Origin of the sequence: Paenibacillus kobensis NBRC 15729 (assembly GCF_004000825.1) — a bacterium.
Lineage (GTDB): Bacteria > Bacillota > Bacilli > Paenibacillales > Paenibacillaceae > Paenibacillus_T > Paenibacillus_T kobensis.
Window position 1 is genome coordinate 1 of sequence record NZ_BILZ01000049.1, and the last position, 47,910, is coordinate 47,910.

The 47,910-nt window shown below is 51.9% G+C and carries 44 protein-coding genes and 1 pseudogene; 36 read left to right on the forward strand and 9 right to left on the reverse strand.

Features of this window, described 5'->3' with window-relative positions:
- From PKO01S_RS29155 to PKO01S_RS22045, 14 genes and pseudogenes are all read left to right on the forward strand, one after another.
- Nucleotides 1–188: pseudogene (locus PKO01S_RS29155) on the forward strand (hypothetical protein); the annotation flags it as partial.
- Between the two features lie 37 nt (nucleotides 189–225).
- Nucleotides 226–492: an acyl carrier protein gene (locus PKO01S_RS21985; RefSeq protein WP_127533592.1), complete on the forward strand. Its 267-nt coding sequence runs from the start codon at nucleotides 226–228 to the stop codon at nucleotides 490–492.
- On the forward strand, nucleotides 489–761 hold the full coding sequence (locus PKO01S_RS21990; RefSeq protein WP_127533593.1) for a phosphopantetheine-binding protein: 273 nt from the start codon (nucleotides 489–491) through the stop codon (nucleotides 759–761). Before PKO01S_RS21985 ends, PKO01S_RS21990 begins: the two co-directional genes overlap by 4 nt.
- A gap of 26 nt (nucleotides 762–787) precedes the next feature.
- Complete coding sequence (locus PKO01S_RS21995) at nucleotides 788–1,954, forward strand: beta-ketoacyl-[acyl-carrier-protein] synthase family protein (protein WP_164779708.1); 1,167 nt, start codon at nucleotides 788–790, stop codon at nucleotides 1,952–1,954.
- Nucleotides 1,955–1,969: 15 nt separating this feature from the next.
- On the forward strand, nucleotides 1,970–2,845 hold the full coding sequence (locus PKO01S_RS22000) for a hypothetical protein (protein WP_127533595.1): 876 nt from the start codon (nucleotides 1,970–1,972) through the stop codon (nucleotides 2,843–2,845).
- Nucleotides 2,808–5,567 (forward strand): AMP-binding protein, encoded by a 2,760-nt coding sequence (locus tag PKO01S_RS22005; RefSeq protein ID WP_127533596.1) that lies wholly within the window; start codon nucleotides 2,808–2,810, stop codon nucleotides 5,565–5,567. Before PKO01S_RS22000 ends, PKO01S_RS22005 begins: the two co-directional genes overlap by 38 nt.
- Entirely contained in the window at nucleotides 5,564–7,918 is a 2,355-nt protein-coding gene (locus PKO01S_RS22010; protein ID WP_127533597.1) for a PEP/pyruvate-binding domain-containing protein, read from the forward strand. The genes PKO01S_RS22005 and PKO01S_RS22010 overlap by 4 nt, the downstream gene beginning before the upstream one ends.
- Entirely contained in the window at nucleotides 7,915–8,520 is a 606-nt protein-coding gene (locus PKO01S_RS22015) for a gamma-glutamyl-gamma-aminobutyrate hydrolase family protein (protein ID WP_127533598.1), read from the forward strand. The genes PKO01S_RS22010 and PKO01S_RS22015 overlap by 4 nt, the downstream gene beginning before the upstream one ends.
- A 40-nt stretch (nucleotides 8,521–8,560) precedes the next feature.
- Complete coding sequence (locus tag PKO01S_RS22020; protein ID WP_127533599.1) at nucleotides 8,561–9,328, forward strand: class I SAM-dependent methyltransferase; 768 nt, start codon at nucleotides 8,561–8,563, stop codon at nucleotides 9,326–9,328.
- Nucleotides 9,325–10,092, forward strand: coding sequence for a phosphocholine cytidylyltransferase family protein (locus PKO01S_RS22025; RefSeq protein ID WP_127533600.1), 768 nt, complete (start codon nucleotides 9,325–9,327; stop codon nucleotides 10,090–10,092). Before PKO01S_RS22020 ends, PKO01S_RS22025 begins: the two co-directional genes overlap by 4 nt.
- Entirely contained in the window at nucleotides 10,089–11,120 is a 1,032-nt protein-coding gene (locus PKO01S_RS22030; protein ID WP_127533601.1) for a hypothetical protein, read from the forward strand. The genes PKO01S_RS22025 and PKO01S_RS22030 overlap by 4 nt, the downstream gene beginning before the upstream one ends.
- Nucleotides 11,121–11,132: 12 nt before the next feature.
- Nucleotides 11,133–11,651 (forward strand): adenylyl-sulfate kinase, encoded by a 519-nt coding sequence (locus PKO01S_RS22035; RefSeq protein WP_127533602.1) that lies wholly within the window; start codon nucleotides 11,133–11,135, stop codon nucleotides 11,649–11,651.
- A gap of 170 nt (nucleotides 11,652–11,821) precedes the next feature.
- Entirely contained in the window at nucleotides 11,822–12,370 is a 549-nt protein-coding gene (locus PKO01S_RS22040; RefSeq protein WP_127533603.1) for a dihydrofolate reductase family protein, read from the forward strand.
- 135 nt (nucleotides 12,371–12,505) lie between these two features.
- A complete protein-coding gene (locus tag PKO01S_RS22045; protein WP_127533604.1) occupies nucleotides 12,506–13,009 on the forward strand; it encodes a DinB family protein in 504 nt (167 codons plus the stop codon).
- Nucleotides 13,010–13,058: 49 nt separating this feature from the next.
- Here the strand turns inward: PKO01S_RS22045 and PKO01S_RS22050 are convergent, their stop codons facing one another.
- Nucleotides 13,059–15,527 carry a GH36-type glycosyl hydrolase domain-containing protein gene (locus PKO01S_RS22050; RefSeq protein ID WP_127533605.1) on the reverse strand — a complete coding sequence of 823 codons (2,469 nt, stop codon included), beginning with the start codon at nucleotides 15,525–15,527 and terminating at the stop codon, nucleotides 13,059–13,061.
- Between the two features lie 149 nt (nucleotides 15,528–15,676).
- Entirely contained in the window at nucleotides 15,677–16,729 is a 1,053-nt protein-coding gene (locus PKO01S_RS22055; protein WP_127533606.1) for a LacI family DNA-binding transcriptional regulator, read from the reverse strand.
- A 225-nt stretch (nucleotides 16,730–16,954) separates the two neighbouring features.
- On the opposite strand from PKO01S_RS22055, the gene PKO01S_RS22060 reads away from it, so the two are divergent.
- From PKO01S_RS22060 to PKO01S_RS22085, 7 genes are all read left to right on the forward strand, one after another.
- Nucleotides 16,955–17,377: a VOC family protein gene (locus PKO01S_RS22060; RefSeq protein ID WP_127533607.1), complete on the forward strand. Its 423-nt coding sequence runs from the start codon at nucleotides 16,955–16,957 to the stop codon at nucleotides 17,375–17,377.
- 201 nt (nucleotides 17,378–17,578) lie between these two features.
- The gene (locus PKO01S_RS22065; protein ID WP_127533608.1) at nucleotides 17,579–17,995 is read left to right on the forward strand and encodes a MerR family transcriptional regulator; all 417 of its coding nucleotides are present in this window, start codon (nucleotides 17,579–17,581) and stop codon (nucleotides 17,993–17,995) included.
- A complete protein-coding gene (locus PKO01S_RS22070) occupies nucleotides 17,992–18,561 on the forward strand; it encodes a hypothetical protein (protein WP_127533609.1) in 570 nt (189 codons plus the stop codon). The genes PKO01S_RS22065 and PKO01S_RS22070 overlap by 4 nt, the downstream gene beginning before the upstream one ends.
- A gap of 274 nt (nucleotides 18,562–18,835) precedes the next feature.
- Nucleotides 18,836–19,792, forward strand: coding sequence for an ATP-binding protein (locus tag PKO01S_RS22075; protein ID WP_127533610.1), 957 nt, complete (start codon nucleotides 18,836–18,838; stop codon nucleotides 19,790–19,792).
- A 33-nt stretch (nucleotides 19,793–19,825) separates the two neighbouring features.
- A complete protein-coding gene (locus PKO01S_RS22080) occupies nucleotides 19,826–20,689 on the forward strand; it encodes a tetratricopeptide repeat protein (RefSeq protein ID WP_246070681.1) in 864 nt (287 codons plus the stop codon).
- A 129-nt stretch (nucleotides 20,690–20,818) separates the two neighbouring features.
- On the forward strand, nucleotides 20,819–20,950 hold the full coding sequence (locus tag PKO01S_RS29640) for a hypothetical protein (protein ID WP_281278944.1): 132 nt from the start codon (nucleotides 20,819–20,821) through the stop codon (nucleotides 20,948–20,950).
- 24 nt (nucleotides 20,951–20,974) lie between these two features.
- Nucleotides 20,975–21,283 (forward strand): hypothetical protein, encoded by a 309-nt coding sequence (locus tag PKO01S_RS22085; protein WP_127533611.1) that lies wholly within the window; start codon nucleotides 20,975–20,977, stop codon nucleotides 21,281–21,283.
- A 70-nt stretch (nucleotides 21,284–21,353) separates the two neighbouring features.
- Here PKO01S_RS22085 and PKO01S_RS22090 read toward each other — a convergent pair whose 3' ends face one another.
- Nucleotides 21,354–24,848, reverse strand: a complete 3,495-nt coding sequence (locus PKO01S_RS22090; protein ID WP_127533612.1) for a glycoside hydrolase family 2 TIM barrel-domain containing protein — start codon at nucleotides 24,846–24,848, stop codon at nucleotides 21,354–21,356.
- A gap of 266 nt (nucleotides 24,849–25,114) precedes the next feature.
- On the opposite strand from PKO01S_RS22090, the gene PKO01S_RS22095 reads away from it, so the two are divergent.
- From PKO01S_RS22095 to PKO01S_RS22120, 6 genes are all read left to right on the forward strand, one after another.
- Entirely contained in the window at nucleotides 25,115–25,999 is an 885-nt protein-coding gene (locus PKO01S_RS22095; RefSeq protein WP_127533613.1) for an AraC family transcriptional regulator, read from the forward strand.
- Nucleotides 26,000–26,148: 149 nt separating this feature from the next.
- Nucleotides 26,149–26,469 (forward strand): ArsR/SmtB family transcription factor, encoded by a 321-nt coding sequence (locus PKO01S_RS22100; RefSeq protein WP_127533614.1) that lies wholly within the window; start codon nucleotides 26,149–26,151, stop codon nucleotides 26,467–26,469.
- A 70-nt stretch (nucleotides 26,470–26,539) separates the two neighbouring features.
- A complete protein-coding gene (locus PKO01S_RS22105) occupies nucleotides 26,540–27,517 on the forward strand; it encodes an NAD-dependent epimerase/dehydratase family protein (protein WP_127533615.1) in 978 nt (325 codons plus the stop codon).
- 23 nt (nucleotides 27,518–27,540) lie between these two features.
- Nucleotides 27,541–29,610, forward strand: a complete 2,070-nt coding sequence (locus tag PKO01S_RS22110; protein WP_127533616.1) for a thioredoxin domain-containing protein — start codon at nucleotides 27,541–27,543, stop codon at nucleotides 29,608–29,610.
- Between the two features lie 206 nt (nucleotides 29,611–29,816).
- Nucleotides 29,817–31,547: an SGNH/GDSL hydrolase family protein gene (locus PKO01S_RS22115; protein ID WP_127533617.1), complete on the forward strand. Its 1,731-nt coding sequence runs from the start codon at nucleotides 29,817–29,819 to the stop codon at nucleotides 31,545–31,547.
- Nucleotides 31,548–31,850: 303 nt separating this feature from the next.
- Entirely contained in the window at nucleotides 31,851–32,939 is a 1,089-nt protein-coding gene (locus tag PKO01S_RS22120) for a glycoside hydrolase family 11 protein (RefSeq protein ID WP_127533618.1), read from the forward strand.
- 82 nt (nucleotides 32,940–33,021) lie between these two features.
- Here the strand turns inward: PKO01S_RS22120 and PKO01S_RS22125 are convergent, their stop codons facing one another.
- Complete coding sequence (locus PKO01S_RS22125; RefSeq protein ID WP_246070682.1) at nucleotides 33,022–34,956, reverse strand: glycosyl hydrolase family 18 protein; 1,935 nt, start codon at nucleotides 34,954–34,956, stop codon at nucleotides 33,022–33,024.
- Between the two features lie 134 nt (nucleotides 34,957–35,090).
- A complete protein-coding gene (gene hisC, locus PKO01S_RS22130; protein WP_127533619.1) occupies nucleotides 35,091–36,155 on the reverse strand; it encodes a histidinol-phosphate transaminase in 1,065 nt (354 codons plus the stop codon).
- A gap of 217 nt (nucleotides 36,156–36,372) precedes the next feature.
- Here hisC and pdxR point away from each other — a divergent pair, with 217 nt between their 5' ends.
- Together pdxR and PKO01S_RS22140 are read left to right on the forward strand one after the other, a co-directional pair.
- Nucleotides 36,373–37,866, forward strand: a complete 1,494-nt coding sequence (pdxR, locus tag PKO01S_RS22135) for a MocR-like pyridoxine biosynthesis transcription factor PdxR (RefSeq protein WP_127533620.1) — start codon at nucleotides 36,373–36,375, stop codon at nucleotides 37,864–37,866.
- A gap of 130 nt (nucleotides 37,867–37,996) precedes the next feature.
- On the forward strand, nucleotides 37,997–38,542 hold the full coding sequence (locus PKO01S_RS22140) for a hypothetical protein (RefSeq protein ID WP_127533621.1): 546 nt from the start codon (nucleotides 37,997–37,999) through the stop codon (nucleotides 38,540–38,542).
- Between the two features lie 55 nt (nucleotides 38,543–38,597).
- On the opposite strand, the gene PKO01S_RS22145 is transcribed toward PKO01S_RS22140, so the two are convergent.
- Nucleotides 38,598–38,876, reverse strand: a complete 279-nt coding sequence (locus PKO01S_RS22145; RefSeq protein WP_127533622.1) for a YxcD family protein — start codon at nucleotides 38,874–38,876, stop codon at nucleotides 38,598–38,600.
- 1 nt (nucleotide 38,877) lies between these two features.
- The gene (locus tag PKO01S_RS22150) at nucleotides 38,878–39,309 is read right to left on the reverse strand and encodes a hypothetical protein (RefSeq protein WP_127533623.1); all 432 of its coding nucleotides are present in this window, start codon (nucleotides 39,307–39,309) and stop codon (nucleotides 38,878–38,880) included.
- A 110-nt stretch (nucleotides 39,310–39,419) separates the two neighbouring features.
- Between PKO01S_RS22150 and PKO01S_RS22155 the strand changes: the two genes are divergently transcribed.
- Nucleotides 39,420–39,962, forward strand: coding sequence for a DUF309 domain-containing protein (locus tag PKO01S_RS22155; RefSeq protein WP_246070683.1), 543 nt, complete (start codon nucleotides 39,420–39,422; stop codon nucleotides 39,960–39,962).
- Between the two features lie 83 nt (nucleotides 39,963–40,045).
- Here the strand turns inward: PKO01S_RS22155 and PKO01S_RS22160 are convergent, their stop codons facing one another.
- Entirely contained in the window at nucleotides 40,046–40,627 is a 582-nt protein-coding gene (locus PKO01S_RS22160; RefSeq protein WP_127533625.1) for a beta-class carbonic anhydrase, read from the reverse strand.
- Between the two features lie 13 nt (nucleotides 40,628–40,640).
- Nucleotides 40,641–40,961, reverse strand: a complete 321-nt coding sequence (locus tag PKO01S_RS22165; RefSeq protein ID WP_127533626.1) for an iron-sulfur cluster biosynthesis family protein — start codon at nucleotides 40,959–40,961, stop codon at nucleotides 40,641–40,643.
- Between the two features lie 114 nt (nucleotides 40,962–41,075).
- Here PKO01S_RS22165 and PKO01S_RS22170 point away from each other — a divergent pair, with 114 nt between their 5' ends.
- The 6 genes from PKO01S_RS22170 (at nucleotide 41,076) to PKO01S_RS22195 (ending at nucleotide 47,778) form a co-directional block, all read left to right on the forward strand.
- A complete protein-coding gene (locus PKO01S_RS22170; RefSeq protein ID WP_127533627.1) occupies nucleotides 41,076–42,593 on the forward strand; it encodes a carboxypeptidase M32 in 1,518 nt (505 codons plus the stop codon).
- A 402-nt stretch (nucleotides 42,594–42,995) separates the two neighbouring features.
- A complete protein-coding gene (locus PKO01S_RS22175) occupies nucleotides 42,996–43,322 on the forward strand; it encodes a DUF485 domain-containing protein (protein WP_127533628.1) in 327 nt (108 codons plus the stop codon).
- Between the two features lie 20 nt (nucleotides 43,323–43,342).
- Complete coding sequence (locus PKO01S_RS22180) at nucleotides 43,343–44,872, forward strand: solute symporter family protein (RefSeq protein WP_127533629.1); 1,530 nt, start codon at nucleotides 43,343–43,345, stop codon at nucleotides 44,870–44,872.
- Between the two features lie 194 nt (nucleotides 44,873–45,066).
- The gene (locus tag PKO01S_RS22185; RefSeq protein ID WP_407669692.1) at nucleotides 45,067–46,086 is read left to right on the forward strand and encodes an ABC transporter substrate-binding protein; all 1,020 of its coding nucleotides are present in this window, start codon (nucleotides 45,067–45,069) and stop codon (nucleotides 46,084–46,086) included.
- 26 nt (nucleotides 46,087–46,112) lie between these two features.
- A complete protein-coding gene (locus tag PKO01S_RS22190; protein ID WP_127533630.1) occupies nucleotides 46,113–46,949 on the forward strand; it encodes an ABC transporter ATP-binding protein in 837 nt (278 codons plus the stop codon).
- Nucleotides 46,933–47,778, forward strand: a complete 846-nt coding sequence (locus tag PKO01S_RS22195) for an ABC transporter permease (protein WP_127533631.1) — start codon at nucleotides 46,933–46,935, stop codon at nucleotides 47,776–47,778. Before PKO01S_RS22190 ends, PKO01S_RS22195 begins: the two co-directional genes overlap by 17 nt.
- Nucleotides 47,779–47,910: the final 132 nt, after the last annotated feature.

Genomic DNA, 47,910 nt, shown 5'->3' on the forward strand with positions numbered 1-47,910 from the left:
GAAGCCCCCATGAAGTTGTCGATTTGTTCCGCAAGCCGTATCAACTGCAATTTCACACACATCCTCAGATTCCTTACAAGGAATACACAATTTCTTTTTCCTCCGATCAACGGACCGGTATACATCTCTTGGAGTATTTCAACCCAGAACTCATCATGACACAAGCGGTTCGCAATCCGATCGCCTAGCACGAATTGACAACCGAATAGAAGGAGCTGATACACCATGCATACGAAAGAGAAGCTAATCAGCGACATAGTGCAAATTATTGGAACCAGCTTGAATATGCCGCTTCCGGAAGGTCCAATAACGGATGCAACACTGCTGGGTGCGGGCGGAATGGAGCTTGATTCGATCAAGGTAATTGAGCTTGTCGTCCGGCTGGAAGCGAATTATGGCATTTCGGTTCCTGATGAAGAGTTGAAGCAAATTTATGATTATACAATCGGCCAGTTAACCGATTTGATCGGTGACCGGGAAGGTGCACAATGATTGCTGAGCCGTCGATAACGCAGGAGTCGTTGCTGGAGCTGCTTCATGAACGCAAGCTATACAGTTCAATCGACGAACAGATAGACTTCGACACGCCGATTATGCTCGATTCGTTATCGCTTGTTTGGTTTGTGGAAGGGCTCGAACAGCGGCTAGGGATCGAATTGGAGCTGGATGACGCCGATTATGAGAAATTCGGATCGGTGAGAGAAATCTATTCGCTTTTAAGTGAGAAAGGTATTATATTGCTGCCAGAAGACAGTCAATAATGTTCGACATCACAGGGGGTGTAATCATGTCCGCTCGAGTCGTCGTAACCGGTATCGGCATTATGACGCCTTCCGGCTTCGGAGCAGAGACCGTTAAACATACGATTCTGGCAGGCGTACACCAGTTTCGTCCCATAACCCGATTCGATGCAGCCAAGTTCCGGTCGGCAGTTGCCGCGCAGTCCGATTTCGAAGGATCGCTGCTCGATCTCGGAATTCGCTGCACAGAAGATGCGATTCGATCCGCCGGCTTGTCCGGCTCCGATGCGGAAGAAGCTTCGCTTGTGCTAGGCATTCAAGGCGATTATGACGCGCTAAGCCAGTATTGGAAGTTGCGCAGGGAACAGGAGTTGTACGATTCGCGTATTGCTGAATTTATGCCCTCCTGTCATTTGGAAGCGTTGTCACACCGGTTCGGCTTGAATGGCCGCGGGAAGAAAATCGTATTAAATAATGCATGCATTGCTTCGAGCAATGCGATCGGCATTGCCTATGAGCTCATCAAGCAGAACAGGGCGGATAGGGTCCTTTGCGGCGGTTATTCGCTTGTAACGGAAGAGATGTATGCGAAATTCGATTCGGGGCGCGCGTTCGCAAGCGACGGTCGAATCCGTTCGTTCTCCCGCAACCGGACGGGAATGCTGCTTGGAGACGGCGGCGCCATGCTCGTTCTCGAAAGCTATGAATCTGCGAAGCGCCGGCAAGCGCCGATCTTGGCCGAAATGGCCGGTTGGGGGCTTTCCTGCGATGCTTTTCACGTCAGCCAGCCTCACCCGGAAGGTGCAGGTGTCACAAGGGCAGTCGAGAAGGCGCTTCGAACATCGTCGATAGATAAAGTGGGGGTCCATTATATTAACGCGCACGGCACCGGCACGCCTTATAACGATAAGAGCGAGACGCTTGGCATCAAGCAGGCGTTCGGCGAGCATGCGTACCGTATTCCGATCTCGTCGACGAAGACGATGACGGGCCACATTTTGGAAGGGACAGGTGCGGTCGAGACGGCGATTTCAATCATCGCAATGAACGAGGGCATTCTTCCGCCTACGGTTGGCTACGAGGAGCCGGACCCGTTATGTGACCTTGACTACATTCCGAATCAGCCAAGACATCAAGAAGTCGATACCGTCTTGAGTATCAATGCTTCGTTCGGCGGCAACAACACGGCCATTATTATGCGAAAACTTAAATAAGGGGCGGTGCCTTGCATGTTAGCCATTACGTCCATGTCGTGCATAGGCCCATGGGGAGAAACGATCGAGGCATTCGTTGATTACTGCAATCGTGCGGAACACGGCGGATGCGGCAGCGAATCGGACGCACGGCAAGCATCTATTCCGCCGGTTCCAGGCTTTATCGAATCGACCTTTAGCCCGCTGGTATACCGCACGATTCAACATCATTTCGAGAATGAACGGATACGCGATCAAAATAAGCTTGCGATTATACTAGGCAGCACTTTCGGCGATACGGCGACAGCGGACTTAGCCAGCCGCAACCTGTTGTCCGGCAAAATCCGCAATCCGCTGTTGTTCTACCAATCGGTGCCGAACTCGATACTTGGCTATGCATCGAACCGTTTTCAACTGACAGAAATGTTCACCTGCATAACGTATAGCGGAGGAGCAGCCGCCGCATTGCTGGAGATGGCGGAGATTTATCTGTCGATGGCGGATGTCGAGCAGGTGTTAATTATCGGAGTCGAGATTCAGAGCGACCGCGCAGATGAGATGTTCGCCCATTTGGCGAAAGGCGATGAGCCCGTTGTATCGCGGGATACTGTCGTATCTCTATTGCTGGAGGAATGCGATCTTTCCGGGAAGGATCGAGGGGAGAACGGTCCGGTGATAGAGGTGCAGGAGATTGCTCGGAAAGCGTCCGAAGAGAGGCTTGCAGATACCGCAGGGCTAGTCTCGAGTCCGATCCGGTTCATCGGCAACGAGGGACTCTTGAATCTTGTGCTTGCCGTTGAACAGCTGAGCCGGTTGGATGAATCGATAAGCAATGAGCGTACCGTCACGGACGTGACCTTCGGAGGTGACCATTATGCCATTACAATTGTCAGAAGGCCTCACCTTGTATGACCGGCTGCTGAATCTTTCGAATCCAAGCCGTATCGCGATGAACGGCAAATATGCTGTCACGTATGCGGAGCTGGAAGAAGCGATCGAAGCAAGAAGGCAGTGGTTGGAGCAGCAGGGCATAAAGCAGGGAAGCCTTGTCGCGCTCAAGGTGAGCAACTCGTTCACTTATGTGTATTTGCTGTATGCGATATGGAAGCAAGGCGCGCAGGCGATGTTGATCGATACGCGGCTGAAGGCGGCCGAAACGACGGCACTGCTTGACTCCTATCAGCCGAATTATTACGTGTACACGGTTCCGCAATCCAGTTCGGCAAAAGCTTTTCAAGAAGAAACGGACATTGAAATCATGGATCGCCCTACCGGTCTCGTCCACCGTCCGGAACATGTGCTTGTGCTGTTCACATCCGGATCGACCGGCATTCCGAAGGCGATTGGCAGAACGACGGAAGATATCGTCGGTGATATGCACAAGCTGACATCCATTCCATTGTTGACGGCAGACGACCGGGTGCTTGGCCTCACGCCGATGAGCCATACTTACGGATTGTTGAACGCATTATTGCAAACGTTGGTTATCGGTGCTTCATTATACTTTGTGTCCAGCAGCCAAAGCCGGCATATTGTGCAAGCGCTGCGTCAAGAGCGGATTACGGTCATGTACGGAGTTCCGTTTCATTACCGGCTGTTGGCTGATGCGAACGGACAAGAGCCGCTTCCGGATCTCAAGCATGCTATATCGGCTGGAGAAGCGCTGGATGCGCAAGTGCATGAACGGTTCTATTCCAAATACCGCGTTTCGATTGGCCAGCAATACGGCACGAGCGAAACAGGCGTCCTGACGATGGATTGGGACGGCAGCGCTCCGGCAAGCGCCGGTTCTATTTTGCCGGGCGTGCAATTGTCCGCCGCTGATGGTGAAATACGCGTGAAGCTCGCTGCAACGCCGTATATTGGACCGCAAGGGAGCGAGCGGTATACAGACGGTTGGTTCCGGACGAACGATGCGGGAAGCATTGACGCTGACAACCGGCTGTTCGTTCACGGAAGGATCGATACGATCGTCTCGATCGGCGGATTGAAAGTGAATGTGATGGAAGTGGAGGCGGTCATCAAACAGCATCCGGAGGTGCTTGACGTGCTCGTCTGCCCTTCGGACGACAAGTACGTACTGGAGGCTTACATCCAGCATAATGGAATGCTTCAAGATCTCGCGCTTCGCGATTGGTGCAGAGAGCGGATGGCAGATTACAAGGTGCCCAAGCGGTTTTACCGGGTCGAAGAGATTCCACGCACGTCGACCGGCAAAGTGGTCCGCTCGCCTGAAGCACGGCTTGAGCTGATGGAACAGCGGCTTACGAGTGCCCTGCTTCGCCAGCCGGATGATGCTATGCTGCTATTGCAGTTAGGCGGCATTGCCGAGCGCCGGCAGCGCTCGCTGGAGGCGGGCGATTTGTACCGCAGGGCGCTGCGGACGTCTGTTAAAGATCAGCAGCGCAAGCAGGCGGAGGATGGTGTTGCGCGGGTTAAGGAGCGGATAACGGTTGTCCCGTTATCGCTGCGGGAATGCGCGATGTCGCTGAACAAAGTCTTCAGCGTGTATTGCTACGGCAGAAGCGGCACTCACTTAGTGAAGAGCTTGCTGGACGGTCATCCGGACGTCATCGTTACGATGCTCGACGGTCCGCGTATCTTCGAGCTGTGGAACGAACAAATGAAGGATCATGAAGGACGGCTGGACGTCGAGGCGCTGATCGGAACCATTTTCGATACATTCGAAGAGCTGTTCAATGAAGGCGTGACGTACGACGAACCGAGGATGAACGGGATGTGTACATTAGGCGTCAACCGGGATGAATTGTTCACGCTTGACCGGGCTCGGTTTAAGCACTATTTTGCACAGATCATGAGCAACGGGGACAAGCCGGATATGAAGCTGTTCTATCAAGCCGTCCAGCTTTCGGCTGCCTATGCGCTTGGTCGAACGTACGATTTTACGGAAGGCATTCCGGTCATCGTGGAGGGCGGCATTCATTTCGCTACCCGAGCGGAAGAGACGGAGCGCCTTGTAAAGCTGTTCCCTCAGACGGTGCTGCTGCATGTCGTCCGGAATCCTGTTATTGCCTTCGCTTCCGCGCTGAAATTCCAGCTCGCTTCGGGTCAAGCGAATCTGTACAACTTAAGTTTTCAGATCGTATCGCTGTTCCAAAGTGTTCCTGCCTCTGCGGAGTGGACAAGTCGCACGGCGGTTATGAAGTTGGAGGATCTCCATACGGAGCCGCGCGCTACGCTGGACTTGCTCTGCGGCACGCTCGGCATTGAGTGGAACGATTCGCTTCTTCAAAGTACTTTCGGCGGCAAAAAATGGTGGAATACGCTGACCTCCGCCTTAGTGTCGGGATTTAATACGAAGACGATCTCGAATTCGTACGACGAGTTGCTCTCATCGTTCGACAAGTTTCGGCTAGAGAGCATGCTGCGCGTAAAATACAAGGCTTGGGGCTACGAGAGCCATGACTATGACAATGACGATCAACTGAACGAAATGCTGAAGCTGCCGTTCAAATTCGAACAGCTGTGGAGCGATCAAGAGTCGGAGCGGGCTTCCAACCGGGCGATGATTTACCGTTTATTCGCGAAGATGCTTAGAGAAGAGCGGTCGCGAGGGACGGATGACCGGCTGGACTACCGTGTCAAACGGTTATCGCCAGGGGGCAGGCCATGACGGCCGTTCAATTCGGGACGAAGGCGGAGACGCTGGAAAGGCTCGAAGGTTTGATTCCTTATGCGACTGTTCTTCCTCAATTCCGGTTTCTAGTGGAGCAGTGGGACGGCAGCCGGCATTCGGTCATTCATACGCTCGCATCCCGTTCGTGGCTGAACATCCCTCTTATCGTCAGAAGCAGTGCTCAAGGGGAGGACGGTTTCGACTCCTCTATGGCGGGGCGGTATGTGTCGGTACTTGACGTACGAGGGGAAGAGGAGTTGGAGCGGGCGGTAGAGCAAGTGAGGGCTTCCTATTCGGAGTCCGATCCAAGCCAACAAATATTCATTCAGCCGATGCTGGACGAAATTGCATTGAGCGGTGTCGCCTTCAGCGTCGATCCGAATTCGGGCGGCCAATATATCGTTATCAATTATGACGATTCTTCCGGCTCCACGTCTTCCGTGACGTCCGGCTCTACGAATATGCTGTCGACTTATTATTATTTCAAAGGCGCCAAGCAGCTGGCCCATGAACCGCTTGACCGCGTCGTCTCGCTCGTTATGGATTTAGAATCGCTGCTGCATACAGACAAGCTGGACATCGAATTCGCTATGGACAGCTGCGGCAACTTGTATTTGCTGCAGGTGCGGCCTCTTATTGTTACGCAGCCGCTCGCTGTTGCCGGGAAGCAGGCTGCGATCTTGTCGCGTATCCATGAGAAGGCGTTGCTGGCGCAGGCAAGAAAGCCTTACTTGTACGGCAAACGTACCGTGTACGGCGTCATGCCCGATTGGAACCCGGCCGAAATCATCGGCATCCGGCCAAGGCCTCTCGCTTTGTCCTTGTATAAGGAGCTAGTAACCGATAGCATATGGGCCTATCAGCGAAGCAACTACGGGTACAAGAACGTCCGGAGCTTTCCGCTGCTTATGAATTTCGGCGGTATTCCTTATATCGATGTGAGGGTCAGTTTCAATTCATTCGTTCCTGAGGCACTCGATGATGCGTTAAGCGACAAGCTGCTGAATTACTACTTGGATAAGCTGACGACGGAGCCGCATTACCATGATAAGGTCGAGTTCGAGATTCTTTTCTCCTGCTTTACGTTTGACTTGGAGGAGCGGGTTCAGGCTTTGCATCAGCATAGTTTTACGAACGCAGAGACCGATGAACTGTGCCGAAGCTTGAAGCGGTTGACGAATCATATCCTTTCGGTTGATAACGGACTATTAACGAAAGATTTGGCCAAGATCGATCAGTTGGATTCGAAGCGGCAACAAATATTGGACAGCCCGCTCGATACCGTGTCGAAAATCTATTGGCTGCTCGAAGATTGCAAGCGGTACGGGACGCTGCCGTTCGCTGGTCTTGCGCGCGGCGGCTTCGTTGCGGTGCAAATGCTTCGGTCGCTTATCGAAACCGGCATTCTGAACGAACAAGAATACAACAACTATATGAGCTCGCTCGAGACGGTAAGTTCCCGGTTGAGCGCCGATCTGGCTTGCCTTGCACCGGACGAATTTCTGGCCCGGTACGGCCATTTGAGGCCAGGTACATATGATATTCGTTCTGCCCGGTACGATGAAGCTCCGGACCGATATTTTGATTTTCATGGAAACCGCAGCAATCGTGACGATTGTGCTGCCGGACATGAGAAGCCGTCATTCTCGCTCACACTGAAACAGTTCGACCGGATCAAGCAACTGCTCGTTCAACATGACTTGTTAGGCGGCGATGTGTTGACGTTGTTCGCTTTCTTCAAGCTGGCGATCGAGGGGCGTGAATATTCGAAATTCGTGTTCACCAAAAGCTTAAGCGACGCGCTCCGGTTGTTCGGACAATTGGCCGAGGAGCTCGGGTTTACGATCGAGGACGCATCGTATGCCGATATTCGGCTCATTAAACAAGCTTATGAATCCGAGTGCGATCTGCTGGAGTTGATGACGGACAGCATCTCGGCAGGCAAGAAACGTTATGCGGACACGTTACAGTTGACGCTGCCGCCGCTCATTACGGAGCCTTCGGACGTATGGGCGTTCTCTCTGCCGGAGCAGGAGCCGAATTATGTGACGCTGAAGAGCGTGACCGCACCGCTCGTATTCGTCGAAGAGCTCGACGGTCTTCAGAGGCTGGATGGCGCCATTGTCATGATCGAAAGCGCCGATCCGGGCTATGACTGGATTTTCGCTCATAAGCTTGCCGGTTTTATTACGATGTTCGGCGGAGCGAATTCCCATATGGCCATCAGGGCGGGAGAACTGACGATACCGGCTGTCATTGGCGTCGGGGAAACGCTGTTTCAACATTACAGCAGAGCGAAGGTGCTGGCTATCGACTGCGCCGGCAAGAAAGTGAGCGTTGTGCAATGAAGCTGATCGCGGTAACGCAGCGGGTGGACGTCATAACCGCATATGGCGAACGTAGGGATGCGCTCGACCAGCGGTGGATTGAGCTGCTGACAAGCTGCGGGTTCGTCCCGCTCGTCCTGCCTAACCGGTTGCTTGCCGTGCAATTGCTTTTGAAGTGCATGCCAATCTGCGGTATCGTGCTGACCGGCGGCAACGATCTGGCCAAGTACGGAGGCGATGCACCGGAGCGGGATGAAGCGGAGATGTATTTGATTGAATATGCAGTCGAACGCAAGCTTCCGCTGCTCGGCGTATGCCGGGGCATGCAGATGATTCAAGATTATTGCGGCGTTCCATTATCCGAGGTACAGGGCCATATTGCTTCCATCCATAGCGTGACGAGCGGGACGAGAAGCTTTCGGCGAAACAGCTTTCACCGGTTCGGAGCCCGGCATTCAACGAAAGAACTGGTTATTCGGGCGGCAGCGGAAGATGGCGTCGTTGAGGCGGTAGAGCATGCAACGGACAAGCTGAGAGGCATTATGTGGCATCCGGAACGGACATTCCCTCCGGATCCGGAAGATGTGCAATGGATCCGGAATTGGCTGTCGAACGGATCTTAAACAACCGACGAACGGTTATGAACGATAGGAGGAATTTGTGATGAAACATGGTGACTTTACAGCATTAGCGAAACAATATGTGAACCGTCCCGGCTATTCCGTCGACGTATTAAAGGCGTTGATGTCGCATACAGGTGCGAATAAAGCTGACTTTGGCATGGCTGCAGACGTAGGGGCGGGAACCGGCAAACTGACGGAAATGCTGGCTGCGCTCGGTCTTCAGGGCTATGCCGTGGAGCCGAATGACGCGATGCGTGAAGAGGCGGTTCGGCTCAACAATACGATAAACCGCTTCCGGTGGATGCACGGCTTTGCCGAAGATACTGGGTTGGAAGACAATGCCGTGAACTGGGTGTTCATGGCCTCCTCTTTCCATTGGACGGACAAAAAGGTAGCGTTGAACGAGTTTCACCGGATACTAGGCGAGGGCGGCTTCTTCACAGCGCTGTGGAATCCGCGGGATATTGGCCGGAGCGAGCAGCATCAGCACATCGAGAGCATCGTTCAGCATTATGTACCGGACCTGAAACGGGTGTCTTCCGGTCTTAGCTCGAATATGTCGGGGGTTGAAGAAGATTTGGTTCAGACCGGCCAATTCGGTCGGATGATTTTTATGGAAGCGCCGCATACGGTTCAGATGACGAAGGAGCGGTATATGAATGCGTGGCGTTCTGTGAACGACATTCAAGTACAAGCCGGACCGGAACGGTTCGAACGCATATTGGATGAAATCGACCGGTACCTTGGCGATATCGATACGATTGATGTGCCGTACAAGACGCGCGCTTGGACCGTGCAAGCGCTATGAGAGCAATCGTCTTAGCGGCCGGAAGAGGCAGCAGGCTCGGAAGGATGACGGAGGACGTGCCGAAATGCATGGTCCGGTTAGGCGGAAGAACGCTGCTGGACCGGCAGTTGGAATCGATTCGGCTCGCCGGCATCGGCATGATTGGCATTGTACGCGGATACAAAGCGGAGCGGATTCAAGTTCCCGGTGCGTTTTATTTTCAAAATGAGAATTGGAACGCAACGAACATGCTTGTCAGTCTCATGCAGGCGCGATCGTGGCTGGAAGCGGATCGATGTTTCGTCAGTTATTCCGATATTGTCTATCAGCCGGACGTCGCAGAGGCACTGAAAGAACGGGACGAACCGATCGTCATCCCTTATAACGTGAACTGGCTCCCGTTATGGCAAGCCCGGTTCACAGATCCGCTGTCCGATGCGGAGACGTTCCGAATGGATGAGAACGGCTTCGTGACCGAGATTGGCGGGAGACCGGCGAGCATGGATGAGGTGCAAGGGCAGTACATGGGCCTAATGATGCTGTCTCCTGACGGATGGCGGATGATCGAGCAATTTATTAGCGGACTGGAAGAGTCTGAAGTTCGATCCATGGATATGACAGCATTGCTGTCCAGACTTGTGAAGAGCGGCGCGCCTGTTCGTGCGATACCATATGAAGGGCCATGGCTTGAGGTGGACAGCGAAAGCGACTTGCAGCTGTACGAGCAGCATTATTCGCATGTTCTGCTAGACCCGCAGGTGTTAGAGAGGAGGGAACAGCGATGAAGCTTGCGTTCGTGCCATACAATGAAAACCGCGTCGATTGCTATTGGAATAATGTGTTCGGGATCATGATGACGCGGGATCCGTCTTTTCGCATGCTCGTGCCTTACGTCAGTTCCCGGTATGAGATGCCTATCGCGGACAGAAGCCGTATGCCGGAAGCGGAGTTCAGCCGTCGGCAGAACAATGGGCTTCTCTTGCCCCATGTGCGGAAGCGGTTACCTGAAGACGTGTTCAATCAATACATGAAGACACTCGATATTCCGGTATCCGATCGTACCGATATCATAGATACAGTTAAACGTTATATCAAAGACGGAATTTATACGTTCGTCAGGCTGAACCGGTATCATCTGCCGATTTGTCCGGAGTTCGGGAAGGCGGATCTCGTACATCCGATTATGATTTACGGATTCGACGATGATCGGGAAATCGTCCACCTGATCGAGGATTTCTCTTCAAAGTTCGAATCGTATGAGGTCAGTTACCGTGACATCGCCATTTCCTACGAGTCGATACCAGCAGAATATAAGTTCGCGATGGGCATTCAAGTGATCAATGACCGTGTAAGCCGCGACGTTCCAGTGGAGACGATCATTCGGAATATCGAAGGCCAACTGAACAGTCAGTCCGTTGAACAGGATGCCGTAACGTACATTAAAGGATTCGACGCGGTTAAAGAGTACCGTCAACGGTTCGAAGAGGCTGCTGCGCACGTTGCCGTTACGGACACGAATGTTCATAACCGGCTGTCGACACCGGTATTTTATCAGCATCGCAATATGATGTTGGTAGAAGATCTAATGAGCGCCGGCAAGCTGTCAGCTCAGGACGGGGAAATACTTCATGCCGAGTTCACGAAGCTGCACAAAACTTGGGGCCTCATTCGCTCGAAGCTGCTTATCTACATCATGATGCCGATGAAACCGGAGCCCGTCCACTATTTTGCGAAGATGGATGCTTATATAGCGGAGTGTTTGCAAGAGGAGCAATTGCTAGAACGGTTGGTTGACCGATTGAAGCTGGATTGAGGGGATAGAAGGATGAACCGTACAGGCACTGTATATTGGATTACCGGACTATCCGGCTCGGGCAAGACGACGGTCGGGTCACTCTTATGCGAAAGGTTGAAATCGCAGGGGAAACCGGTTGTTCTGTTGGATGGAGACGCGCTGCGAGAGGCGTTCGGCCACGATCTCGGCTACTCGCAGGAGGACCGAAGACGCAGCGCCATGCGCAATGCGAAGCTGTGCCGGCTATTGGCGGAACAGGGCATCGACGTTGTATGTGCGACGATCTCCATGTTCCATGCTTGCCGGGACTGGAATCGGAGCCATATATCGTCGTACCGGGAAATTTATTTGCGTGTTTCGTTGGATACACTTGTCGCGCGCAATCAGAAAGGGCTTTACTCTGTCGCCATGAATGGGAGCAATCAAGAGGTAGCGGGCATGACGATAGCAATAGAGGAGCCGAGGGAGGCGCATCTTGTCGTGGATAACGAGGGTGAGATAACGCCGGAGCAGATTGTAAGCCGCATACTTGCACTGGATGTGAGTTAGAAAGCCGATGAATACGGATGAGATGAGAGCGGGTTGCTCTTCTCATCCGTTTTTGTTACGACGGATAGCTTGACGAGCCGAGCAGGTTGAAGGTGCGAACGTTTGTGCGCTATAATGATCAATCATGAGGTTGAACCCGGCAGCATAATGAACGGAAGGAGCATCAAATAATGAAGAGAAAAGTAATTTTGGATTTAGCGGTTACTTTAGACGGATTTATTGAAGGTAAGAATGGCGAAGTAGACTGGTGCATAATGGACGCTGAAATGGGGTTTGTTGACTTCTTAAGTACGATAGATACGATTGTGTATGGAAGAAAGAGTTATGATTTATGGGGACAATTTATACCCGAAGATAACTGTTCCGATGTTGAGAAAGAGTTGTGGGACAACGTTCATAGTAAAGAAAAAATCGTGTTCTCCCGAACACAGAAAGAGACGGATGCTACAGTAAAATTCATAAATGAAAATATTCCGGAAGAGGTAAACCGATTAAAAAATAAACCCGGGAAAGACATTTGGCTTTATGGCGGAGCTAGCCTTATTACAACTTTTATCCATCTAGGGCTAGTGGATGAGTATCGCCTGTCGGTTCACCCTGTTGTATTAGGGGAGGGTAAGCCGTTATTTACAGATATTAAAGAGACGCTGAATCTCACTTTGGTTGATGCAAGAACATTCTCATCCGGGGTCGTTCAACTCATCTATCGGACACGATAGCTCTATCCAAGCTGCTTAGGCAGCTTTTTTGTTTGTATTGATGCTGGAATTGTTTGCAAAATAGGAACATATGTTCTATAATGAAGATGGAAATCGAATTGAACGGTTCTCCGATTTGTTCATAGGAGGTGCTGAGTGATTCATCTTAGCGAGGAAACGATCCTTCGGTTTAAGCAGTTTACAACGTGGACGGATACGCTGCATGACGTACAAGACAGCGTCTGGCGGCGGCCGGTCTCGGAAGGCAAAGCATCAGTGGGTGAGATCGTTGCCCATCTTCAGCAGTGGGACGACTATATCATTACGAATGTTATTCCGGCGGTCCATAATGGAGAAGGAATGGTTTTTCCGGATTTCGATTTGTTCAATGAAGCGGCGTACACATATGCAAGATCAGGAGTTTCACAGCTGCAGCTGCTGGAAGAATTCAAGCATACGCGGCTTCAGTTGGTGGACTGCCTAATCGCCAATTACGATACGGCTGTGAAGCCCGTAACAGCAAACGGAGTATCTCATTGCCCTCACACCGGTACACCGTATTCGCTGCTGTTCATCATTCACGAGTTTAACGATCATGACCAGCATCATCGGAATCAAATCATGAACGTACTGCAACAAAAAAGCGGCAGTTCAGCATAAGAAATATACTGAACTGCCACTGCATGAACGCACACTTATAGATTAATGATTAATGGCTGCTTACCGCGCCAGTAGGAACTGATTGGCCGAGCGCGACTTCGATCAGATGCTCGCCGCCGTCACCGACGACCGGTACGACAGGTTGATCAAGCAGCTGGCCGTTGAGTTTAATGCTCTTTACGCCTTTGCTGACGTGGTCGTCATTCGTGATGATGATACGGTACGTGTCGCCGCGGAAGACGCGCGTAATCTCGAGACGGCTCCAGCTTTGCGGGATACAAGGATCTACACGCAGACCGTCGAAGTCCGCTTGGACGCCGAGAATGGATTGCGTGATGGCGACATAGTTCCATGCGGCTGTGCCTGTCAGCCACGAGTTTTTCGCTTCGCCATGGCGGACGGCATCTTTGCCGGCAATCATCTGAGCGTAGACATACGGCTCCATCCGATGGATCTCGCTAATGTCCTCCAAGTAGGCCGGCGCAATTTTCTTATAAAGCTCGAATGCGCGGTCGCCGCGGCCGATGACCGTCTCCGCCATCATAATCCACGGATTGTTGTGGCAGAAGATGCCGGCGTTCTCTTTGTACCCCGGAGGATAGGACGAGATCTCTCCCAGGTTCAAGTAATATTCCGAGTACGGAGGCTGCTGCAGCACAATGCCGTAATCCGTTTCCAGATGCTTCTGAACGGAGTCCAGCGCTTTGACTGCGAGGCCTTCCTCGACGCCGATGCCTGCCATTACGCAGAACCCTTGCGGCTCAATGAAGATGCTGCCTTCCGCATTCTCGCTGCTGCCGACTTTATTGCCGAAGTGGTCATAAGCACGAAGGAACCATTCACCGTCAAAGCCATGATCCAGCGTCGTTGCGCGCATCCGATCGATTTGAGCTTGCGCTTCTATCGCTTCGTCTTCGAGACCGAGACGTTGGCACAACGCGACGTAATCCGGTCCGACGTACACGAACAAGCCTGCGATGAATATCGATTCTGCTACGCGGCCTTCGATGTTCTGCGTCGTCTGGAACGATTCGCCCGGCTCCTTGGAGAAGCAGTTCAAGTTCAAGCAATCGTTCCAGTCTGCCCGGCCGATGAGCGGCAGACCGTGAGGGCCGAGGTTATGAATGACGTGATAGAACGAACGTTTCAAATGCTCGAACAGCGTCGCCGTATTGTCCGGATTGCAATCGAACGGCACCTGCTCGTCGAGAATGGACATGTCACCCGTTTCCTTGATATAGGCAGCCGTACCGAGAATGAGCCAGAGCGGATCGTCGTTGAAGCCGCTGCCGACTTCGTTATTGCCTTTCTTCGTAAGCGGCTGATATTGGTGATACGCGGAACCGTCCTCGAATTGGGTGGAGGCGATGTCGATGATCCGTTCGCGAGCACGACCCGGAATTTGATGCACGAAGCCGAGCAAATCTTGGTTCGAGTCGCGGAAGCCCATGCCGCGGCCAATTCCGGATTCGAAGTAAGAGGCGGAACGGGACATGTTGAACGTAACCATACACTGATACGGGTTCCAAATGTTGACCATACGGTCGAGCTTCTCATCACCGCTCGCAACCGAATATTTGCTGAGCAAACGGTCCCAGTATGCGGCGAGGTCGGCCATCGCTTGGTCGACGTCCGCTTTGGTTGCGAATTGGTTGATCATATCGTAAGCGCGCGTCTTGTTAATGATGCCTGGTGCTGACCACTTCTGATCTTCCGGGTTCTCAACATAACCGAGCACGAAGTTGTAGGATACTTCTTCGCCTGGAGCAAGATTGATGTTCAATTGATGCGAACCGATTGGCGACCAGCCGCTTGCATGCGAGTTCTCTGCATGGCCTTGCGTGACGACATGCGGATTGTCGAGTCCGTTATAAGAGCCGAGGAACGATTCACGGTCCGTATCGAATCCGTCGATTGGAGCATTGACGGAGAAGAAGGAGAAATGGTCGCGGCGTTCACGGTATTCGGTTTTATGATAAATAACCGAGTTCTCGATCTCAACTTCGCCCGTACTCAGGTTGCGTTGGAAGTTGGTCATATCGTCATTCGCATTCCATAAGCAAAATTCAACGAACGAGAACATCTTCACCGACTTCGGTGCATTCGATTTGTTAGAGATGGTAAGCTGATGGACTTCGCCTGTATAGCCAAGCGGAACGAAAGCCAGCTGCGTTACGCTCAATCCATTGCGTTCGCCTGTAATGGACGTATAACCGAGTCCATGGCGGCATTCGTAACGATCCAGTTTCTTCTTGATCGGCATCCAACCTGGCGTCCACGTATCGCCCTCGTCATGGATGTAATAGTAACGTCCGCCATTATCGATAGGAATGTTGTTGTAACGGTAACGCGTAAGCCTGCGTAGACGTGCATCGCGGTAGAAGCAGTAGCCGCCGGCAGTATTGGAGATCAGACCGAAGAACGTTTCATTGCCTAAGTAGTTGATCCATGGATAAGGCGTCTGTGGAGTTGTAATGACATACTCTTTGTTAGCATCATCGAAATAACCGAATTTCATCTTGGAAGGGCTCCTCTCGTTTTCGGAAAATAGGAATGGTAAACGACAGATGACGGACATCGGACGAGTTTATAGGCCGATATCGGATTTACTACTACAACTAACGCGCGTTAGCTAGCGACAAATAAAGAGTGAACCGTGGGACAGGTTCACAGGCGCTTGCAGGATTCTCGGATGATTAGTTCAGTGGGAAAGGTCGATGAGTTGAATGACGTGGTGCCTTGTGTGCACATGTTGACGATTTGATTGACCGCTTCCTTGGACATTTCGTAAATTGGCAATCGAACGGTGCTAAGGCTCGGAATGAATTGGGATGAGATCGGGATGTCGTCGAAGCCGATAACAGAGATGTCGTCAGGAACCCGTAAGCCATTGTCGCGAATCGATTGGATAGCGGCAAGCGCCATGTCGTCGTTCGCAGCGAATAGGGCGGAAGGGATTTGGTCTCGGGCTTGGTTCAGCAGACGGGCAACTTCTTCGTAAGCGGCATTTTTCAAAAAATTTCCGTCCAAAATGTCGCTGTCCTCATAAGGAAGTCCGTATTCGTTCATCATGGTCTCATAAGCTTGGAAGCGTTGGCGGCCGGACAACGTGTTCATTCTACCGCGAATATGGGCGATCCGGCGGTGTCCGAGACCGATTAAGTAGCGCATCGCTTCGCATGCGCCTTCATAGTCGTCGGAGTTGATGACGGACAGCGTGTCACGGTTAAGAGAATGCTCAGCTAATGCTTCGAGGTCAAAGTCGATCATGACAAATGGTTTGTCTAACCGGCATATTTCGGCGATTCGTTCGGAATCTTTCTGGGTACCGACGATAATACCGCCGTCGATGCGGCGCTGCTGGAACGCTTGCTTCACCTTCAAATAATCGTCTTGCGTGTACACGGTATGTACGAGCACATAGAAACCGGCTGCGTTCGCCGTGTCGATAACGGTATCGACGATTGGCGCGAAGTAATGATTCTGATAGATGCGGTTACCGGTATGCCGCTCGGCCATGCTGACGATGAACAACCCAATCGTGTCCGTACCTTTGCCGGCAAGTGCGCGGGCCGAGGTATTCGGTTCGTAATGGTATTGTTCAATGATTCGAAGTACTTTCTCACGGGTCCGTTGAGGGATGTCGGGGTAGTTGTTCAAGACTCGGGAAACGGTACTGCGAGATACACCTGCCAGCTTGGCAATGTCTTCGCTTCGCATGGAATACTCCCTTCTGAACGCGCGTTAGTCCCATTGTATACCAGATTAGGTTGGTGTTCAATGCTATTTTTTTCTATACGGAAAGGGGTGAAAATTTCATATTTCAGCATGATTCAATCCGCTTTGAAACGCATTATTTCCAAGCTATAATAAAGAAGGTTGACCAGCTAATGGTACTACTGGCAGCAGCGAAGTTGCGACACACTAATTAGAGGAGTGAATGAAATGTCTATCAATGTATATTTGAATTTAAACGGGAATTGCCGCGAAGCAGTTGAGTTTTATGCACAAGTGTTCGAGACAGGCCAGCCGAACATCATGACTTTCAGCGAGGCGCCGCCTAATCCGGAATATCCGCTTCCAGAAGAAGCGAAGAACCTTGTCATGCATGCTCGTATTGAGATCGAAGGCAGCACGATGATGTTCTCTGACGTATTCCCAGGCATGCCGTTCACTGTGGGCAGCAATATTACGCTCTCCTATGTTACAGAAGATGAGGATAAGGTCCGCTCCGTATTCAACCGTCTGTCTGACGGCGGTTCGGTCACCATGGAGCTGCAAGAAACGTTCTGGAGCAAACAGTACGGTCAGGTGACCGACAAGTTCGGCATCCTCTGGCAAGTGAACCTTGGAAACGGCGGATTCTAATTAGACCGCCATCATTTTGAATAGAGGCCGTCCATCTGCGCACAAGCGCCGTGGGCGGCCTCTTGCCGTTGCGGCCGACGTATTCGTGTTCATATCTTCGATGTACCCATACAGAAGTTGACATTTGAGTGCAGTTACAGTAAACTGTAACTAATATACCATGCTGTAATTGTTACATTAAACTGTAGAGGAGGTACGTGGATGAATCATTACACGGCTCAACAGGTTGCGGACATGGTCATGCAGGAAGAGCCTAAGATGAATTTGCGAACCGTCCGGTACTATACACAGCTTGGCATTATTCCTCCATTGGAACTGTCTGGCAATAAACGTGTCTACACAGACCGGCATGTCGCTTATTTGCGTGCGATTGCAACGCTGGCAAGGACGGGGGATACGTTGGCAACGATTCATAATAAGCTGGAGTCGCTTTCAGACGTTGAGATTGATAAAATCGGGCAGCAGCTATCGCTTCACCAACCATCAACCGTGCTTAAGCATGAAACCTTGAAAGTGAACGATGATGTCATTATTACGGTCAGTCCCAACATTTCGGCTGAACTTAAGCAGCGTATGCTGGAGTCGGTAACTCGGTTGCTACGGGGGGAACAGTCATGAATTTGACGCTAGAACTGCTATTAGCAAAGCCGATTATGGAGAACGAAGAAGGATTAAATCATTTGTGGATAAGGTGGCAAGGCTTTAGCGGTATCGCAGAACACACTCAATCGGAATTCGGGACAACGGCTACTCTCAATATTCAGCTTCCGGAAGGCCTTCATCGTGCCGTTAATTTGAATGGTTATATCGAGGATAATGAGCGGCAGATTAAGATCGATCTCACGGAACATCAAGACGTTCTGATCGAGATCTATACCGAGAGTAAGGTACCCTATGACGAGTCTCTCATCACAGTGCAGCTGACTATCGGCGATCAACAAGCAGCAGCTTTCGTTCCCATTCGATTGGCAGATGCGGATGAGCTAGAAGAACCGGTTGTGAATGAACAGGTTGTCGAACGGTTGAAGCAACTGTCGATTAAGGATGATGCACGAAGCACACCTTCTCAACATGACGAATTTGTTTCGATACCGCCTCGGCGGGTGGAACCCAGGGTGAACGAGTACGATTTTCTGGTGGAACGCTACCGGATTGATTGCGACGGCCCAGGCCGGCAGATTTGAATGGAGATTATTCTATTGTAGATAACGAAAGACGCCCTTAGGCGTCTTTTTTAGTGAGCATTATGCTTCGAAAATGGATGAAAAAAAACATAACGCAGACTCCGGCGAAAGTTGGCTGAGGACCGATAGCGACGAATTTTGCTCCCGATCAGCCCTGTTTATCGTAGGAAAAGTAATGTGAATTTTGCTGTTACTAGTAGCCGACTATACCAGATTTGACGCATAATAGAAAAGAGTAGTATAAGCGATAATAAGCCGATTAGGAGTGGGGAATATGTCTGACTTTGACGAACTATCGGAGAAACGGCGGAAAAATTTGAAGCTCATTCATTTCAATAAAGATGATCAATCGCTCGTGGAGTCGGATAAGCCGAAGGAAACGTTCGCGGATGTCGGCGGCCTGGAAGACGTGAAGAAAAAAATCCGAATGAACTTCATTCTTCCGTTGAAACAGCCTGAGCTGTTTGCAGCGTTCGGCAAAGAAGCAGGGGGAAGCTTGCTGCTGTACGGGCCTCCGGGTTGCGGCAAAACGTTTCTAGCCCGTGCGGTAGCCGGTGAGATCGATGCCCATTTCCTTCATATCGAGCTTCAATCGATTCTGTCCATGTGGTCGGGGCAGAGCGAGCATAACCTTCACGATATATTCGAAAAGGCGCGCCAAAGCAAACCGTGCGTCATCTTTATCGATGAGTTGGACGCAATGGGGGGAAGTCGGCATCAGATGCGCCAGCATCATGACCGGATGCTTGTCAATCAGCTGCTGCTGGAGCTGGATGGGCTGCAGTCGAACAACGACAACGTGTTCGTGATCGGAGCGACGAATACGCCATGGTATCTGGACTCCGCTCTGAGACGGCCGGGACGGTTCAACCACTTGGTGTTTGTTCCGCCGCCGGAGCAGTCAGAGCGTGAGATGATTCTGAACTTGAAGCTCGCAGGCAAGCCGGTGAATGAGATCAACTTGAGCAAAATTGCTGCGGACACGAAGCTATTCTCCGGCGCCGACTTAGAGCAGGTCGTGCAGGATGCGGTCGAGGCAGCGCTGGAACGTACGTTCGAAACGGGCGAGATTCAGCCGATCTCGCAGGACGATTTGAAGAAAGCGGCGAAATCCCGCAAGGCGACGACCGTGGATTGGTTCTCGACCGCCCGCAACTATGCGACCTTCAGCGACGTCAATCAAGATTATCAGATCGTTCTCGATTTCATCAAGAAACATGGTGTGAAATAGCGTAACGGCAGGGCAAGGAGGAGCAGATTGGACGTGAATAATTCCTATCGCAACTCGTATCAAAATGTGTACCAACTCATATCGTGGCATCGATACAAGGAAGCGTTGAAGGAAGCGGAGCAGTTGATGCGGGAGGAGCCGGAAGATCCGGACGTATTCGCGCTCATTGCGCAAATTTACTTTCTGATGGATGAGTACGAGAAGGCACTGCACTGGGTCGTCGAGTCGATGAAGCGGGAGCCCGATAACCGGCTGGCTTGGTACGTTCGAGTCGGCGTCTACTATGAGACCAAGAATGAGAAGGCGTTCGAAGAAGCGCTGCCGCAGGCGCTGCGGATCGATCCTTACGAGGAGCATTATTATTTTTTGCAGGCCAACATGCTGAGCAGAAAAGGAAAGATAAAAGAAGCGAAGGAACAGTTGGAGCATGCACTGGAGCTTCAACCGGAATCACCGACTTTTCTTGCCATGATGAGCTATTTGGAGGCGCTGCAGGGCAACCGGGCAGAGAGCAACCGTTTAGACCGTCGGGCTGTTCAATATGATGCGGAAGTGCCGCAGGCGTTGCTTTACTTGGCATGGGCTGCAAGCGTTAGAGGCGATTATAAGCTGCAAGAGACGTATATGCGGACAGCAGTGCGGTTGAAGCCGAATGAAAAGCAGTACCGGGACGAATATTTAGAGTCGCTGCAGCAAGGGCAGCTCTTATATCGTATTGTGCTATGGCCTGTTAAACTGTTGCGCCGGATGAAGCCATGGCAAATTTTCCTGTCTTGGATCATCGCCTGGGCATTATTCAAGCCGCTTATCGTCGTATTCATTGTTCTGTATATCTTTACGCATTGGATTACGAGAGGCATTGTACATGTACGCGTATTCGGCTGGAGGCGCTCATGACCAAGCGCAGAGTAAGCCCGCTACTCTGCGGGACGGAACCGTCTTCGCAACGGGATCGAACGAATACGGATAGTGCGACGTGACAGGATGGACCGATATTGTCGCGATCGATGTGCCTTTTATACAACAGTGGGGTTAACAAAAGACGGAACGCTGCTTACCGCAGGAGACAGCAGTGCTGGCGGAGGACCGCGAATAACGCAGCAGCAGCTTAGCGAATTCAACGGTTTGCTCGTTCCTGTTATTCTGACCGATGATTGAATACTTTGAATTGAGGTAGAGGAAATGAGCCGGATTGCTGCATTATGGACGATTATTATTTCGCAAGTCATCTATGTAGTATTATTGCTAGTTTGGCTGTTTATCGCCGGTATGTCGGTGATGATGTTCGATGACCCGCAAGCCGTCAACGATATCACGACTTGGTTAGTCTTTATTTTTATTCTGCTCTATCCGGTCGGCGTCATCGTCTCGATCGTCGCGGGGTGGGTCGTTTTCGCCCGCGGCCGATACAAGCGGATGCTGATATGGAACGCCATTCCGCTCGTCTGGATCATCCCGCTCATCATACTGAGTGTATATGTATTCTCTTAAATACAACAGCCGCCCCGATGTCATGAACATGACAGCAGGGCGGCTGTTTGTATAAGCGGGCAAGTAACGATTAACTCATTGATTGATGAAGAAATTGAAACGAATGGAAGTGGAATCGGCTTCCAGGAAGGAACACGAACGTGACGGTTTGATGGCCTGTTACCGGTTCGATGATAAACTCTCGTTCGACGTAACTATCGGAATAACCAAATTCAATGAGCTGCTTCGATTCGCCTTGCGGTCCGCTGAATTGAATATGAATCGTGTTATTATCGATTGGCGATTGTCCGCGCACGATAAGCTTCCCAACCCCGGCACTGCTGAAATCCATATCTTGAAACACGAGAGAGACGTTGTTGCCGATATTCTCTATCGATTCGCCTGTAAGATTAAATGTATCACCGTAAATCAGATCGTTGTCCAGCGCCGAGAGACGTTCGAATGCCTTCGCTTTCGGTTTGAACTGCAAACCTTTCAGATGGATTTTGCGGCGGAGGACGAAGGTCAGCGACGTTACGCCCTTCAAGCGGCGAGGCAGCACGTACGTCTCCTCTTGGTACACATTCCATCTCGACGGTTTCTGGTACTTGACGGTTGTAATTAGTGAAGCGTTATTATGTCCGGGGATACCTTCCCATATTTCGATCGGGAATTCCGCACCGTCGAGAGAGAAGATAGGGAGCGTAATTTCATCCGCTCCATAGCTGCCGAAATTGATCCGTTCGAAACAAATCCAGCTTTCTTCGTCGCGGGATGTCGCAACACCGCGCTCGTTGCCGTTCGTCAGATTACGGCTCGTACCGCTGCAGTAGCCGGCCGAAATGAACTCGTACGGATTGAAGAACGCATGGCCGATTCCTTCAATCCGGCATTCCATCAGGGAGTAAAGGCGAACGCCTTCTGAACCGTTGTTCGTTCCGCAGCGGATATAGAATTCTCCGTCTCCGAGGGCCGAAATGAGTGCCGTATGCCCGTCCTGCTGAAGGGTGGCAATGTTCGTATCGATGCCAGCCGAATTCGTAATCCGCCATTGAACGTTCGGATAAGTCGCGTTGCTTGGTCGAAGCACAACTTGGAACGGGAGAGACCGGTTGTCGTTCGACAGCTTATTGCCTTGCGGACATACGATTTCCAGCTTCCGCACCGGTATTTCGTCCTCGTCCTGCACCTGCCGCTCGTTGCTGAACAGCGGTTCGTGCAGCGAAGCGTACGCAAATAGCGCGAAAGGTTCATTAGGATCTGCTGTTGATTCCGGAGACACCGCATTCAGTGTAATTTCGCCGGTTTCCAGTCCCCGTGAGAAAGCTCGAACCGTAATCGTACCGCTGTCCAGAGTCCCTGCGATAACCGCCAGCAGCTTCCCGCTGAACAGACGGCGGTTGGCGCCTTTGTACGAATCGTAATCGGTGCTGTCGCCGTTATCGAGTCCGATCAGTCGCCCTGGCCCTTCGATCGACAGGTGAATCCGGTTATTCGCATTCTCTACCGAGTTGCCGTGCTCATCTAGAGCTGTAATCTCAACGAAGATGAGGTCCGAACCGTCGGCGGCAAGCGTCGTTTTGTCTGGTTGGAGTCGAATCGAAGCTGCGTCGCCGAACGAACGTTGTACGTCCGTCGCGATAAGCTTGTCATTCTCATCGTACGCTACGGCGCGAAGCTCGCCCGGCGCATATGGAATTTGCCAATCGCCGACAAGCTTCTGGCCACGTACATGGTCGATCAGGAAGGTGCCTTGCGACACGCCGTTAAAGAACAGCTCAATCTTCGGCGCATTCGAGCAGACGCGCACGTCGATCAATTGGCCTTCAGAGAAATCCCAGTACGGGAATATATGAACCATCGGATGAACCTTATAATCGGTCCATTCCGCTTGATAAATGTAGAACGAGTCTTTTTTGAAGCCGGCTGTGTCGATCTGTCCGAAATAAGAGTTTTTCGTATGGTACGGCGTCGGTTCACCAATATAGTCGAAGCCGGTCCACAGAAACTGGCCGAGTGAAAATGCAGCGTCCCTGTCGGAAATAATGCACTGCTCCGTGCTTCTGGCACCCCAGCTTGTCGAGCTGTTGCCGAGGGAAGAGCATTGCTCATCGTCATCCGCCAGTACCGATTGGGCGGCAGGGAAGTGGTAGATGCCGCGGCTCTGAACCGTCGAGCATGTCTCACTGCCATATATGATCCAGTCTGGATGTTGCACGTGATGAGCCTCGTAATATTTTTCCCCGTAGTTGTAGCCCGCGAACTTCACGATATCGGCACACTTCTGCGCGTTCTCCCATGGCATAAAGTTCGAACCGATCGTAACAACTGCGTTCGTCCTCGGATCATGAAGCTGCACTTCCTCCATCAGTTCCCGTGTGAGCTGTTGACCGCGCTCATCCGCATGCGTGTCATAGATTTCGTTGCCGATGCTCCACATGAGCAGGCTCGGATGGTTCCGGTCTCTGCGCACCCAGCTTGCGATATCCTGCTGCCACCATTCCGGGTAGAAGCGGGCGTAATCGAAAGGCGTCTTCGGCCGTTCCCACATATCGAAGGCCTCGGATACGATTAGCACGCCCATCTCGTCTGCCAGTTCCATTAACTCGACCGCAGGCATGTTGTGAGCCGTTCGAATCGCGTTTACGCCCATCTCCTGTAGCAGTGTAATTTGTCTTCTTAATGCGGTCTTATTCACCGCAGCGCCAAGACTGCCCAAGTCGTGGTGCTGGCATACGCCGTTCAGCTTGATAGGCCGGCCGTTCAGAATAAACCCGCGTCCGCTGTCGTATTCGAAGGTGCGGAAGCCGAATGTCTGACGCTCGCGCTCGACAACCGAGCCATTCACGATTAGCTCAACTGTAAGCTGATAACAAGTGGGGTTATTGATATCCCACACCGAAGGGGAGGATATATACAGGGAGCTTGTCGCGTTCACTGTTCGGCCAGGTTCTAGTTGAACGCTCACTTCATGTTGGGAAACCTGTACGTTTGCAGCATCGATGATGCCGTAGCGGAGAATGTAAACGTTGTCATTCTTTTCGTCGCTTGCGAAGATGACTTCCGTATCGATCTGGACATTCCATTTGTCGCCGTTCTCCGATTTATTCGCGGAGATGTAGATGCCGTCTGCAGCCAACCGGCTGGCAGGGGAAGTTTTCAACCATACGGGTCGATAAATGCCCGCGCCTGAATACCAGCGTGAGTTCGGAGATTCATGAATGACTTGCACATAGACTTCGTTGCTTCCAGGGCGAATAAAAGGCGTAATATCGATCTCGAAAGTCGAGTAGCCGTATTTCCACGTTCCTGCGTTGTGGCCGTTCACATAATACGTCGAGTTCATGTATACGCCTTCAAAACGGAGCGACATATATGTGTCCGGTGTTAGGTCGCCGAGGTCTAACGACGTACGGTACCAGCCTTCGCCGTCCTCGTACAAGTTGTTGGAGTCATAAATAAGCCAATCATGCGGAAGAGTGACGTGTTCCCATTCCCAATTGCCGGCCGTTACGTCTGCAAGAGTCGTGCCTAGAGGCTGCTTCGTAAATTGCCAGCCATTGCTCAGTTTCCTCTTGATGCTCATCGGTACATACACTCCTTTATCTGCAGCTCGCTGTCTTGTTTCGGGATAGCCGTGCCTATAACTTGTACGTACATCTCAAGCTATACGTTCATATAATTGCACACCTGTTCGAGCTTGTCGATATATTTGGGCTGTTTTTATATTTTATTATTTAGATATAGCCGTATAGGGAGCGTTCACGGCAAGCAGGCTGCACAATCGTGCACGAAATGTCGGATACTGGTCTTCGGATTCTGATAATGTAGGAGTACAGGAGGGAAAAAGCGTTGAACTTGATCGAGAACTTGAACAAGGCGATTCATTATATCGAACAGCATTTGGACCAGGAAATCAGCTACAAGGAAGCGGCGAAGCAGGCGTTCTGTTCGGAGTATCATTTTAAGAGAATGTTCTCGTTTCTTGCAGGTATGCCGCTCTCCGAATATGTGCGTAGACGAAGATTGACGCTAGCGGCATTCGAGCTGCGGAACGGCACGGACCGGGTCATTGACGTGGCCATGAAATATGGTTATTCATCCCCCGATGCTTTCACGAGGGCGTTCCAAAGCTTGCATGGCATTACGCCGACGGAAGCGAGAACGAGCGGCCACTTACTCAAAGCTTATCCCAGAGTATCCTTTCAACTTACCATTAATGGAGGAGATGTTATGAATTATCGGATCGTAGAAAAGGAAGCTTTCCGGATCGCCGGCTTAATGAAGCGGGTGCCTATTGTCTTTAATGGAGTCAACCCGGATATCGCGGCGATGTGGAGCAGTTTAACGCCCGAGAAGATCGAGAGGCTGAAGCAGTTGTCCAACATCGAGCCGAACGGAATCATTAGCGCTTCCACGAATTTCTCGGAAGAGCGGATGGAAGAGAAGGGCGGGCTGGATCATTACATTGGCGCCGCTACGACGTTAGATTGCCCGGACGAATGGGAGAGCCTTGAAGTTACTGCTTCAACATGGGCGGTGTTCGAGGCGGTAGGTCCGTTCCCGGAAACGCTGCAGAATGTATGGGGACGCATTTACTCCGAATGGTTTCCGTCCTCCAGCTATGAGCAGTCAGGCGGACCCGAAATCTTGTGGAACGAGAGCAAAGATATCTCATCTCCGAATTATCGGAGCGAAATTTGGATTCCCGTGCTGAAGAAAACGATCGAGGCATGAGGAAATAACGATGCAATCCCCTCACGGCATACGGCTTGCCGGAGGGGGTTTTTTGTTACGACTTTCTTTCTTCCTCAAACTTGCAATAGATGGTTAGATCTGTCATCATTATGTTTATAAGTTTAAAAATATAATCCTATGGTGATCCGATGAATTCCTCCGCGAACGAAGCTGTATTGCAGCAATTCCGCAATTGTTCCTTAATTTTTGTAGCGCTTGGCGATCCTAACCGGCAAGATATAATAATGAAGCTGGCTGAACGCGGTCGCTTGAATGTGAATCAAATTACGGAGATGATCGCACTTTCCCGGCCAGCGGTTTCTCATCATTTGAAGATCCTGCGGGAAGCCGGCATTCTGAAGGCGGACAAGTTAGGCAAAGAGAAATTCTATTATTTGAATCTCGAGCATGTCATGACGGAGATCAAAGAATTGTTTGCCCGGATGGAACAAGACTGTATACATCCGTAATCTTTTAGATTATATGTTTATAAGTTTAAACCTGTTGAAGTTTCTAATCATTCGTAAGGAGTTATTAATAATGAAGACGGTTGTATTTGGTGCATCAGGGTTTATCGGAAGCCATGTTGTAGAACAATTACTTGAAGCGGGACATAAGGTCATAGCTGTCGTTCGAGCTTCGAGTCATACAGCCTTTCTCGAATCAGCTGGTGCAGAGGTTGTGAGGGCCGAATATACTCAGCCTGAGACTCTTGTCTCCTTACTGAAAGGGATAGAGGTTGTCTATAATTGCACCGCACATCCCAGAATGCACGAGAAGCGGGAGCGGCTTCAGCAAGTCGAAGTCGAACTGACCCGTAAGCTCATCGAAGCTGCGGCGCAAGCCGGAGTAAGGCGGTTCATTCAATTAAGCACAATATTCGTGTACGATTTCGACCGCTCTGAACCGATCGATGAAACGTATCCGGTTAAGCCCAAGTATACGTTCCAGCAAGTATGTATGGAGAGAGAGCTTGTCGTGCTGCAGGAGGGCAAAAGACTCGGACTGGAAACTTTCATCCTGAGACCTGCTAGTACGATTGGCCGCAGAGACAGAGCTTCCTTCTTCTCCGCTTTCTATACCGCGCATTTGAAGAACAAGTATCCGATTATAGGCTCCGGAGAAGTGCCGGTATCGTTCATCGATACACGCGATATCGGCAGAGCCATGGAATGGCTAGGGCGTCTGCCGCTTCAAGCTGGTGATGACGGTGTTTATTTGGTGAAAGGCTTTGATACGAGTTGGCTAGGTTTGAAATCGTATATGGATCAGAGATTGAAGTCGAAGGCGGGCGTTCAGCGGCTCCCAGCCGGTCTGGCGTATCTGATAGGCGTAATCATGGAGAAGTTGACGCCTAGGTGGGGCAATCCGATGCTTACTCCGCTGTTAGTCAAATCGTTGACTGTACCTCGAATATGGAATGACGGTAAGATCAGGAACGCGGGCTTCTTGCCGAAATATTCGTTAGAAGAAGCGGTTGAGGATGCTTTGGATGATTTGCAAAATGCAGCGTTATAAATGAATACAGAAGGTGGATCCTCATGACAACGAACAATAAACCGAATCGGCTAGCCGTGGAAAAATCGCCATACTTACTTCAACATGCCTATAATCCAGTTGATTGGTATGCTTGGGGACCGGATGCATTCGCGAAGGCGAAAGCGGATAATAAGCCTATTTTTCTAAGTATTGGGTACAGCACCTGTCATTGGTGCCATGTTATGGAGAGGGAGAGTTTCGAAGACCGGGAGGTTGCGGAGCTTCTGAATCGTGAATATGTCGCCATTAAGGTCGACCGGGAGGAGCGGCCGGATATCGATCAGCTGTATATGGCTGCCTGTCAGGCGATGACGGGGTCTGGCGGCTGGCCGCTGACGATTCTGATGACGCCGGACCAGGAGCCGTTCTTCGCGGGCACCTATTTGCCGAAAAGGCAGACGATGGGCCGCTTCGGCTTGATGGAACTGCTCACGCAGCTTTCGCGCAAATGGAGCAGCGGTCGCGGGGAGATAACGGGCATAGCGGCTCAAATTCGCGCTCAGCTTGAGCAAGCCCGCAACCAGCCTGCAAGCGGCCAGTGGAATGCCGGGCTGCCGAAGCAGGCGTTCGAGACGTTCGCGTCGATCTTCGATGAGGATGACGGCGGATTCGGCGGTGCGCCGAAGTTTCCGACGCCGCACAATCTGTCGCTGTTGATGGCCTATGGCGCAAGAGCGGACGAACCCGAAGCGCTGCGGATGGCGGAAGAAACGTTGGATGCGATGTGGCGCGGCGGGCTGTATGATCATATCGGTTTCGGCTTCGCGCGTTATTCGACCGATACCCGTTGGCTCGTTCCTCACTTTGAGAAGATGCTGTATGATAACGCGCTGCTTGCCGTCGCATACACCGAGGCCTATCAGCGTACGGGCAGCTTCATCTATAGTCAAGTAACGGATCAAATTTTCACCTACGTAAGCCGGGATATGACTTCGCCGGAGGGAGGATTCTTCTCGGCGGAGGATGCGGATTCCGAAGGCGTGGAAGGGAAGTTCTACGTCTGGACGCCGGACGAAGTGAAGGAAGTGCTCGGAGAGCAAGCAGCGCAGCGCTTCAATTACGTTTACGATATTACGGAGGAAGGCAACTTCGAAGGCCGCAGTATCCCGAACCGGATTGAGTCTGCATTGAGCGAAGCGTCCGAGCGGTTCGGCGTTTCGGTAGAAGAGCTGGAAGCAGAGCTGGAGGAAAGCCGGGAGAAGCTGTTCGAAGCTCGTGCTCGCCGGGTGCATCCGCATAAGGACGACAAAATATTGACCGCTTGGAACGGACTCATGATTGCGGCGTTCGCTTTAGCTGCGAAAGCGTTCGGGGTGCCGGAATATGCGGATCGAGCTGCAAGTGCTGCGCAGTTCATTCAGAAGAAATTGACAGGCGAGAACGGCAGGCTGCTTGCCCGTTATCGCGAAGGCGAAGCGGCTATCGGAGGCTTCCTCGACGATTATGCGTTTCTGATTTGGGGTTTGAACGAGCTGTACGAAGCGACGCTGGATCCGGAATGGCTCGAGTGGGCGCAGTCGCTTGCAGACGATATGATCCGTCTATACGGTGACGAGGAGCAAGGCGGATTCTTCTTCACCGCAGCGGACAGCGAAAGGCTGCTCATCCGGATGAAGGAAACGTTCGACGGGGCGCTTCCTTCCGGCAACAGCGTTGCCGCGCGTCAACTGCTTAAGCTGTTCCAGCTTACGGGCGAACATCGTTACCGGGAGTGGGCACACCGGACGTTGGACGGATTGTCGTCGCAAGCTGCGAGCTACCCGAGCGCGCATACGATGATGCTGATGGCGGGGCTTTCCGCGCAATCGTCCGGACCGGACGTTGTCATTACCGGCGACCGTTCCGATCTGATGACGGCGCTTATGATTTCGGAAGCGCAGCAGGCTTATTTGCCTCACGGCTCGATTATTTTCGTCCCGGATGGAGAAGAAGGCGAGGCGATGCGAAAGCGTTGGCCTCATCTGGCTGATAAACGTCCGGTCGACGGCAAGCCTTCAGCTTACGTATGCCGGGATTTTACTTGTCATGCGCCAGTTATGGACGCGGCTGCGCTGGAAGCGGAGCTGAAGTAATCTGGAAAACCGGGAGAACCGACCGTACAGACTAACCAACTGATGCGGAAGGTTCTTTTTTTACGAGTGCTTATCATTTATATATTTATTTCTTGGATTGTTATATGATATGGGTAGTCATACCTTCCTAACTAATTCCTTGTCTTTATTATTGCATGTCCAACACAGAGCATGAATCTATGGAATGATAAAGGAGAAATATAACGATGAGCAAACACAACACAGTTGAGAAAGACATTGTCGGACCTACAGCCCCGAAGGATCCTGTCGCAAGACGAAGCGGATTTTATATTATGCTGGAATCTGTAATTGAAGCTACGGCACGAAACGAAGGAAAACCTACGCAAGATATTTATTTGGAAGACCGGCTTGCCGATAAAGCTAAATTTACGGGCGGCGTAACGGATGAAGCAATCTTGTCGAAGTTGTCTAATTGCGCCGATTTTCACAACGTTGTTCATAGCATCGGTGTTTCGGTTAAGTCGCATCGCGATGTGACCGATACGGTCGACTTTGTGATCCAGAACTGGGGGCGTACGAACAAATACGAATCAGGTACGTTGCTTCGTGTGCCTTGTGCGGCGGACGGATCGGAGACGATCATTACGCTGAGCGAACAAGACTGGAGTGCAGATGACGACGTGCCGGGCAAATACGCTTTCGAATTCAAGGATGCAGGAGAATTGGCGACTGCGACGGTGAAATTGTATTTGAATGACGGCTATGAAGTGCCAGAGCTGACGCTGGAACCGCCGGTAGCGTACGAATCGGAGGCGTATCGTTCGATGATCGCCCGTTCCCTGCTCAGCAAAGGCAACAACAAACGGTTGAAGGCAGCGATCGCGAAAGCGCAGCGCGGTGAAGAAGTGACGATCGCCTATATTGGAGGATCGATTACGCAAGGCGCCGGCGCAAAGCCGATTCATACGGAATCGTACGCGTACAAGTCGTACGTCATGTTCAAGGAAATGTTCGGGAAGGACGGCGGCAGCAATGTTCATCTCGTAAAAGCGGGAGTAGGCGGTACGCCGTCGGAGCTTGGGATGATCCGTTACGACCGCGACGTATTGAAAGACGGAGCCGTGAAGCCGGATATCGTGTTCGTCGAATTCGCCGTCAATGACGAAGGCGATGAAACTAAAGGGGTTTGTTACGAAAGCTTATGTCTACGGATCGCCGAGAGCGATAACAACCCGGCTGTTGTGCTCATGTTCGCGGTGTTCGTGAACGATTGGAACTTGCAGGACCGATTGTCTCCAGTCGGCCGCTATTACGGCTTCCCGATGGTCAGCGTAAAGGATGCCGTCGTGGAGCAGTTCCAATTGACGAAGGCGGAAGGGAATATCATTTCGAAAAGACAATATTTCTATGATATCTATCATCCGACGAACGATGGGCATACGGTCATGGCGGATTGCATCGGCTATCTGTTCTCGGAAACGGCGCAGTCGGTTGAAGACCAGGAAGATATTACGCTTAACAAAGCGCCCTTAATCGGCAATGCTTTTACCGGCGTTAAGCTGCTCGACAGATCGAGAACAGCGCCGGCGGTCATCGATGCGGGCGGTTTCCAGGAAACCGACTCTGATCTTCATATGGTCGAAATGGACGAAGATCCGCACGGTTCGCCTCAATTCCCTTATAACTGGATGCATACGGCTGAATCTGGCGATTCGGTATTCACGTTAACCATCACTAGCCGCAGTCTTCTGCTCGTGTTTAAAGATTCAGGAGACGTACAATTTGGTAAAGCGGATATTCATGTGGATGGACGTCTCGTATTGACTGCGGATCCGCATGTCATCAACTGGACGCATGCTACTGCGGTTATTTTGTACCAAGAGGATGTTAGCCGTGAACACCGAATCGAGATCAAGATGTCGGCCGACGATGCAGATAAGAAATTTACGATTCTTGGCTTCGGCTATACGGAGTAAGGTTACGACAATTAAGCAGGCTGACGGATCATTCCGTTGGCCTTTTTATTGTGATTCGTGCCCTTAAGTACATAGCATCAAAATATTGCTGCCCAAAATGGTTGTCTCGAATATAAAAAACTAAATTTTTTGCAGTAAAATCTATAGCATGTCCAGTAAACCGAGATGGAAAAATTTGATAAAGTATTCCATGTAATCGTTTTCTAACAACGTTGTCATGGTGGTGATAATGGCGGGCCTGCTAAGGCTGCACGTCAACAAGACTAAACCAACTGAATTATAACAATAAGGGAGGATTATGAAATGAAACCAACCAAAAAGAAGATGATTATGGCTTTCTTGCTTTGCTTCACCCTCGCTCTGCCAGCAGGAATTGCTAATGCTGCAACGACGCTCACCTCGAATGCAACGGGAACGCAAGACGGCTACGACTACGAGTTATGGAAAGATTCCGGCACGACAAGCATGACGCTCAACGCCGGCGGTGCGTTCAGCGCTTCGTGGAGCGGTATTAACAACGCCTTGTTCCGCAAAGGTAAAAAATTCGACGCGACTCAAACGCACCAGCAAATCGGCAACATCTCCATTAACTATGCAGCAACCTTCAATCCAGGCGGCAACTCCTATTTGACGGTGTACGGCTGGACGAAGAGTTCGCTCGTCGAGTACTACATCATGGATAACTGGGGAACTTACCGTCCATCCGGCACGAATAAAGGAACGTTCACGGTTGACGGCGGCACGTACGATATTTATGTATCGACCCGTACGAACCAGCCTTCCATCGAAGGTACGGCGACGTTCCAACAATATTGGAGTATCCGCCAGTCGAAACGTTCGAGCGGTACGATCTCGGTAAGCGAACACTTCAAGAAGTGGGAAAGCCTCGGCATGTCGCTTGGCAAATTGTACGAAGTGGCAATGACGGTAGAGGGCTATCAAAGCTCCGGTAATGCAGACGTAACGACGAACGTTCTTACGATCGGCGGCAGCAGCGGCGGAGGCACGACGACACCTCCTCCAAGCTCAGGTGCTACGAAGATCGAAACCGAGAGCATGTCGAAATCCGGCCAGTATACGGGCAACATCAGCTCTCCGTTCTCTGGCGTCGCATTGTATGCGAACAACGATTTGGTGAAAACGACGCAAAACTTCACGACAGGTACCCACAGCTTCTCGCTCCGCGGTGCTTCGAACAACTCCAGCACGGCTAAAGTCGACTTAAAAATCGGCGGAGTTACGAAGGGAACGTTCAGCTTCAGCGGAACGACTCCTTCCGTACAGACGATTAGCAATGTCAGTACGGGAACCGGAAATCAGGAAATTCAACTCGTAGTAACGACAGATACGGGACAATGGGATGCTTTCCTGGATTACCTGGAAATCAACTAATAGGATCAATACGCTTTGAAATAGCAAACGCCCGGCGGGATTTTCCCTCCGGGCGTTATTTTTGATAGAAACGAATAAGTGCTTATTTCTTCTGAAGCAGCGTCGTCCAGAGTGCGTAATCCTCGTAACCGAGACGCCAGAAGGCGGCGCCACCCAAGTCGTATTTTTTGGCGATGTCGATCCGTTTCGCTACGGAAGCGGTCGTCTCCGCCCAGAACACATAAGTATAGCCGTTCTCCGTATATTTGTACTTCGTCTGACCGGATTCCGGGTCATACGTGCCGACGGCGTTCTTCTGCTCAATGAGCTGCGGAAGCTGGCTCATCAGGACAGCGCGTGATACATAACTGCCGCTTGCGTCCTTCACCAATGCGCCGTTGCCGTCCAGTTTCCATTCCCGGACATAGAAAGGTATGCCGAGCATTAACTTCGAACGAGGAATGCCGTAATTCAAATATTGTTTGACACCGTCCTCGACCCAATCCAACTCCGCGACAGAACCTGGCGTATCGCTGCCTTTCCAATGCTGGTCGTAAGCCATCATGACGACCGTATCAACGATTCCGCCGATTGCGGCGAAGTCGTACGCGGTCTTATCGTTCCATAGCACGTCGCCGCGGATGAGATCGATTGAAACATTGAGCTTGCGGGCATGGGCTGCTTCGGTCAGCTCGCGGACAAAATTCGTAAATGCCGTGCGGTCCGATGCCGCCAAACCTTCGAAATCAAGGTTGATGCCATCGGCACCGAGGGCGGATGCACGGTCGACTAGCTGGTTAATAAATGACTTGCGGGCTGTCCCGTTCGCGAGAAACGCCGTCGTCCGCTTCGCGTCGAAATCGTTGTGTACGAGCGGCCACAGCTTCAAGCCCCGCGATTTGATCGACGCTGCAAGCTCATTGGATGAGCTGTCTCCGAGCTTGCCTGTGCTGTCGCTAAGCATGAACCAAGTCGGAGAATCGATATCCAGTCCTTGCGTTCCGGACAACTGGCCGAGCACCGTGCCGGAGTCCGACGTGCCATTCCAGCCGAGGTAGAGCAGCTTACGTTCATTCGACCAGATCGTATGACCGTCATTCGTCGTTACAGAAGCATCGGCATAACCTGCTGCAAAAGTAACGGCCGATGCGCGCGTATGGAACGCGCGGAGCGCCTTGCCGTTCTGAGTGACGGTTAGAAACGGTACATTCGTCCACCATTCGGTGCCGCCTTGTATGACGCTCGTATTCGAGAATCCTTTCGCATATTGAACAGCAGCTTGAAGACTGATAAAAGCTGCGATTTGGCGGCCATTCTGCTGAACCTCGTAGTCGGTTGCATTGGAATGGGCGACAATGCCTGTCGACATGTTGACCACGACGCTGCCCTGGATAGAGGCGGCTGCCTGTACGGCATCGTAAAGGGCGGCATAAGGACCGACTCCTATTGTTGTTTCGTCGACCATCACATCATATACCAGTTCGCCGGCACGCTGTTTCGTGAGCTGCGCATCGGTCAAATTGTCCCAAATCCACTTGCCGCTAGCGATCTCGATAATGTGGGCATTCGACCATTTCTTCGCTTCTTTCTTCGCTTCATCCAACGTGATATACGACCAGGCTGATTTCGTCTTGTCGCCTTGATATAACTGATAGGCGGCATATCGGCTGTATGCCCAGCCTGGCTTCTCCAAGTCGCGAATATGCGCATTAACAAGTGTTTTCGCTAATCTAAGTGCATCGTCATAGGAACGGAATTGTCTTGCAGACGACGTAACGCCATTCTGATAGACGGCATAGCGGGGGAAATTGTCCCACACCCATTCATGGCTCGAAATTTTCTCGACATGCGTGTAACTGAACGATTTCGCATAAGCGATGGCGTTGTTGTACTCGGCAAACTCTTTGAGCGCCTTGTCGTTCTGATATACGCGGTACTGGGTCATCTTCGTCGCGCCAGCTGCGGAGGCGAAAGCCGCCGCCCCTCCTTGAAGTGCGATCATGAGGGCTGCTGCGGCAATCCATTTGCGTTTAAACAAGCTTCTGCCACTCTCCCTTTCTATGTATCTACCTCTATTAGACGCAATTAGAAGATGGGAGGTTGCGGTGGAAAATGAAACCAATGGTCGAATCGTGTCGTTTAATGTAAGGTTCTGGATATTTGCATTGCGTGCTAATACCAATTTTCGAGCTGTGTGATTAGTGCATTCATTTGAGTTTCGGTTCCGATCGAGATCCGAACTTGGTCACGCAAGCGCGGCAAATCGAAATAACGGATCGCGAAGCCTTGTTCGGCAAGCTTGCTCACAAGAGTCGGTGCATCCGGAACATTCGGGCTGACCGGCGGCGAGCATAGGACGAAATTTGTTTCGGATGGGATGACCTTAAAGCCGAAACGTTTCAATTCAGATACAAACTTTTCTCGCGTCGCACATATCGCTGCTGCGCTTAACTGCATATACTCTTCGCCCTGCAATGCGCTGTATGCAAGGGAGAGACTGATACCGCTTACGTTGTAGACCGGCTTCGTCTTCTCGAACGCTTCGATAATCGAACGAGAGCCGATGGCATACCCGATACGAGCACCGCTGAGCGCATACGCCTTGGAGAACGTGCGGAGGACGACGACATTGTCGTACCGCTGGGTAAGCGGAATCGCCGAATAAGCGGCTTCTCCAGCGAAATGGATATAGGCCTCGTCAATTAAAACCAATCCAGGTGCGCACTGAACAATCCGTTCGATCTCGCTTGGTTGGAGCAGACGGCCTGTCGGCGCATTCGGGTTGACGAGCGCAATGACAGACGCGTTCGCGGCGAGCAGAGCGTCGGGATCGATGGCAAAGCCGCTGTCGGTCTGTACACGGATGACGGAAGCGTTGGCGGCAGCTGCCGCCGTCTCGTACATGGCGAATGTCGGATAAGGCAGTGCGGCCGTTCGCTCGCTGCCAACGAATGTGTGGAATAATGCAGCGATCAACTCGCTTGAACCGTTCCCGATGATAATTCTGTCGCGCTGCACGCCATGCTTCTTGGCTAACGCGTCCCGCAGCGCGGAGCAGGAAGCGTCGGGGTAAAGCCGGGCCGAGCTTTCGGCAGCGGAAGCGAGTGCACGAATGACGGTTGATGCGGGCGGATACGGACTCTCGTTCTGATCGAGCTTGATCATTGGCTGTTCGGGATTGACCGTCACAGTTGGATAGGAAGCGATCCTTTCCACATACGGCAAAGCATAAGACATGATAATCTCCTCCATTTGATCGATTGTGAGGAACGAATCTAGAGCACATAACCTTTTGCCGTTTCGTTCCAGTTGATTGGCCTGAAATCATCTTATCGGTTATCTGTCATTAACAAAATGTACAGAATTATATATTTTAAAGTGACAGATAGAGGGTCAACTCGCATAATGAAAGATAGTCAAAACACGGTTCGGAATGAAACAGGAGGGATGCCTAATGATTGAACTGACACCACCTATCGACGAGCGATCGGACGAGCCGATCTATGTTCAGTTGTACCGGTATATACGGCAAGAGCTGACCGAAGGCCGAATTGCGGCAGGAACGAGACTTCCGTCTGTCCGCAGGCTGTCAGGCCGGCTCGGCATCAGCCGGACGCCGGTCGCTCTCGCCTATGAGCAGTTGCAAGCGGAAGGCTATGTACGGAGCGTGCCTAGGAGCGGGTTGTTCACAGAAGAGTTGCTTCCGGAATCTCGCCCTCGCATTCAAGCTGGAGATGGAACTAAGGGGTTGAGCGGAGGTTCAAGATTGTTAGGCAGAAACGGCGAACATAACGACCTGTTGAACAACGGCACAAGCGCCAAGGCAGGGCCTTTGCATCAACTCTTTATCGATTTTGGTTACGGTGCGGTTGATTGGTCGCGGTTTCCGGCTGGCGCTTGGCGCAAGCAGCTGAACCGGTGCCTGCAGCCGGACGACGGTCGGCTGTTCCGGTATGGGGATCCGGCTGGAGAGCCGGAACTGCGAGAAGAGATCGCTTCTTATCTGCACCGGACACGGGGAGTCCGGTGTCATCCGTCATCCATTGTTATTGGCGCAGGGACATATCAGTCGCTTGATCTAATCCTGCAATTAATCGGCGAAGGCGGTGCGACGATGCATGTGGCTGCCGAAGAGGCGGTTAATGACGGGGTGAAGCGGTTATTCGACCGCCATCGGGCGGTTGTCACCCCGATCAAGCTGGACAGCGACGGTCTGCGTACAGACGAACTGAACGATACGCCGCATGTTCATGCGGTTTATGTAACGCCGTCTCATCAATTTCCTGTCGGCATGACCTTGTCGGCACCGAAGCGATTAAAGCTGCTTCAATGGGCAGCCTCGTCCGGCACTTATATTATCGAGAACGATTATGACGGTGAATACCGGTACGCCGGACGTCCGATTCCTGCGCTTCAGGCGATGGATGATAACGGCTGTGTTGCGTATATCGGCACTTTTTCCAGAGCGCTTACCCCTTCTTTCCGGTTAAGTTATGCGGTTTTACCGCCGTCCTTGTTGGAACGCTTCCATGCGAATCGGCATAGCTACGATCAGCTATCCTCGCCATTGCTTCAGCAGGCGATGGCCTTCTTTATGGAAAGCGGCGGCTTCGGCAAGCACATGCGGGCGATGCGCAGCTTGTATCAGCGGAAGCGCGACGCGCTGCTGCAAGCGCTGAGGGAATCATTGCCTGCAGACGGGATGGTTCGGATTGTGGGGGAGAGCTCAGGGCTTCATCTTTTGTTGACCTGGGAAGGCAAAGAAGAGGAAGCGATGATTACAGCAGCAGAGGAGAAAGGGGTTCGCGTATATCCTGTGTCACGGTATTGGTTACGGGGGGAGGATGCGCCGAACGGAACGGTTCTGCTGGGGTTCGGGGGACTAACAGAGAGGCAAATTCAAGCAGGCGTGAGCCGGTTGACGGAAGCATGGCTTGGCATGCCCTAGTTGAGCAGGTGACAATGAATGGTTCGACAAGGATTTTGTGCCAATTGAACGAATAAAATAATCGATGGACAGTGACGGTTACATACCTGCTCTGTTCATCTTAATTCTCACTCGATTCGAGGTATATCCGATGACCATACTTTTGTACCATTATTACGACCTATCGACGGGACCCTTTCGTAACTTATCGGATCTAGATCCATGCGAAGCGGAACGAATTCTTCAAGAGATTCGAACCCATAAGAAGGGGTTTGCCAGTAAGCGGTCGGCCGATTATTTGACGATTCGCCGTAATCTCGAGGCCAGAGCGAGAGAGCTTTTTGTCTTGAAAGGCGGAAAGCCGGTGAGGAGCGCTCCGCATTACATGACGCTGGGAGAGTGTCCATGGCTGTTGGAGTGGTTCGATGAAGGCAAGCAGCTTGCTATTGCGATCGACCATTTTGATCCGAGTGTAATCAGCTTTACTTACGGGGATTTGTTTCCCACGATGAGATATCAGGACGGTAAGAAGTACAGAGGTCAAATCTATACGTTGCCTGAGATAATCGAATTGATCGATGAATTCGGACTGCCTCAAGAATGGAACCGGTCGGGAGACCAAGGGCCGGAGAGATATATCGAGGTGCAAGTATGGGATGACCTGCCGCTGCTCCTTTGGACGAGGAAATCGATATAAATGCAAATAAAAAAGATGGCTTTTCAGCCATCTTGTCATTCACCGTACCAACTTGTCATATCGCGATGTCTGCCCAGAACTCTTCATCGGCATCCAGCGTAATTTGCGAACGGAACACGCGGATTTGATATTGCTCCAGCATGTAACGCTCGATCGCTTCCATCAGATTCGCTTCGACGAGATACTGGCTGCGGCCTTCGACCCATACTTCTGCGGTGAAGCCGTATTCCTCGTCCCAAGCGAGCTGCACTTCAACCTCGGTTGGCGAAACGCCCTTGCGGCGTCCGACATGCAGACAGACAGCGTTAATGATCTCGTCGGTATAGATCCGCATATTAGTACGGTCTCCTTCGGTTATTGGAATAGCGCCGGTTGCGGAAGTAGTTCAGCGCAGTGCGAATGCCCGCAATTAGCGCGAATATTGCCAGCACGTTAATCAATAACCCGATCAGGTTGCCGAAAAAGCCCATATTCGAGAAAATGCCGCCGAACAGCAAGCCTGCCAATCCGCCGATCATCAATCCTTTCATAAAGCTCCCGCCGCTGAAGAAGCCGCGCTTGGCCGTCTGGCCAGCTGTGCCCGCCGTTGTGCCTGCCTTCGAGCCAGGATTGCTCTGGCTGACGTTATCATTGCTCTTCTTCGGTGTCTGGGTGAAGCTTTGCTTCGGTGATTTAATGGATCTTCTCGGCTTCGCGTCTGCCGATTCGTTCACAAGCACGAACAACAGCGAGAATGCCATGAATACTGCGATGAATTTCTTGAACAAAACAATCTCCTCCTGTGTATTGGCCATTAAGGCTCTCGTTGCGATATTGTCCTAATACGGCTACAATGAACGATGGTTTCATATTTATTCGGTTGAGGGGGGGGGCGAAGGTGGCAACATCGTATCCGCTATCATATATATCCTATTTGTCCGAATTTCATGCAACTCGGGATTATTTCGAATGCCATGAATTGCTGGAGGAATATTGGAAAGCGCATCAAGGCGAGGAATTGACGGGAACGTGGCACGGATTAATTCAAATCGCGGTTGGTTGTTACCATCACCGCAGAGGCAACCGAGGCGGCGCACTCAAAATGTGGACGTCCGCGCTGCAGCGGCTATCCGATCACCATTTGGTACAGCTTGGGCTGGATGGAACCGAGCTGCTCGCGGAGCTGCAGCGCCGGCGCGATGCGCTTGAAGAAGATGCGGCGTTTCCATATTCCGATATGGATCTGCCGATCCGCGATCCGAAGCTGCAGGAAGCGTGTCTAGCGGAATGCGCGAAGCAAGGCTGGCGCTGGGGATTGCCGAGCAAGGAGGCGGGAGAGGACGTTATTCACCGTCATCTGACACGAGACCGGTCCGAAGTTGTCGGCGCACGCGCGCAGGCAGCATTGGAGAGACAGCGAAGCATCGGGCGGAGCGAGTGAGCAACCGTTACAACCCGAACAAAAAAGGGCTGATTTAAGGTCATATGTTGATGACCTTAAGTCAGCCCTCTTCGCGTCAATCGTTATTTCGCCGTTCCAGCTGCGATCTCGTAGCCTTCCGTGACAAGATCGAGCTTGCCCGTCTTCGGATCGACGATCAGACCGTGAACCGGCGTGCCCGGAGGCAGCAACGGGTGGTTGCGGATAATGTTAACGCTGTTCTCCACGCTCTGTTGTACGTTATCGAAGCCGCGCAGCCAGCGCATCAGGTCGAGGCCGGAGTTCTTCAGCGTCGTAATCGTCTCGTTCGTCACGCCGCGGTCAGTCATCTTGCCCAACGTTTTCTCGGGGTTGATGCCCGTCATGCCGCAGTCGTGGTGGCCGATGACGACAACTTCCGCAGCTCCAAGCTCATACAACGCAACGAGAACGCTGCGCATAATGTTGCCGAAAGGCTGGGTAACGATGGCGCCAGCGTTTTTAATAATTTTTACGTCGCCGTTATGAACGTTAATTGCCTTCGGCAGCAGTTCCGTAAGACGCGTATCCATACAGGTTACAATGACCATTTTGCGGTTCGGAAATTTGTCCGTCAGGTAAGGCTCGTATTGTTTCTCCGCTACGAATTGCTCATTGAACGACAAGATTTGATTTAATTGATTCATTTGAATTTCCTCCTTATGATTGCAGCAAACGCAAATTTGTCGTATAGATTTGTCCATCGCTCTTCAAGCTGTACGCGTACCGATTCTCATCGTAGTCAATACGAAGTTTCGGCTCAAAAAACACCTCGAAACGGGGCTCGTACCAGAAATCGAACGGGTCGCCGTTGCCAAGCGCATCGTCCGGTCCGCCGCCTTCAATCAATTGAAGGGCGGGTACACCACTGACGACACAGCCGCAGCCTTCGGTATCGTACTTGAGCTTCAACTGCCGCTTGCCGTCCGCTAGATAAGGCTTCAGCGCTGTTTGCGCCGAAGGGGTGAACGTGATGTGCATGCGTTTCTCCTCCACCAATTTGTTTCTCTATATATCATGCATTAAAGTTGATTATAAGTTGTTCAAAAAGTATGATCAAGTAGAATGGCTGATTCAGGAAAGGTGGAGAGTTCCATGACGAGAACCTACGAGCAGATTCTGCAGACATTTAAGGACAAAATGAAAGAGATCAAGAGCTATGAGGAAGCGCTGGCCGTCCTGTATTGGGACATGCGCACAGGCGCGCCGCGCAAAGGGCTCGACATGCGCTCGGAGGCAATCGGCGTATTGTCAGCGGAAAGCTTCAAGCTGGCGACGTCTAAGGAACTCGGCGAACTGTTAGCGCAGCTTGAGGAGAAGGGCTCGAATGAGCAGCTGAACGATCTTGACCGCCGGCTCGTCTCGGAGACGCGCAAAGATTACGACCGCAGCGTACTCATTCCGCCGAAGCTTTATCAGGAATATGTTGTACTGACATCGCAATCGGAATCGGCATGGGAAGAGGCGAAAGAGAAGGGCGATTACGATGAGTTCCGTCCTTATTTGGATAAAATTATCTCGTACACGAATCAGTTCATCGATCTATGGGGCGTGAAGACAACCCGTTATGATACGCTGCTCGATCAATATGAGCCCGGTATGACCGTAGCGGAACTCGACCGCGTCTTCGGCGGCCTGCGCGACAAGCTTGTGCCGCTTGCTTCGGCAATCGCGGCATCGCCGCATCAGCCGAATACATCGTTCTTGAGGCAGCAGTATGCGAAGGAACCGCAAAAGTCGTTCAGTCTGTTCATTCTGGAACAGATGGGCTTCGACTTCCAAGCCGGCAGACTGGACGAGAGCGTGCATCCGTTCGCGACGGGACTCAATGTTAGTGACGTACGCATAACGACGCGCTATTTGAACGATGACGTGACGAGCGCGCTGTTCGGTACGATTCATGAGGGCGGACACGCGCTGTACGAGCAGAATATTATGGCCGAGCTGGCAGGATCCCCGCTTGCAACGGGCACTTCGATGGGCATTCATGAGTCGCAGTCCCGCTTCTGGGAAAATGTGATCGGCCGAAGCCGTCCGTTCTGGGAGCGTTACTATGGCGATTTGCGCAGCCGGTTCCCGGGCCAATTCGACGATGTGTCTGTTGACGACTTCTATCGTGCGACGAACGTCGTTCAGCCTTCGCTCATCCGGATCGAGGCGGATGAATTGACGTACAATCTGCATATCATCATCCGGTACGAGATCGAGAAGATGATATTCAACGGTGGAGCGAAAGCGGAGGACCTCCCGGCAATCTGGAACGATAAATACCGCGAATATCTCGGCGTAGAGCCGAAGAATAATGGAGAAGGCGTGCTGCAGGACGTGCATTGGTCCGGCGGTGCGTTCGGCTACTTCCCGTCTTACTCGCTTGGCAATATGTATGCGGCACAGATGGCGGACACACTGGAGCGTGAGGTTCCGAATTTCTGGCAGCTGGTCGGCGAAGGGAACCTGCTTCCGATCAAACAATGGCTGACGGAGCGGGTATATAAGTGGGGCAAAGCGCGGACGCCGTCCGAGATCATCGTCGGCACAACTGGTAAACCGCTTGATCCGTCGCACCTCGTTGCGTATTTGGAGCGGAAGTACAAGGATATTTATAAGCTGTAAACGTGCAGGATAGGATCGTACGGTCATCGGATCGATCCTAGACCGGCTACGACAAGCCCCGCCTAAACGAATACCGTAAACCTTCGCGGCTGCTGCCGCGAAGGTTTTTTGTGCTGATCGGTTGCTAACAGCCGCAGCAGCAGCAAGGGGAGAGCATCCGATTAGCCGATAGGGTTTGTAAGCACCGCTGCGCTCGTCTTGCTTAAGCAATTAGGCGCCGTTTAGTGCTTTCGTATGAGGATACAGTTGCCCGGTTTGGCGAAATAAACCGTGGGACTATTTGGATATTGATTAAAAATGGAAAGTTCGTTATCATACCGCTGTAATCGTTTTCTTTTGTGTTAAACGTTCGCATTGCCATTGCTGTAACGAATGCATTCCAACCTTTAAGGAGGCGCACGCATGAGTTCTGTTCAATCGCAAACGCAATTCAAACCACACGATTATGCGAAGATCGCAAGATCGGCTCCGTTTCAGTCCTTGTTGAGACAGAAGAGACGTTTTATCGTGCCGATGACCGTGTTTTTCCTCGTCTTTTATTTTCTCCTTCCGATTCTGACATCCTATTGGACTTTCTTGAACGAAGACGCGATCGGTCCGATCTCGTGGGCATGGTTGTTTGCCTTTGCACAATTTATTATGACTTGGGCGCTATGCATCGTGTATATCCGTAAGGCGAAGCGATTCGACGAAGCGGTCGAAGCGATTCGAAGAGAACATAACATTTGATCTCGAGAGGGAGATGAACGATGCATAAGACAGCCTTTTGGTTATTTCTAGCTATCGTAGCCGTTACCCTAGTCATCACCTATATCGCCTCTAAGAAAACGAAATCGACTAACGAGTTTTACACCGCTGGCGGCGGACTAACCGGCTGGCAGAACGGGCTCGCGATCGCTGGCGACTATATGTCAGCCGCCTCGTTCCTTGGCATCGCCGGGACGATTGCGCTTGCTGGCTTTGACGGATTTTTCTACAGTATCGGCTTCCTCGTCGCGTACCTCGTTGTACTGTATCTCGTAGCTGAGCCGCTTCGCAATCTTGGCAAGTATACAGTGGCGGACATGATTGCAGCCCGGTTCGACGCGAAAAAAATTCGCGGGATCGCAGCTTTGAACACGATTACGATTTCGACGTTCTACATGATTGCGCAGCTCGTAGGCGCAGGCGCACTCATTAAGCTGCTGCTCGGCTTGTCGTATACGGAATCCGTACTGATCGTAGGTGCGCTTATGACGATCTACGTCGTGTTCGGCGGCATGCATGCGACTTCCTGGGTGCAGATCATCAAAGCAGTGCTTCTGATGGGAGGCACACTGCTGCTGTCGATTATCGTCTTCGCAAAGTACAACTTTAATGTGTACGATATGTTCAATGCGATGAAGTCGGCCACGCCGCTCAAAGATTCGTTCCTCAATCCGGGCAATAAGTACAAAATACCGCTCGACATGCTGTCGCTGAACCTTGCGCTGGTGCTCGGAACAGCCGGATTGCCGCACATTCTTACCCGTTTCTTCACAGTGCGGGATGCGGTGACGGCAAGAAGCTCTGTCGTGTATGCGACTTGGATTATCGGCATTTTCTACGTTATGACGATCTTCCTCGGCTTCGGTGCAGCAGGCTTCGTCGGCTACGACGCTATCGTCGCAGCGGACAAAGGCGGCAACATGGCAGCACCGCTCCTGGCAAGGGAGCTAGGCGGAGAATTTTTCTTCGCTTTCATCTCAGCGGTTGCCTTTGCGACGATTCTCGCCGTTGTAGCAGGCTTGGTGCTGTCGGCCGCATCCGCTTTCGCTCACGACTTCTACAGCCACATTCTGCGTAAAGGCCAAGCGGGAGAGAAGGAGCAGATGAAGGTCGCGCGCTGGGCGTCGGTTGGCGTTGCAGTCGTCTCGATTGTGCTTGCGCTTGCAGCGTCGAAGCTCAATGTCGCCTTCCTCGTGTCGGTTGCCTTCGCAATCGCCGCGAGCGCGAATTTGCCGGTCATCTTGTTCACAATCTTCTGGAAACGGTTCAACACGATTGGCGCCATAACGGGCATGCTCACAGGCTTGATCAGTGCTATCGTGCTTGTCGCGATGAGTCCGTCGGTGTGGAATCCGGTAGAAGGCAAAGCGATCTTCGTCGGCGATCCGTGGTTCACGCTCGCTAATCCGGGGATCATCTCGATTCCGCTCGGTTTTATCGCTTCGGTAGTCGGTACGCTGCTGTCAAGAAAGAAAGCCGAGGATGTCGCGAAATTCGAGGAGATTCAAGTCCGCTCCAATATGATGATGTAGTCAGAGGTCAGAAGCCGCTTATCCGGACCGGTTCCGGAGAGCGGCTTTTTTGTATGTCCGCATACGGACAGCAGCGCAGCAGCCGATGCACCTCCGCACCTGCCTATGCATAGGCTGAAGCAACTACACAATGTTCGGTTCGTGAATTGGGATGATGACGGAAGGCCTAAGGACGAATCGCGGAGGGGTACACGATGATGAAGGTTAAGTTTCGAAGGAGTTGGCTGGCTGCTCTGCTCGCAGCCGTGTTGACCGTAACGCTGCTGGCCGCGTGCGGGAAGTCGGATGATGGCAGCACGAAGGTGACCATCGGTGAAGTGACGCGTTCATTGTTCTATGCGCCGGAATATGTTGCGATTGCGAACGGCTATTTCAAAGACGAGGGCATTGATATCGAATTGACGACGACGCCTGGCGGGGACAAAACAATGACCGCGCTGTTGTCCGGCCAGATTGACGTCGCGCTCGTCGGCTCGGAGACGTCGATCTATGTGTATCAGCAAGGCGCAGATGACCCCGTCATCAACTTCGCGCAATTGACGCAGACGGACGGCACGTTCCTTGTTGCCCGTAATCCGATTGAGAATTTTGACTGGTCTTCTTTGAAAGGCGCCGATTTCCTCGGCCAGCGCAAAGGCGGCATGCCGCAAATGGCCGGCGAATTTACGCTGAAGAAGCATGGCATTGATCCGCACAACGATTTAAAGCTGATTCAAAATATCGATTTCGCGAACATTCCGGCAGCCTTCTTGTCCGGAACCGGCGAATATGTACAGTTGTTCGAGCCGCAAGCCTCCATTATCGAGAAAGAAGGCAAAGGCCACGTTATCGCTTCGTTCGGCGTAGAGAGCGGCCATCTGCCTTATACGGTATTTATGACCAAGAAGAGCTACATCGATAAAAACAAAGACGTCGTGCAAGGGTTCACGAATGCAGTTCATCGTGCTCAGCTGTGGGTAGCCGATCATTCGCCGGAAGAAATTGCCGATGTCGTCCTGCCTTATTTTGAAAATACGGACCGCGATATCGCCATTAGCGCAATCAAACGTTACAAGGATCAAGGCTCGTATGCCTCCGATCCAATTGTTGACGAAGCAGAATGGAACAATCTGGCCGATGTCATGACGTCCGCTGGCGAACTGAAGGAGAAACCGGCTTACGACAAGCTCGTGGATACGTCGTTCGCAGAGGAATCGATCAAGGCGGTTAAATAAGGTTAGCATGAAAGGAGACGGCGGGTATGCCGGAACAAGAGAAGCTGCGGCTGCGCAATGTATCTCATGTATACGTCAATGACAGCGGCGCCTCGCTCGCCGTCGAATCGCTCGACCTGACGATCGCGCAGGGGGAATTCGTCAGTCTGGTCGGTCCGAGCGGATGCGGTAAAACAACGGTGCTTCATCTTATAGCCGGACTGCTTCAGCCAACTCGCGGAGAAGTTAACATGGACGGCAAACGGGTGACGGGGCCATCGACGGCTGTCGGCTATATGCTTCAACAAGATTATTTGTTCCCGTGGCGCTCCATTGGAGACAATGCGGCAATCGGCTTGGAAATAAACGGGAAGCTGAATGCGGCATCGAGGCAGCGCGTCGGACGGCTGCTGGAGGAGCTGGAGCTTGGCGGAACGGCGCAGCGCTATCCGCATGAGCTGTCAGGCGGCATGCGGCAGCGTGTCGCACTTGCCAGAACGCTCGCGACGGAGCCGGACATCATGCTGCTCGACGAGCCGTTCTCGGCGCTCGACATGCACATTAAGCTGCAATTGGAGGATCTCGTGTGGAGCACGATTCGGGGGCGCGGGCAGACCGCGGTGCTCGTGACGCATGATCTCGCCGAAGCAGCGGCAATGAGTGACCGGATTATTGTGCTGGGGCGTAATCCGGGACGGATTCGGCTGGATCTTGACGTGCCGGACTCGCTGCGGGCTATATTACCGATGGAAGCCCGCCGGCATCCGGCGTTCCAGCCGCTGTTTGAGCAGCTGTGGGCACAACTGGACGGCGATACGGTTGATGTGAACGGCAACGGCGAAGAGTCGGTCGAAGGAGGCATTCGGCATGAAGATGAAAATTAGCGGAGCGACAAACGATTCGGCCTCCCAATGGCTTCAAAGCTTATTCGCCAAGCATAAAGCGCGTTCCCGACGCATCACAGCCGCTGTGCTGCTCGTCCGAATGGCTATTCTCGTCTTCTTCGTCGGCTTATGGGAGCAGGCTGGACGCAGCAAATGGATCGATCCGCTGCTGTTCAGCTATCCTTCCCGCATTGTAAATTTGATCGCCGATATGGTCCGCGACGGCTCGATCTGGCCGCATGTCGGCATGACAGCAGGCGAAACCGCACTCGGATTCGTGCTCGGTACGGCGCTCGGCACACTGATCGCCGCGCTGCTGTGGTGGTTTCCTTTCGTCTCGCGCGTCCTTGATCCGTATCTTGTCGTGCTGAACAGCATGCCGAAGGTTGCGCTAGGACCGATCTTCATCGTCGCGCTAGGTCCAGGGTTTATGTCGATCGTGGTAACGACACTGTCGGTTACGGTCATTATCACGACGCTTAACATATATAATCAGTTCAGGGAAGTGGAAGGCGGGTTCGTGAAGGTTGTTCGGCTGTTCGGCGCATCCCGCCTGCAGACGTTCCGCTACGTCATTATTCCCGCCTCGTTCCCGGTCATCATCTCGACGCTCAAAGTCAACGTCGGCTTATCTTGGGTCGGCGTCATCGTCGGCGAGTTTCTCGTGGCGAAGCTCGGACTCGGTTATCTCATTATATACGGCTTTCAAGTGTTCAACTTTACGCTAGTGTTGTCGAGCCTTGTTATTATCGCTCTTGTGGCGACGGTCATGTATCAGCTTGTCGCGATGCTGGAGCGGAGGTTGACGGGCGGCAGACGGGAACGGTAGGATAGAGGGAAAGAACGGTTGAACAGTCGAGGGCTAAGTTATGGGTATACGTGTTATCAAAACAGCGCTTGCCGCACTAGCGGCAATCTATACCGCTGTATATCTCGATCTTCACCCGCCGTTATCGGCGGG

Excerpts from the sequence above, each read along its gene's own strand:
- PKO01S_RS22110 (WP_127533616.1), top strand. The coding sequence starts at position 27,541 with ATGACAACGAACAATAAACCGAATCGGCTAGCCGTGGAAAAATCGCCA.
- PKO01S_RS22065 (WP_127533608.1), top strand. The coding sequence starts at position 17,579 with ATGAATCATTACACGGCTCAACAGGTTGCGGACATGGTCATGCAGGAA.
- pdxR (WP_127533620.1), top strand. The coding sequence starts at position 36,373 with ATGATTGAACTGACACCACCTATCGACGAGCGATCGGACGAGCCGATC.
- PKO01S_RS22085 (WP_127533611.1), top strand. The coding sequence starts at position 20,975 with ATGAGCCGGATTGCTGCATTATGGACGATTATTATTTCGCAAGTCATC.
- PKO01S_RS22160 (WP_127533625.1), bottom strand. The coding sequence starts at position 40,627 with ATGAATCAATTAAATCAAATCTTGTCGTTCAATGAGCAATTCGTAGCG.
- PKO01S_RS22025 (WP_127533600.1), top strand. The coding sequence starts at position 9,325 with ATGAGAGCAATCGTCTTAGCGGCCGGAAGAGGCAGCAGGCTCGGAAGG.
- PKO01S_RS22020 (WP_127533599.1), top strand. The coding sequence starts at position 8,561 with ATGAAACATGGTGACTTTACAGCATTAGCGAAACAATATGTGAACCGT.
- PKO01S_RS22195 (WP_127533631.1), top strand. The coding sequence starts at position 46,933 with ATGAAGATGAAAATTAGCGGAGCGACAAACGATTCGGCCTCCCAATGG.
- PKO01S_RS22120 (WP_127533618.1), top strand. The coding sequence starts at position 31,851 with ATGAAACCAACCAAAAAGAAGATGATTATGGCTTTCTTGCTTTGCTTC.
- PKO01S_RS22105 (WP_127533615.1), top strand. The coding sequence starts at position 26,540 with ATGAAGACGGTTGTATTTGGTGCATCAGGGTTTATCGGAAGCCATGTT.
- PKO01S_RS22190 (WP_127533630.1), top strand. The coding sequence starts at position 46,113 with ATGCCGGAACAAGAGAAGCTGCGGCTGCGCAATGTATCTCATGTATAC.
- PKO01S_RS22145 (WP_127533622.1), bottom strand. The coding sequence starts at position 38,876 with ATGCGGATCTATACCGACGAGATCATTAACGCTGTCTGTCTGCATGTC.
- PKO01S_RS22180 (WP_127533629.1), top strand. The coding sequence starts at position 43,343 with ATGCATAAGACAGCCTTTTGGTTATTTCTAGCTATCGTAGCCGTTACC.
- PKO01S_RS22165 (WP_127533626.1), bottom strand. The coding sequence starts at position 40,961 with ATGCACATCACGTTCACCCCTTCGGCGCAAACAGCGCTGAAGCCTTAT.
- PKO01S_RS22035 (WP_127533602.1), top strand. The coding sequence starts at position 11,133 with ATGAACCGTACAGGCACTGTATATTGGATTACCGGACTATCCGGCTCG.
- PKO01S_RS22060 (WP_127533607.1), top strand. The coding sequence starts at position 16,955 with ATGTCTATCAATGTATATTTGAATTTAAACGGGAATTGCCGCGAAGCA.
- PKO01S_RS22055 (WP_127533606.1), bottom strand. The coding sequence starts at position 16,729 with ATGCGAAGCGAAGACATTGCCAAGCTGGCAGGTGTATCTCGCAGTACC.
- PKO01S_RS22185 (WP_407669692.1), top strand. The coding sequence starts at position 45,067 with ATGATGAAGGTTAAGTTTCGAAGGAGTTGGCTGGCTGCTCTGCTCGCA.
- hisC (WP_127533619.1), bottom strand. The coding sequence starts at position 36,155 with ATGTCTTATGCTTTGCCGTATGTGGAAAGGATCGCTTCCTATCCAACT.
- PKO01S_RS22140 (WP_127533621.1), top strand. The coding sequence starts at position 37,997 with ATGACCATACTTTTGTACCATTATTACGACCTATCGACGGGACCCTTT.
- PKO01S_RS21995 (WP_164779708.1), top strand. The coding sequence starts at position 788 with ATGTCCGCTCGAGTCGTCGTAACCGGTATCGGCATTATGACGCCTTCC.
- PKO01S_RS22170 (WP_127533627.1), top strand. The coding sequence starts at position 41,076 with ATGACGAGAACCTACGAGCAGATTCTGCAGACATTTAAGGACAAAATG.
- PKO01S_RS22075 (WP_127533610.1), top strand. The coding sequence starts at position 18,836 with ATGTCTGACTTTGACGAACTATCGGAGAAACGGCGGAAAAATTTGAAG.
- PKO01S_RS22005 (WP_127533596.1), top strand. The coding sequence starts at position 2,808 with ATGCCATTACAATTGTCAGAAGGCCTCACCTTGTATGACCGGCTGCTG.
- PKO01S_RS22030 (WP_127533601.1), top strand. The coding sequence starts at position 10,089 with ATGAAGCTTGCGTTCGTGCCATACAATGAAAACCGCGTCGATTGCTAT.
- PKO01S_RS22090 (WP_127533612.1), bottom strand. The coding sequence starts at position 24,848 with ATGAGCATCAAGAGGAAACTGAGCAATGGCTGGCAATTTACGAAGCAG.
- PKO01S_RS22115 (WP_127533617.1), top strand. The coding sequence starts at position 29,817 with ATGAGCAAACACAACACAGTTGAGAAAGACATTGTCGGACCTACAGCC.
- PKO01S_RS22050 (WP_127533605.1), bottom strand. The coding sequence starts at position 15,527 with ATGAAATTCGGTTATTTCGATGATGCTAACAAAGAGTATGTCATTACA.
- PKO01S_RS22015 (WP_127533598.1), top strand. The coding sequence starts at position 7,915 with ATGAAGCTGATCGCGGTAACGCAGCGGGTGGACGTCATAACCGCATAT.
- PKO01S_RS22100 (WP_127533614.1), top strand. The coding sequence starts at position 26,149 with ATGAATTCCTCCGCGAACGAAGCTGTATTGCAGCAATTCCGCAATTGT.
- PKO01S_RS22000 (WP_127533595.1), top strand. The coding sequence starts at position 1,970 with ATGTTAGCCATTACGTCCATGTCGTGCATAGGCCCATGGGGAGAAACG.
- PKO01S_RS22040 (WP_127533603.1), top strand. The coding sequence starts at position 11,822 with ATGAAGAGAAAAGTAATTTTGGATTTAGCGGTTACTTTAGACGGATTT.
- PKO01S_RS22010 (WP_127533597.1), top strand. The coding sequence starts at position 5,564 with ATGACGGCCGTTCAATTCGGGACGAAGGCGGAGACGCTGGAAAGGCTC.
- PKO01S_RS22070 (WP_127533609.1), top strand. The coding sequence starts at position 17,992 with ATGAATTTGACGCTAGAACTGCTATTAGCAAAGCCGATTATGGAGAAC.
- PKO01S_RS22175 (WP_127533628.1), top strand. The coding sequence starts at position 42,996 with ATGAGTTCTGTTCAATCGCAAACGCAATTCAAACCACACGATTATGCG.
- PKO01S_RS21985 (WP_127533592.1), top strand. The coding sequence starts at position 226 with ATGCATACGAAAGAGAAGCTAATCAGCGACATAGTGCAAATTATTGGA.
- PKO01S_RS21990 (WP_127533593.1), top strand. The coding sequence starts at position 489 with ATGATTGCTGAGCCGTCGATAACGCAGGAGTCGTTGCTGGAGCTGCTT.